This is a genomic window from Roseovarius arcticus, assembly GCF_006125015.1.
Classification (GTDB): domain Bacteria; phylum Pseudomonadota; class Alphaproteobacteria; order Rhodobacterales; family Rhodobacteraceae; genus Roseovarius; species Roseovarius arcticus.
In genome coordinates, this window is the sequence record NZ_SZZN01000001.1 from 1,606,422 (window position 1) to 1,663,126 (window position 56,705).

52 protein-coding genes, 2 tRNA genes and 1 riboswitch (1 of these 55 only partly in view) are annotated in these 56,705 nt (G+C 60.2%); of the genes, 17 read left to right on the forward strand and 37 right to left on the reverse strand.

The window, feature by feature from the left end; genetic code table 11:
* Positions 1–30: riboswitch (cobalamin riboswitch) on the reverse strand; it reaches 180 nt to the left of the window's first position.
* A 135-nt stretch (positions 31–165) separates the two neighbouring features.
* The 5 genes from MK6180000_RS07565 to guaB form a co-directional block, all read right to left on the reverse strand.
* A tRNA-Val gene (locus MK6180000_RS07565) sits at positions 166–241 on the reverse strand.
* 111 nt (positions 242–352) lie between these two features.
* Positions 353–931 (reverse strand): histidine phosphatase family protein, encoded by a 579-nt coding sequence (locus MK6180000_RS07570; RefSeq protein WP_138934181.1) that lies wholly within the window; start codon positions 929–931, stop codon positions 353–355.
* Positions 932–1,279: 348 nt separating this feature from the next.
* Positions 1,280–2,551, reverse strand: a complete 1,272-nt coding sequence (locus MK6180000_RS07575) for a right-handed parallel beta-helix repeat-containing protein (protein ID WP_138934182.1) — start codon at positions 2,549–2,551, stop codon at positions 1,280–1,282.
* Between the two features lie 3 nt (positions 2,552–2,554).
* Positions 2,555–2,824 carry a hypothetical protein gene (locus MK6180000_RS07580; RefSeq protein WP_138934183.1) on the reverse strand — a complete coding sequence of 90 codons (270 nt, stop codon included), beginning with the start codon at positions 2,822–2,824 and terminating at the stop codon, positions 2,555–2,557.
* Between the two features lie 818 nt (positions 2,825–3,642).
* The gene (gene guaB / locus MK6180000_RS07585) at positions 3,643–5,091 is read right to left on the reverse strand and encodes an IMP dehydrogenase (protein WP_138934184.1); all 1,449 of its coding nucleotides are present in this window, start codon (positions 5,089–5,091) and stop codon (positions 3,643–3,645) included.
* A gap of 135 nt (positions 5,092–5,226) precedes the next feature.
* On the opposite strand from guaB, the gene speB reads away from it, so the two are divergent.
* From speB to ilvN, 3 genes are all read left to right on the forward strand, one after another.
* Complete coding sequence (speB, locus tag MK6180000_RS07590) at positions 5,227–6,183, forward strand: agmatinase (protein WP_138934185.1); 957 nt, start codon at positions 5,227–5,229, stop codon at positions 6,181–6,183.
* Between the two features lie 389 nt (positions 6,184–6,572).
* Positions 6,573–8,327 carry an acetolactate synthase 3 large subunit gene (locus tag MK6180000_RS07595; RefSeq protein ID WP_138934186.1) on the forward strand — a complete coding sequence of 585 codons (1,755 nt, stop codon included), beginning with the start codon at positions 6,573–6,575 and terminating at the stop codon, positions 8,325–8,327.
* A gap of 81 nt (positions 8,328–8,408) precedes the next feature.
* On the forward strand, positions 8,409–8,972 hold the full coding sequence (gene ilvN, locus MK6180000_RS07600) for an acetolactate synthase small subunit (RefSeq protein ID WP_138934187.1): 564 nt from the start codon (positions 8,409–8,411) through the stop codon (positions 8,970–8,972).
* A gap of 73 nt (positions 8,973–9,045) precedes the next feature.
* On the opposite strand, the gene MK6180000_RS07605 is transcribed toward ilvN, so the two are convergent.
* The gene (locus MK6180000_RS07605; protein WP_138934188.1) at positions 9,046–9,387 is read right to left on the reverse strand and encodes a hypothetical protein; all 342 of its coding nucleotides are present in this window, start codon (positions 9,385–9,387) and stop codon (positions 9,046–9,048) included.
* Positions 9,388–9,727: 340 nt separating this feature from the next.
* Between MK6180000_RS07605 and MK6180000_RS07610 the strand changes: the two genes are divergently transcribed.
* The 3 genes from MK6180000_RS07610 (at position 9,728) to MK6180000_RS07620 (ending at position 12,034) form a co-directional block, all read left to right on the forward strand.
* Positions 9,728–10,549: a helix-turn-helix domain-containing protein gene (locus MK6180000_RS07610; RefSeq protein ID WP_138934189.1), complete on the forward strand. Its 822-nt coding sequence runs from the start codon at positions 9,728–9,730 to the stop codon at positions 10,547–10,549.
* A 118-nt stretch (positions 10,550–10,667) separates the two neighbouring features.
* Positions 10,668–11,822: an aromatic ring-hydroxylating oxygenase subunit alpha gene (locus tag MK6180000_RS07615; RefSeq protein ID WP_138934190.1), complete on the forward strand. Its 1,155-nt coding sequence runs from the start codon at positions 10,668–10,670 to the stop codon at positions 11,820–11,822.
* On the forward strand, positions 11,819–12,034 hold the full coding sequence (locus MK6180000_RS07620) for a hypothetical protein (RefSeq protein ID WP_138934191.1): 216 nt from the start codon (positions 11,819–11,821) through the stop codon (positions 12,032–12,034). Before MK6180000_RS07615 ends, MK6180000_RS07620 begins: the two co-directional genes overlap by 4 nt.
* A gap of 5 nt (positions 12,035–12,039) precedes the next feature.
* On the opposite strand, the gene MK6180000_RS07625 is transcribed toward MK6180000_RS07620, so the two are convergent.
* Positions 12,040–12,819: a DUF2189 domain-containing protein gene (locus tag MK6180000_RS07625; RefSeq protein ID WP_138934192.1), complete on the reverse strand. Its 780-nt coding sequence runs from the start codon at positions 12,817–12,819 to the stop codon at positions 12,040–12,042.
* 89 nt (positions 12,820–12,908) lie between these two features.
* Between MK6180000_RS07625 and MK6180000_RS07630 the strand changes: the two genes are divergently transcribed.
* Positions 12,909–13,244, forward strand: a complete 336-nt coding sequence (locus MK6180000_RS07630) for a DUF3140 domain-containing protein (protein ID WP_138934193.1) — start codon at positions 12,909–12,911, stop codon at positions 13,242–13,244.
* A 79-nt stretch (positions 13,245–13,323) separates the two neighbouring features.
* Here the strand turns inward: MK6180000_RS07630 and prfB are convergent, their stop codons facing one another.
* From prfB to MK6180000_RS07645, 3 genes are all read right to left on the reverse strand, one after another.
* Positions 13,324–14,448, reverse strand: coding sequence for a peptide chain release factor 2 (gene prfB / locus MK6180000_RS07635; protein WP_138934194.1), 1,125 nt, complete (start codon positions 14,446–14,448; stop codon positions 13,324–13,326).
* A 63-nt stretch (positions 14,449–14,511) separates the two neighbouring features.
* Positions 14,512–17,028: a penicillin-binding protein 1A gene (locus MK6180000_RS07640; protein WP_138934195.1), complete on the reverse strand. Its 2,517-nt coding sequence runs from the start codon at positions 17,026–17,028 to the stop codon at positions 14,512–14,514.
* 113 nt (positions 17,029–17,141) lie between these two features.
* Positions 17,142–18,365, reverse strand: a complete 1,224-nt coding sequence (locus MK6180000_RS07645; protein WP_138934196.1) for an N-acetylmuramoyl-L-alanine amidase — start codon at positions 18,363–18,365, stop codon at positions 17,142–17,144.
* Between the two features lie 522 nt (positions 18,366–18,887).
* On the opposite strand from MK6180000_RS07645, the gene MK6180000_RS07650 reads away from it, so the two are divergent.
* The gene (locus MK6180000_RS07650; RefSeq protein ID WP_138936397.1) at positions 18,888–19,595 is read left to right on the forward strand and encodes a DsbA family protein; all 708 of its coding nucleotides are present in this window, start codon (positions 18,888–18,890) and stop codon (positions 19,593–19,595) included.
* A 31-nt stretch (positions 19,596–19,626) separates the two neighbouring features.
* Here the strand turns inward: MK6180000_RS07650 and ispG are convergent, their stop codons facing one another.
* From ispG to hemA, 3 genes are all read right to left on the reverse strand, one after another.
* Positions 19,627–20,754 (reverse strand): flavodoxin-dependent (E)-4-hydroxy-3-methylbut-2-enyl-diphosphate synthase, encoded by a 1,128-nt coding sequence (ispG, locus tag MK6180000_RS07655; RefSeq protein WP_138934197.1) that lies wholly within the window; start codon positions 20,752–20,754, stop codon positions 19,627–19,629.
* 97 nt (positions 20,755–20,851) lie between these two features.
* Entirely contained in the window at positions 20,852–22,129 is a 1,278-nt protein-coding gene (locus MK6180000_RS07660) for a helix-turn-helix domain-containing protein (protein WP_171054571.1), read from the reverse strand.
* A 112-nt stretch (positions 22,130–22,241) separates the two neighbouring features.
* The gene (hemA, locus tag MK6180000_RS07665) at positions 22,242–23,465 is read right to left on the reverse strand and encodes a 5-aminolevulinate synthase (RefSeq protein ID WP_138936399.1); all 1,224 of its coding nucleotides are present in this window, start codon (positions 23,463–23,465) and stop codon (positions 22,242–22,244) included.
* Between the two features lie 253 nt (positions 23,466–23,718).
* Here hemA and MK6180000_RS07670 point away from each other — a divergent pair, with 253 nt between their 5' ends.
* Complete coding sequence (locus MK6180000_RS07670; RefSeq protein WP_138934198.1) at positions 23,719–25,125, forward strand: M20/M25/M40 family metallo-hydrolase; 1,407 nt, start codon at positions 23,719–23,721, stop codon at positions 25,123–25,125.
* A gap of 140 nt (positions 25,126–25,265) precedes the next feature.
* Here MK6180000_RS07670 and MK6180000_RS07675 read toward each other — a convergent pair.
* From MK6180000_RS07675 to iscR, 11 genes are all read right to left on the reverse strand, one after another.
* A tRNA-Arg gene (locus MK6180000_RS07675) sits at positions 25,266–25,342 on the reverse strand.
* 72 nt (positions 25,343–25,414) lie between these two features.
* Entirely contained in the window at positions 25,415–26,635 is a 1,221-nt protein-coding gene (locus MK6180000_RS07680) for a cysteine desulfurase (RefSeq protein ID WP_138934199.1), read from the reverse strand.
* Entirely contained in the window at positions 26,635–27,231 is a 597-nt protein-coding gene (locus MK6180000_RS07685; RefSeq protein ID WP_246040457.1) for a Yip1 family protein, read from the reverse strand. Before MK6180000_RS07685 ends, MK6180000_RS07680 begins: the two co-directional genes overlap by 1 nt.
* Positions 27,228–27,713 (reverse strand): YIP1 family protein, encoded by a 486-nt coding sequence (locus tag MK6180000_RS07690; protein WP_138934201.1) that lies wholly within the window; start codon positions 27,711–27,713, stop codon positions 27,228–27,230. Before MK6180000_RS07690 ends, MK6180000_RS07685 begins: the two co-directional genes overlap by 4 nt.
* Positions 27,713–28,999, reverse strand: coding sequence for a SufB/SufD family protein (locus MK6180000_RS07695; protein ID WP_138934202.1), 1,287 nt, complete (start codon positions 28,997–28,999; stop codon positions 27,713–27,715). Before MK6180000_RS07695 ends, MK6180000_RS07690 begins: the two co-directional genes overlap by 1 nt.
* On the reverse strand, positions 28,999–29,754 hold the full coding sequence (gene sufC / locus MK6180000_RS07700; RefSeq protein WP_138934203.1) for a Fe-S cluster assembly ATPase SufC: 756 nt from the start codon (positions 29,752–29,754) through the stop codon (positions 28,999–29,001). Before sufC ends, MK6180000_RS07695 begins: the two co-directional genes overlap by 1 nt.
* A gap of 35 nt (positions 29,755–29,789) precedes the next feature.
* The gene (locus MK6180000_RS07705; protein WP_138934204.1) at positions 29,790–30,389 is read right to left on the reverse strand and encodes a hypothetical protein; all 600 of its coding nucleotides are present in this window, start codon (positions 30,387–30,389) and stop codon (positions 29,790–29,792) included.
* Complete coding sequence (locus MK6180000_RS07710) at positions 30,386–31,168, reverse strand: FkbM family methyltransferase (protein ID WP_246040458.1); 783 nt, start codon at positions 31,166–31,168, stop codon at positions 30,386–30,388. The genes MK6180000_RS07705 and MK6180000_RS07710 overlap by 4 nt, the downstream gene beginning before the upstream one ends.
* 48 nt (positions 31,169–31,216) lie before the next feature.
* A complete protein-coding gene (gene sufB, locus MK6180000_RS07715; RefSeq protein ID WP_138934205.1) occupies positions 31,217–32,755 on the reverse strand; it encodes a Fe-S cluster assembly protein SufB in 1,539 nt (512 codons plus the stop codon).
* An 18-nt stretch (positions 32,756–32,773) separates the two neighbouring features.
* A complete protein-coding gene (locus tag MK6180000_RS07720) occupies positions 32,774–33,823 on the reverse strand; it encodes a cysteine desulfurase family protein (RefSeq protein ID WP_138934206.1) in 1,050 nt (349 codons plus the stop codon).
* A gap of 88 nt (positions 33,824–33,911) precedes the next feature.
* Positions 33,912–34,373, reverse strand: coding sequence for a Fe-S cluster assembly transcriptional regulator IscR (gene iscR / locus MK6180000_RS07725; protein ID WP_138934207.1), 462 nt, complete (start codon positions 34,371–34,373; stop codon positions 33,912–33,914).
* A gap of 194 nt (positions 34,374–34,567) precedes the next feature.
* On the opposite strand from iscR, the gene MK6180000_RS07730 reads away from it, so the two are divergent.
* Together MK6180000_RS07730 and MK6180000_RS07735 are read left to right on the forward strand one after the other, a co-directional pair.
* On the forward strand, positions 34,568–35,221 hold the full coding sequence (locus tag MK6180000_RS07730; protein WP_138934208.1) for an alpha/beta hydrolase: 654 nt from the start codon (positions 34,568–34,570) through the stop codon (positions 35,219–35,221).
* Positions 35,222–35,223: 2 nt separating this feature from the next.
* Complete coding sequence (locus MK6180000_RS07735; RefSeq protein WP_138934209.1) at positions 35,224–35,469, forward strand: hypothetical protein; 246 nt, start codon at positions 35,224–35,226, stop codon at positions 35,467–35,469.
* A 133-nt stretch (positions 35,470–35,602) separates the two neighbouring features.
* Here the strand turns inward: MK6180000_RS07735 and mfd are convergent, their stop codons facing one another.
* Both mfd and MK6180000_RS07745 read right to left on the reverse strand, forming a co-directional pair.
* Positions 35,603–39,112 carry a transcription-repair coupling factor gene (gene mfd / locus MK6180000_RS07740; RefSeq protein ID WP_138934210.1) on the reverse strand — a complete coding sequence of 1,170 codons (3,510 nt, stop codon included), beginning with the start codon at positions 39,110–39,112 and terminating at the stop codon, positions 35,603–35,605.
* Between the two features lie 37 nt (positions 39,113–39,149).
* The gene (locus MK6180000_RS07745) at positions 39,150–39,710 is read right to left on the reverse strand and encodes a component of SufBCD complex (protein ID WP_246040459.1); all 561 of its coding nucleotides are present in this window, start codon (positions 39,708–39,710) and stop codon (positions 39,150–39,152) included.
* Between the two features lie 88 nt (positions 39,711–39,798).
* On the opposite strand from MK6180000_RS07745, the gene hemB reads away from it, so the two are divergent.
* From hemB to MK6180000_RS07765, 4 genes are all read left to right on the forward strand, one after another.
* Complete coding sequence (gene hemB / locus MK6180000_RS07750) at positions 39,799–40,806, forward strand: porphobilinogen synthase (RefSeq protein WP_138934211.1); 1,008 nt, start codon at positions 39,799–39,801, stop codon at positions 40,804–40,806.
* 127 nt (positions 40,807–40,933) lie between these two features.
* Positions 40,934–41,497 (forward strand): lipid-binding SYLF domain-containing protein, encoded by a 564-nt coding sequence (locus MK6180000_RS07755; RefSeq protein WP_138934212.1) that lies wholly within the window; start codon positions 40,934–40,936, stop codon positions 41,495–41,497.
* Positions 41,498–41,744: 247 nt separating this feature from the next.
* Positions 41,745–44,534: a DNA gyrase subunit A gene (gyrA, locus tag MK6180000_RS07760; protein WP_212751885.1), complete on the forward strand. Its 2,790-nt coding sequence runs from the start codon at positions 41,745–41,747 to the stop codon at positions 44,532–44,534.
* Positions 44,531–45,130 carry a hypothetical protein gene (locus tag MK6180000_RS07765; protein WP_138934213.1) on the forward strand — a complete coding sequence of 200 codons (600 nt, stop codon included), beginning with the start codon at positions 44,531–44,533 and terminating at the stop codon, positions 45,128–45,130. Before gyrA ends, MK6180000_RS07765 begins: the two co-directional genes overlap by 4 nt.
* 6 nt (positions 45,131–45,136) lie before the next feature.
* Here the strand turns inward: MK6180000_RS07765 and MK6180000_RS07770 are convergent, their stop codons facing one another.
* From MK6180000_RS07770 to MK6180000_RS07780, 3 genes are read right to left on the reverse strand one after another with little or no spacing between them, the layout of a single operon-like run.
* A complete protein-coding gene (locus MK6180000_RS07770; RefSeq protein ID WP_138934214.1) occupies positions 45,137–46,615 on the reverse strand; it encodes a carboxypeptidase M32 in 1,479 nt (492 codons plus the stop codon).
* A gap of 1 nt (position 46,616) precedes the next feature.
* Entirely contained in the window at positions 46,617–47,759 is a 1,143-nt protein-coding gene (ctaA, locus tag MK6180000_RS07775) for a heme A synthase (RefSeq protein WP_138934215.1), read from the reverse strand.
* Between the two features lie 59 nt (positions 47,760–47,818).
* Positions 47,819–48,574, reverse strand: coding sequence for an RNA methyltransferase (locus tag MK6180000_RS07780; RefSeq protein ID WP_138934216.1), 756 nt, complete (start codon positions 48,572–48,574; stop codon positions 47,819–47,821).
* A 173-nt stretch (positions 48,575–48,747) separates the two neighbouring features.
* On the opposite strand from MK6180000_RS07780, the gene MK6180000_RS07785 reads away from it, so the two are divergent.
* Positions 48,748–49,368, forward strand: a complete 621-nt coding sequence (locus tag MK6180000_RS07785; RefSeq protein ID WP_138934217.1) for a thiamine phosphate synthase — start codon at positions 48,748–48,750, stop codon at positions 49,366–49,368.
* A gap of 10 nt (positions 49,369–49,378) precedes the next feature.
* Here the strand turns inward: MK6180000_RS07785 and olsA are convergent, their stop codons facing one another.
* The 3 genes from olsA to MK6180000_RS07800 form a co-directional block, all read right to left on the reverse strand.
* Entirely contained in the window at positions 49,379–50,212 is an 834-nt protein-coding gene (olsA, locus tag MK6180000_RS07790) for a lyso-ornithine lipid O-acyltransferase (RefSeq protein ID WP_138934218.1), read from the reverse strand.
* On the reverse strand, positions 50,209–50,991 hold the full coding sequence (gene olsB / locus MK6180000_RS07795) for an L-ornithine N(alpha)-acyltransferase (RefSeq protein WP_138934219.1): 783 nt from the start codon (positions 50,989–50,991) through the stop codon (positions 50,209–50,211). The genes olsA and olsB overlap by 4 nt, the downstream gene beginning before the upstream one ends.
* Positions 50,992–51,169: 178 nt before the next feature.
* Positions 51,170–51,352: a DUF3553 domain-containing protein gene (locus tag MK6180000_RS07800; protein WP_138934220.1), complete on the reverse strand. Its 183-nt coding sequence runs from the start codon at positions 51,350–51,352 to the stop codon at positions 51,170–51,172.
* Positions 51,353–51,379: 27 nt separating this feature from the next.
* Between MK6180000_RS07800 and MK6180000_RS07805 the strand changes: the two genes are divergently transcribed.
* A complete protein-coding gene (locus MK6180000_RS07805; protein WP_138934221.1) occupies positions 51,380–51,979 on the forward strand; it encodes a histidine phosphotransferase family protein in 600 nt (199 codons plus the stop codon).
* Between the two features lie 15 nt (positions 51,980–51,994).
* Here MK6180000_RS07805 and MK6180000_RS07810 read toward each other — a convergent pair whose 3' ends face one another.
* From MK6180000_RS07810 to rpmA, 5 genes are all read right to left on the reverse strand, one after another.
* Positions 51,995–53,260 carry a glutamate-5-semialdehyde dehydrogenase gene (locus MK6180000_RS07810; protein WP_138934222.1) on the reverse strand — a complete coding sequence of 422 codons (1,266 nt, stop codon included), beginning with the start codon at positions 53,258–53,260 and terminating at the stop codon, positions 51,995–51,997.
* 67 nt (positions 53,261–53,327) lie between these two features.
* Positions 53,328–54,434: a glutamate 5-kinase gene (gene proB / locus MK6180000_RS07815; protein ID WP_138934223.1), complete on the reverse strand. Its 1,107-nt coding sequence runs from the start codon at positions 54,432–54,434 to the stop codon at positions 53,328–53,330.
* On the reverse strand, positions 54,422–55,462 hold the full coding sequence (gene obgE, locus MK6180000_RS07820; RefSeq protein ID WP_138934224.1) for a GTPase ObgE: 1,041 nt from the start codon (positions 55,460–55,462) through the stop codon (positions 54,422–54,424). The genes proB and obgE overlap by 13 nt, the downstream gene beginning before the upstream one ends.
* 69 nt (positions 55,463–55,531) lie before the next feature.
* Entirely contained in the window at positions 55,532–56,071 is a 540-nt protein-coding gene (locus tag MK6180000_RS07825) for a GNAT family N-acetyltransferase (protein ID WP_138934225.1), read from the reverse strand.
* 250 nt (positions 56,072–56,321) lie between these two features.
* Entirely contained in the window at positions 56,322–56,591 is a 270-nt protein-coding gene (gene rpmA / locus MK6180000_RS07830) for a 50S ribosomal protein L27 (RefSeq protein ID WP_138934226.1), read from the reverse strand.
* Between the last annotated feature and the right edge of the window lie 114 nt (positions 56,592–56,705).

The following is a 56,705-nucleotide window of genomic DNA, read 5'->3' on the forward strand; positions in this document are numbered from 1 at the left end:
ACCGCCCAGACCGAAGTGCATCCTGCCTAGCGCAGCCTATCCTCGCGGGGAAGAGGAAAAGTTACATAACGTTAGATTCGTGGCGCGCCAGTGCAACACGTGCCCGCCGCGCACCGCAAGCCAGGCGCGGTTTTCGCCGTAAGAGATTGATCTAATGCGGGAAAATGGTGGGTGGTGAGGGGCTCGAACCCCCGACATTTTCGGTGTAAACGAAACGCTCTACCAACTGAGCTAACCACCCGTGCCGCCGCTTTAGCGTCAGGCGGACGATCTGGCAAGAGCGCGTGTCGCGCTGTCTCTCAGGTGCTAAGCTCAAAAGCATGGTCAATAATGAAAAACGGCGCTGGGCCACCTATGCATCAAGCCGCTTTTCCACACCCCCACTGAGATGATAAATGCAGCCCTGAGCGTTGTCCTGATTGCCCATTTGAGCAGGCGCCACCCCCGTGGCCAGCCCGCGCAGCACCTGCCCCAAAAGTCCATGCGCCACAACGATACTAGGTCCGGCCAATGTATCCCCGAAGGTGCGGACGCGTGCGATCAGCGCCTCCAGCCCTTCACCATCCGGTGCCGCTGCATAGATTTCCAGATCGTTTGCACCGTGCGGCAATTCGGCCTTCAATCGCCCCTCCCATGCGCCTGTATCTATCTCGGAAAGCCGCGCGTCCATCACCGTCTCATAACCCGCGAGCGCCAGCGCCGCAGTCTGCCGAGCACGTCCAAGGGGCGAGACATAGATACCGCCCCCACCGAACGCAACGCGGGCGGCGATGATTTGGATCAGCCGCGCCTGCTGCTGCGCCTGCGCGCGCCCTAGTGCCGTCAGCGGCGAGTCTAGACGGCCTTGAATACGCCCGGCCAAGTTCCATTCGGTCTGCCCGTGGCGTAAAAACCAAATGTCCGGCCAATCTGGGATATTTCGTTCAGGCATTGGGCAGCTCACTGAGATTAAAAAAGACGGTCCTGGTAAGGGCTTAATTGCTCGACACTAGCCCAATTTACGCGAAATTGGTTGAACAGCGCGCTATAGCCAGCTTCAAAGGGGCCGGTCAAGGTGCACAGCGAACATGTTGTGCTACCTCCGAATGACGGTGGCGGTGACCATGTATTGGTCACCGCCACCGTGCCTGATTTATCACGCGCAGCCTCTAGTAAGCACAAGACCTTCAGCATCAACAACGGCGCTCAATGTGATTTTCGCCACGCCGCTGTCTGTATAAGCAATGCTGATCTTATTACGCCTTCCGGTCGTGCCAGGGTCGATTGCACGCTCCGGCTCTTAGCCGCCGAAGAAATGCGCCCAGCGAGAATCGGCACGTGCTGCTGCCCGCGAGGCATCAACGTCGCCGTCCTGGATCGTGTTCAGCGCATCAACACCCGAGGGCGACACGATGCCCGGCACAGTGTTGCCCGTTACCGTCGCTTGGCCTGAGCTGATGTTCACCTTGGGCGTTTGAACGCCTTGTGAAGCAGCATTGTCGCGAGGGAGCCAGACCATCTCGTTTCCCGTCATGTCGATCTTGCCGATATTGTGCAGCGCGATCCCGTTCGTGTGAGAGGCAATAATCACGTTGTCCTCCACCGTAACGTTGTCCATGAACTGCTTGTTGTCGGACCAGAGCGACTGCGAATAAAGGCCTTGGTTCATATCCAAGAAATTGTTTCGGATGATCACGCCATCCGCCGCACCCATCAACTGGACGCTGTCGCGGTGGTCTGACGGAAACTCGACCGTGTCGGCATCGTGGATATAGTTGCCCTCCATCAGGAAGTTGTTGACGGCCCCGGTGTTTACGCCATCCGAGCGGTAGGTGTGGATGTTACTACCACGCAGCGTGACGTTATCCCCAGTGATGCCGATAGCCTTCCAGATGGTATGGATTTCGTTATCGGCAAACAGAATATCGCTGCCGCCCCAGAGACGAATACCACGCCCGATGCAAGAACCATTTTCGTTGCGGTCGCCTTCAACCATGCAATTCTTCATGACGAGGTTTGTGATGTTCGTAAGGTAAAGGACGTCCTTCGCATCGCCATCGCCAGTAGCAAAGACATGCTTGAAGCGCAGGCCATCCAAGGTGATTCCATCGCGCCCATTAATCGAGCTTGCCGAGAATACCGGCGGGTTTGCCGGATCGGCCGCCGTAAGCGTGGTGCCGTTGGGCACGGTCGGCAGCGCGCCGTAAGCACCACCCGCCAATGTGAACGCTCCACTACCAGCGGACAGCGCTGTTGCCAGTTCAGCCGGGCCATTGATGTCAGCCGCAACGGGATCTGGGGTAGGTGTCGGAGTGGGGTCGGGGGTCGGATCAGGGTCGGGTGTTGGATCTGGGTCGGGGATCGGGTCGGGATCGGGTGTTGGATCTGGATCAGGGTTCGGCGTAACGATATCCGCAATCTCGACTTTCAGCCCTTGCCACAAGCCCGCGTCGTTAGACACCAAATACTCATGCGATCCGTCCGCATTTTTGCGCACGAGCAGGCTGTTATCGCCTTCTCGAATTTCGCCGCCGTTGACAGCTTGGATGAGCTTAAAGGATGTGTATTTCATAAACTATTCTCCTGTAAAGTTGGGTTGGAAGTCGGCAGGTTTCTTACGACCAAGTGCGAATGATTTGCCGTCGGCGATACCTTGCAGTGCCGGAAAAGCGCCTGTAGTCATGAACTTGGATGGAGCGCCGACCGATGCAGAGGTGACAGTCGCCGTCTTGTGGCCAAGCGTGTCATTACAAGTGGCCTCCTGCAGACAGGCCTGAAGTCCTCCGAAGTTCGCGGAGGCACGACCGGGTCTGCCATGAACGATGATGTCGATTGTTGAAGTCATTCTTTCCTCATTTTGGGGTTTTTGGGGTGTCGTCTCGGATTCATCGCTGCATCCGGTGTCGATCAGATTAATGATGCGCGCGCAGGTGACCCTCGAGCGTGGTCCGCTGTGCCAAACACACATTCACGGCAGACGCTTAATGCGCGGCCCCCGTATTACTTGGCCATCTTCGCGTACTCAAAAATGATAATAATGGGGTGAAAAACGCGCCCGCCACCGCTTTGCTACTTAACAACGCGATAGGGCAAAACATGGTTTTCGGATCTCTGGCCACAGCCGGATGCACGAGCTGGACCTCAGCCAAAGCTGAGACGTCCTTGGCTGCATTTGCCGGACTTTCAGCCGTTCCTGCCGCTGGATCCACTCTACCACCGACTTATCGTGGTTCGCATAAAAGATGCCTTTGCAGCATCTCCAATTCCATGCGGCATCCCCTTTCGGCGATTCCAGAATCCCTTTTCAGACTGCTTTTAGCGCCGGAACTATCTGTCAGCGCGATGATATTCTCTGTCAGTCGTTCTTTGTCCGCAAGCACCAGAGGCCCTTGGAATCATTGAACGATGATTCCCGGTTAAGCGGCAGGCGCAGCTTTCAGATAAGCCAAGGGTCTGCCGCACAGGATCACAACCACGGCGGTTGAAAGAGCTTAGATGTTTACCCTTGCCACCTCAGCGAGGATCATCTTCGACAGCGTCGGAACAAGTACTGCCCGTTCGAGCCGCGAATTCCCGGTTTCAGGCCCGTGCTGCCGTCTCTTCAAGCAAAAGGGACTGGGAGATTACTCACCCCAGCCCCTCAAACAGTAGTAAAGTATGGCGTTATCCGATCCGGTAATTCGGCGACTCTCGCGTGATCTGAACGTCATGCACATGGCTCTCGCTGAGGCCCGCGCCAGTGATGCGCACGAATTCGCAATTCTGCCGCATCTCTTCGACGGTGGCACAACCAGTATAGCCCATCGCAGCGCGCAGGCCGCCGACCAACTGATGCACGACCGTGCCCGCCGCACCCTTGTAAGGCACCTGCCCTTCGATCCCTTCCGGGACCAGCTTGTCGCTCGCCGCATCCTTTTGGAAATAGCGATCGGCACTGCCGCGCGCCATCGCGCCAAGGCTACCCATTCCGCGATACGCCTTGTAGGATCGGCCTTGAAACAGGATCATCTCGCCGGGGCTTTCGTCCGTGCCGGCAATCATGCTGCCAACCATCGCGCAGGAGGCGCCGGCGGCGATTGCCTTGGCAAAATCACCTGAAAATTTGATGCCACCATCCGCGATGATAGGAATGTCGCCCGCAGCGGCGGCGCAATCCATGATCGCAGTCAATTGAGGCACGCCCACACCCGCGACCATGCGGGTGGTACAAATGCTACCCGGTCCGATCCCAACCTTGACAGCATCTGCGCCCGCATCAATCAGTGCGCGCACTGCGTCGCCGGTAGCGACATTGCCCGCGACAATCTGCACATCGCCGGCGATTTTCTTGGCGCGGCGCACCGCCTCGGCCACGCCTGCCGAATGGCCGTGGGCGGTGTCGATCACGATCATGTCGCAGCCCGCATCAATTAGCGCTTGGCTCCGCTCAAAACCGGCGTCGCCGACTGTCGTAGCAGCGGCCACGCGCAGTCGGCCCAGGCTATCCTTGCAGGCGACTGGATTCAGCACCGCCTGCTCCGTATCCTTCAGCGTCAAAAGACCGGTCAGCTTGCCCTTACCGTCAGTCACGAGCAGCTTCTCGATGCGGCGAGCCTTCATAAGAGACCGCGCCTCTTCCAGATCGGCGGGCTCCTGCAGAATTGCCAGATCATCCGACGTCATCATCGCCCTGATTGGTGTCGCCTCATCCTGTGCAAACCGCATATCGCGGTTTGTCACTATTCCCACAACCCGGCCCGAGCCGTCGACAACCGGAAAGCCGGTGACGCGGTACTGCTCTTGCAGCGCCTTGGCATCGGCCAGCGTCTGATCGGGCGTCAGAGTGATGGGATTGTAAACAATGCCTGAGACAAATCGTTTCACCCGGCGCACTTCACTGGCCTGCTCGGCCACGTCGAAATTGCGGTGGATCACGCCCATCCCGCCCGATTGCGCCATGCAGATCGCCATGCGCGACTCTGTCACGGTGTCCATCGCCGAGCTTAGTAATGGGATATTGAGCGATATCGATTGCGTTACTCGCGTGCGTGTATCGGCGGTGCTGGGGAGCACGGTCGACGCGGCGGGAACAAGTAGGACATCATCGAAGGTCAAAGCCTCACGAATCTTCATCACGTTTCTCCATGAACAGATCGTTTGGCAAGTCCCTATTTCACGGATACCTCCCATGCGAAAGGCAAAACATATCTTGCCGCGATGCGGGCCGCGCGGCTAACTGCCATCACACCTGTAACTGGAGGTCACCTGATGAGCGGAAACGACTACGATAGCGGGCGGCTGAACCTTCCCTTCGTCGGCATTTCGACCTTTGGCAAGCGGCCCTATGTCGCCGATTGGAGCGCTATTGATGCCGATATCGCGATCCTCGGCGCACCCTTTGACGGCGGCACGCAATTCCGGCCCGGTGCGCGCTTTGGGCCCCGCTCGGTACGCGAGGCGTCGACGCTGTTCAGCTTTGGCCATGGCGGCGCGTATGACCATGAGGATGATGTAACCTATCTGGGTGCGGACGCACGCATCGTCGACATTGGGGATGCCGACATTATCCACACAGACACGGCGCAGAGCCACGCGAACATTGCCGAGGGCGTGCGCGCAATTCTGGATGCGGGTGCCCTGCCCGTCATCATCGGTGGCGATCATTCGGTTAATATCCCATGCATCGACGCGTTTGAAGGACGTGGCGACATCCACATTCTGCAGATAGATGCGCATCTTGATTTCGTGGACGAGCGGCATGGCGTGCGAAATGGTCACGGCAATCCGATGCGCCGCGCCGCCGAGAAACCGTATGTCACCGGTCTGACCCAGCTCGGCATCCGCAACGTCAGCTCCACCGCCAAGGATGGCTACGACGCCGCGCGTGCCATGGGGTCTGACATCTTGTCCGTTCGGCAGTGCCGCGCCTTGACGGCTGACGCGCTGGCCGCCCGCATTCCCGCAGGCGCGCGCGTCTATGTTACGCTGGATATAGACGGCTTCTGCCCATCCATCGCGCCGGGCACCGGCACCCCCAGCCATGGTGGATTTCTCTACTACGAAGTGCTGGAGTTGCTGCAGAAGGTCGCGCAGACCCATGAGGTGGTCGGCATGGATTTGGTCGAGGTTGCACCGGCCTATGATCCCACCGACGGCACATCGATCTTGGCGGCACAGGTGCTGCTTAATTTCCTAGGCTTTATCATGCATGCGCGGCAGGGCTAACCACTTTGCCGCACGGAGGCGGGCAAGGATCGCCATTATTCAAACCGCTGGCGCCCAAGAAGCAGGGCGTCAATTGATCGCATCGCACAGGATACGAACCGAAAGCACTCGAATCGTCAATACTGACCTTCCCTACGCAATAAATGCAAAGAAAAGTTGGTCTCCGCGACATTTTATCTACCCGAGCGCCTTGACGCCCTATAATCGCACCCATAAGGTCGCCGCTAAATGCAAAAGGGAGTGGTCCAATGGCGCCGCTAGTTGTAGTCACACGGAAAATGCGCATGGGCCGGTAACCGGACACCCAACAGGTACCCCATGCGCCCCCGCCACAACCGGGGGTTTTTTTATGCGCCGCGGCGCAATGATGTCATGAACGGAGCGAAGCGATGACACGTCAAATGACCGGAGCGAAAATGGTGGTTCAGGCCCTCAAGGATCAGGGCGTGGACGTCGTCTTCGGCTATCCCGGCGGCGCTGTCCTGCCGATCTATGACGAAGTGTTCCAGCAAAACGGCATCCAGCACGTGCTGGTGCGCCATGAACAGGGCGCCGTGCACGCCGCTGAGGGCTACGCCCGTTCAACAGGCAAGCCGGGCGTTGTGCTGGTCACCTCCGGTCCAGGCGCGACGAACGCTGTGACGGGCCTGACCGATGCGCTGCTCGACAGTATCCCGCTCGTCGTGCTGACCGGACAGGTGCCGACCTTTATGATTGGATCGGACGCCTTTCAGGAGGCCGATACCGTCGGCATCACGCGCCCCTGCACCAAGCATAACTGGCTGGTCAAGGATACCGCCAACCTGTCGGCCACCATCCACGAGGCGTTCCATGTCGCCACCGCTGGCCGCCCCGGCCCGGTGCTGGTCGACATTCCCAAGGATGTGCAATTCGCCAGTGCCGAATACACATCACCGCAAAAGGCGCGCACAGGCCATTACAAGCCTCAGGTCAAAGGCGATATGGATGCAATCACGGAGCTGGTCGCCGCTATCGAGACGGCGAAGCGTCCGGTGTTCTACACCGGCGGCGGCGTCATCAATTCCGGCCCGGCCGCTAGTCAACTGCTGCGCGAGTTGGTCGAGGCGACTGGATTTCCCATCACATCCACACTCATGGGCCTCGGCGCCTATCCGGCCAGCGGCAAAGCATGGCTGGGAATGTTGGGGATGCACGGCCTTTATGAGGCAAACATGGCGATGCACGATTGCGATCTGATGATCAACATCGGCGCGCGCTTTGACGACCGTATCACAGGGCGCTTGGACGCATTCAGCCCCGGCTCGAAAAAGGCGCATATCGACATTGATCCGTCGTCGATTAACAAGGTGATCAAGGCCGATATCCCGATCGTCGGCGACATTGCGCACGTCCTTGAGGACCTCCTCAAGGTCTGGAAATCGCGTGGCCGCAAGACGAATGTGGAGGCGATTGCCAAGTGGAACGGCCGCGTCGACGATTGGCGCAAGACGAAATGCCTGAGCTTCAAGCAGGAAGGCAAAACGATCAAGCCGCAGCACGCCCTCACCCGGCTAGAGGCCCTGACCAAGGATCATGATCGCTATATCACCACCGAGGTCGGCCAGCATCAGATGTGGGCGGCGCAATACCTTGGCTTTGAGGATCCGAACCGCTGGATGACATCCGGCGGTCTTGGCACCATGGGCTACGGATTTCCCGCATCCATCGGCGTGCAGATGGCGCATCGCGATGCGTTGGTCATCAACGTGGCGGGCGAGGCTAGCTGGCTGATGAACATGCAGGAAATGGGCACAGCAATTCAGTTCAACCTGCCGGTCAAGCAGTTCATTCTGAACAACGAGCGTCTGGGAATGGTCCGCCAGTGGCAAGAGCTGCTGCACGGCGAGCGGTATTCGCATAGCTGGTCCGAGGCCCTGCCCGATTTCGTCAAGCTGGCCGAAGCCTTCGGCGCGAAGGGCATCCGTTGCAGCGATCCTGCCGATCTGGATGACGCGATCATGGAAATGATCGAGTATGACGGCCCGGTGATCTTTGACTGCATGGTGGAAAAGCATGAAAACTGCTTCCCCATGATTCCCTCCGGCGAGCCGCATAACAAAATGTTGCTAGGCGAGGCATCGACCAAGGATGCCATCGGCTCCAAAGGTGCGGTGATGGTTTAGGAATGACTTGCAACATATTTCAAACAAAAGACTATCCGCAGGTAATCGGCGCAACTTCCGCGCCTCTGCAAAGGAGCTGACATGTCCGCACTGAAAATCAAAAAAGGCTCGAACAAGCATTCCGCCTACAACCTCCGCCCCACGTTTTCGGATGTGGAGGAGCGTCATACGCTGGCGGTCCTCGTTGATAACGAGGTCGGTGTGCTGGCACGTGTCATCGGCCTCTTTTCGGGGCGTGGCTATAATATCGAGAGCCTTACGGTGGCCGAGGTCGACCACGAGGGGCACATGTCCCGCATCACCATTGTCACCATCGGCACGCCTCAGGTGATCGAGCAGATAAAGGCGCAGTTGGGCCGGATCATTCCGGTGCTTGAGGTTCACGACCTGACGGTCGAGGGCCGCGCAGTGGAGCGTGAACTGGCGTTGATCAAGGTCGTATGCACCGGTGATAAACGGGTTGAAGCGCTGCGCCTTGCCGATATCTTTCGCACGAATGTGGTCGACAGCACGCTCGACAGCTTCACGTTTGAGATTACCGGCACGTCCGAAAAGATCGATGCCTTCGCCGATCTGATGCGCCCTTTGGGCCTGACTGATCTGGCGCGCACTGGCATCGCCGCCCTGCCCCGCGGTTCCCTATAATTCTACCCTGCACAAATGAAAAAGAGCGGGCCAAAAGGTCCGCTCTTTTTCATATTCGGTTATCGAGAAAACCTCAGGCGTATGCTGCCATCCGGGTTTCGCGAAAGGGTATGACATTCGCAGCGTAGTCACTATTGGCCGGCGCGGGCGAACCTGACGGCACCACGCCCATACGCGCGCCTGCCTTTCGCAAATCGGAACTCAGTGTTGGGTGGCTGCGCTGCGTGATCAGCCGCGGCATATCAGCCAAGCGCATGTCAGCGGCCTCGTGCAGATCAAACTCGACCAGATCGCCTGCGGCCATCGCAGAATCTCCGCCTACGTCGCCTTTATAGTAGGCTAGATCGCCGTGATCCTCGCACCAAATAACTGCGCGGTTCTGGCGTTGATCACTCCAAAGAACGACTCCGTACATGTATTCCCCCAAAACCAGTCAAATCTCTGCCTTCGCGGTCTCTGGCGATTATCACCATCGGAACCAAGGCTTGCCTGTTACTAAAATGTAGCTTTCGGGGGCGTCAGGCCATGGTAGATACGCCCATCGGCCTGATCCATTTGTGTCATGAGGTGCAAAAAGTGACGCTAATTAGCGTCATCGCGCGTGACAAGCCGTGTCAGTCGTGTTGAAATGATAAAACGTTAACATTTAGTCCGCATAACAAGGCGTCCTCTATGACACATTTCAGTTCACATTTACTCGTCCGAAATTCATTTGACCATGCATCTGGCTGAACTTGCATTGAGGGATACACGCCATGCCCTCTGAGCCCAAATTGGTGCCATCGTCGGTAACGGACCCCGCACAGCTGCGGGCGATCTTCGGCGATAACCTGCGCGCGCTGAGCGCCGACTATCCGTCGGTCGCGGGACTTTGCCGGGATCTGGGCATTAACCGCACTCAATTTAACAGATACCTCACCGGCGAGAGTTTTCCCCGGCCAGACGTGTTGCACCGGATCTGCCAGTTTTTCGGCACCGATGCGCGTATCCTGCTGGAGCGTAGTGATAGCCTGAGGTCCGCATCGTTTGATCTGCTTGGTCATCCCGTCGTCGCCGGTTTCTTTGGGGCCGAACCTGTAGCAGTGCCCGAAGAGTTATTTCCAAGCGGCATTTACCGCTTTGTGCGGCGCAGCTTTGTGGACGAGACGTTATTTGTGCGCGGCTTGGTCAATATTCACCGCGAGGATGGTTATACATTCCTGCGCGGCAGCGAGCCGATAGATGCGCTGCGTATGCAAGGTTTGTCGACCGCGCGGAAGGACCGCGAATTTCGCGGCGTCGTCATGCGCCAAGAGGAGGGAATCATGATGATTGTCACCCACCGCAATTCAATGGCCTGCTCGTTCAACTTTCTTGCGCCTGAGACTTCATTTCAGCCGAATTTGTGGGAGGGATACGTCACCCGCACAGTACGCGAAAAGATATCGGGCATCCGCGCGACGCGCATGGTGTACGAGCATCTGGGAAACAATACTGGCGCGATCCTCGCGGCTGCGCGCGGCAAGGCGCTGGTCGGGATTGAGGATCTGCCACCCTTCCATGTGCGCCTCCTGAGGCTCGACCAACCCTTTAGATAGGGCGCGGCGCCTCCAAAATCATGTCGCAGTGAGAAAAGTCGCGTCGCAGACCGGCGGTCAGAGGCGGCGCCGGTAGGCCATGGTTGATGCAGCCACACTTGAATTCAGGAGCCGCGCCATGAGCCTCACCGACCTCTCTTCTGTCCGTGCCCCAGTCGCAACGGCCAATGGCCTGCCCAACGCGCATTACATTGATCCCGCCGTCTTCGAAGAAGAAAAGCACGCTCTGCTGTTTAGCCAATGGGCCGGCCTCGCAGTGGCATCGGACGTGCCAGAAGCGGGAGATGCGGTGCCGCTGACCTTTCTGGGGATGCCCCTCTTGCTGATCCGCGACAAGGATGGCGATGTGCGCGTTTTCCAGAATATTTGCCGCCACCGCGGCATGATCCTCATTGAGGAGCCACGCAAGATTGAAGGCGCTATCCGCTGCCCCTACCACTCGTGGTGCTACTCCACCAAGGGGGATCTGGTCAGCACGCCGCATGTCGGCGGTCCAGGCCAGAACACGCACGCTGCGATCAAGCGCAGCGAACTGGGGTTGAATGAGGTGCGCGCCCATGTTTGGCGCGATGTCGTGTGGATCAATATCTCAGGGGATGCGCCGGCATTCGAGATTGCGATGTCGCACATCATAGACCGGTGGCGCGAGTTCGACGTGCCGATGTACCATGGCGGCCACGGCAGTCGATTCACGCTGGAGGTTCAGACAAACTGGAAGCTCGCGGTCGAGAATTACTGCGAAAGCTATCATTTGCCGTGGGTTCATCCCGGCCTCAACAGCTATTCACGCCTAGAGGATCACTATCACATCGAAGAGCCCGAGGCGTATTCCGGCCAAGGCACGATGGTCTACCGTCAGCTAACCAATGAGGACGGCGACAAATTCCCCGACTTTGCCGAGGTTGGCGCGAAATGGAACGAGCAAGCGGAATACATTTCGGTCTATCCCAATGTCCTCTTGGGCGTTCACCGTGACCATGCTTATGCCATTATCCTAGAGCCTATGGGCCTCGAACGCACAGCCGAGCATGTGCATATCTATTACGCAGAGCCGGGCGTTGATGAGGGGCTAAAGGCCCGCAATACGCAACTGTGGAAGGGTGTATTCGAGGAGGACATATTTGTCGTTGAGGGGATGCAAAAGGGCCGGCATGTCACGACGTTCGATGGCGGACGCTTCTCTCCGGTGATGGACAGCCCTACGCACTGCTTCCATTCGTGGGTCGCGGGCAAGGTGGTGGCGCATCGCGGACAGGCCAAGGCCGCTGAATGAGTGTCGATCTGCACACCCGGATGCTGGCCGCCCACGCGCGGCCCGACCCCGCCGCGCTGATCGCGCTCTATACTGAGGCAGCGGATGCGGCCAATGATCTGGACGCCTCCTGCTTCTATCTAACCCACGCCTATGTCTTTGCGCTTGAGGCGGGCGCGCCGCAGGCTCGGCATCTTCACCGCCGCCTTGTGGTGCACGGACGCGAGGAGTGACGACCTCAGGCTGCCTCGCACAGGAGTCGATAAAGGTGCCACGTCGCATGGCCCAGCAAAGGTAGCACGAGGAAAAGCCCCAATAGTCCGGGTAGCAGCGCAAGGAAAGTTGCCAACGCAACAAAGATCGCCCAGGCCAGCATGGGCGCGGGATGCTGCGTGACGACGCCAAAGCTGGTTATCATCGCAGTGACGAAATCCACTTCGCGGTCCAGCAACAGTGGTAGCGAAATCACGGTGATCATGTAGATCAAAAGAGCAAAGATCCCGCCCACCGCGCTGCCCACGGCCAGCATCGTCAACCCCTCTTGCGTGAGGTAGATGGCAAGCGACGTCGACACGTTGGTCATAGCCGAAAGGCCCAAAAACAGCGCAAATATCATGTGCGCCAGAAAGAACCAGAACAAGAACACCATTACGATGATGACGCAGATCGACGGTAGCTGTCGCTTGCTCTGATGTCGGATGACGCCAAAAATGGCACCCGGCGATAGCGGCTCTCCTTGCTCCAGCCGCCGACTAACCTCATAAAGACCGACGGCCGCAAACGGCCCGATCAACGGGAAACTTACAGCAATAAAGATCAACCAGTAAGTATGACCCGTTGCCACGGTGACCCAGATCATCACCCACCCGATTACCACATAAACCCCGGCGAACGCCGCAGCATAGCCTGGCGCGCGCCGCATATCGCGCCACCCTAGGCGCAGCGCCTCGCCCAGCATCGGTAGCGCAGGCGCGCCCAATTGCGGCACACCGTGCTCGGCCACTCGCGTCTCGTGCATCATCTGCTCCTCGGGCTAAATCAGACGAAACCTATTTCGGTCAGCGCCGTTGTGTATGTGCGCCCCAGCCTAGCGAAAGGATCCTACTCATGTCATCGTCCAAATCCCAAGATCAAATCTGGAGCGAATGGCGCGACCTCGTCAACATGGCGCCGCAAGAGTTGGAGGACTGGCTAGAAACGGATGCCTCCAAGTCAGTCGGTGACGCCAATGACGGCGAATCCACCGGTCACGCGTCAGGCCGCCGCATCGTCACGATAAAGCGCACAAACAAGGCTGATCTAAACGATGATCAGTGGGATCACATGGCCAAGGTCACGGGCTACATCAATCGCCATAAGGCCCAAGGTGGGCCCGACACTGACGTTGAACATTCCGCGTGGCGATACTCGCTGATGAACTGGGGGCACGATCCGCTCAGTTAGGATCACCTTGACCTATCTATCTCCGGGCCTTCACACCTATGAAATGCTGAGACTTAGCCCCGACAACCGGGCGCGAGCTTCACTCCCCTTGCGCCTCAGCGCGACTTTTGCCGCTGACGTCCATTGCCAGCGTCGCGGCCATAAACTCGTCCAGATCGCCGTCCAGCACGCCCTTGGTATCGGACGTCTCATGCAGCGTGCGTAGATCCTTGACCATCTGGTAGGGTTGCAAGACATAGCTTCGTATTTGGTTTCCCCAACCGGCATCGCCTTTGGCGTCGTGCGCCTCGTTGATGGCGGCATTCCGGCGATCCAGCTCCATTTGGTACAGCCGAGATTTCAGCGCCTTCATCGCGATGTCGCGGTTTTGATGCTGCGATTTCTCTGACGAGGTCACAACAATCCCAGTGGGGTGGTGGGTGATCCGCACCGCAGAATCGGTGGTGTTCACATGCTGCCCACCCGCGCCAGAGCTGCGATAAGTGTCGATACGAATATCTGACGGATTCACCTCGATTTCGATGTCATCATCGACCACCGGATAAACCCAGACCGAGCAAAACGACGTATGCCGCTTGGCCGCGCTATCAAATGGGCTAATCCGCACAAGGCGGTGGACGCCGCTCTCGGATTTCAGCCAGCCATAGGCGTTGTGGCCGCTGATCTTGTAGGCGGCGGATTTGATGCCGGCCTCGTCGCCTGACTGCTCCGATTGCAACTCAACGGTGTAGCCACGTTTTTCTGCCCAGCGGACATACATCCGCGCCAGCATATTGGCCCAGTCACAGGACTCGGTGCCACCTGCGCCTGCGTTGATCTCCAGAAACGTATCGTTGGCGTCAGCCTCACCGTTCAAGAGCGCCTCCAGCTCCTTTTTGGCGGCGCGCTTGCCCAGTGCCCTCAGGGCCGTCTCGGCCTCGGTCACGATAGCTACGTCGCCTTCGGCTTCGCCCATTTCAATCAGTTCGACATTGTCCGACAGCTCAGACTGAATGGTGTCGTGCGTACTCAGTGCATCAACCAACGCCTGACGCTCGCGCATCAGTTTCTGCGCCTTTGCCGGATCGTCCCATAGGTTCGGATCCTCGACGCGGGCGTTGAATTCCTCCAGCCGGTGCCGGGCGGTGTCCCATCCCAGCCGCTGGCGCAGCAACTCTAGCGAAGTGTCGATCTCTTGGGTGATATTCTGAATTTCAGCGCGCATCACAGGCCTTCCTGAGGGGTCGCCTGCCTGATACCGCAGCACGCCTGCACGGGCAAGCGCGCCTTAGTACAGCCCGCCCGACGACATCGACCCAAAGGTCGCTTTTTTCCCGACTTGCCCGGTCTGGCCACTTGAAGTGGTCAGGTCGCGCACCACTTCGCCGCCGCCTTCCTGAAACAGCTCCAGATCGGTGCCCATGGCAAATCCGCCATCAAAGGCCAAGCCGAATATCGGATCCTCACCGTCGCGGAAATACTCGGCCACGACGTTGGGACCAGACGCGCTGTCAGGCAAACGGGCACCGCTAAAGCGGTCGATCTTGATAAAATGGCCACCCGGCGGAATTGCAAATTCGCCGCCACCATATTTGGCCGTCGCCTTTTGCATAAACTGGGTAAATACCGGCCCGCACATACCGGCGCCATATGCGCTGCGGCCCAAACTACGCGGTTGGTCATAACCGATATAGCAGCCGGCGACGATATTGTTGGTAAAGCCGATGAACCACACGTCGCGCGCGTCATTGGTTGTGCCGGTCTTGCCCGCAACGGGCACCGACAGATTGACGTTGCCTGCCGCCGTGCCGCGCTGGACGACGCCCTGCATCATGGAGGTCAGCTGATATGCTGTGACCGCGTCAATCACCCGCTCGCGGTTTGACACGATGCGCGGGCTGCGACCGGCCGCTAATGTGGGATCATCGCAGTCGGTGCAGGTTCGTTCGTCATGGCGGTAGACTGTGCGCCCGTAGCGGTCTTGCACGCGGTCCACCAGCGTCGGCTCCACCCGCTCGCCGCCGTTTGCAAACATCGCGTAGGCCGCCACCATCCGGTAGACCGTGGATTCCTCCGATCCCAGCGCGTTAGCCAGAAATGGGCCCATTCGGTCATAAACGCCAAATCGCTCGGCATAGGCAGCAACTGTGTCCATCCCGACCTCTTGCGCAAGGCGGATGGTCATCAAGTTGCGCGACTGCTCGATTCCAGTGCGTAGCGGCGTCGGTCCATAGAATTTGTTGGACGAGTTGCGAGGCCGCCATAGGCCTTGTGGCGTGTTCACCTCGATCGGGGCGTCCACCACGATTGTCGCCGGTGAATACCCACTGTCGAGCGCTGCGGCATACACAAACGGCTTAAAGCTTGAGCCGGGTTGACGCTTGGCCTGAGTGGCGCGGTTAAACACCGAATTCTGATAAGAAAAGCCGCCCTGCATGGCGATCACGCGGCCCGTATTCACGTCCATCGCCATGAAACCGCCCTGCACTTCGGGTACTTGCCGCAGCGTCCAGCGAACAAACGCGCCATCCTTGGTCATGCGGCGCACATGCACCACCTGTCCTACCTTGAACGTGTCCGCGAAACTCGTGGGCAGCCATGCGATGTCATCGCGCGGTATGACCTGCGGCTCGGCTTCAGACTCTTGGATAGCCTCGACGCCAATGCGCATCTGCTGATCGCCGATTTTGAGTATCACAGCAGGATACCACTCACTGTCCAGCTTAATATCGCGCGCTACAGAAACCTCGGCCAGCGCGGCGCGCCAAGCCTCCTCGCTCTCCAGCGCCTCTGGTGGAAGCGTTTTGCCAGTGCCGCGCCAGCGCCCCAGCGTACGGTCGTACTGTTCCAGCTTGTCTTGCAAGGCCAGTGCCGCCTCGACCTGCATCTCAGGATCAATGGTCGCCCGCACCGTGAAGCCGCCCGAGAAAAATTCGCCCTCACCGAAATCGCGGCTTAGCTGGCGGCGGATTTCATCGGTGAAATAGTCACGCGGCGGCAGGGATGCGGAAAACGGCTCAAAATCGCCATTCTGCACGCTGGCGAGGGGCTGCGCCACTTCGCTGTCATAGACGGCCTTGGTAATATAGCCATTTTGCTCCATCTCGCCCAACACAAAGTCGCGCCGCGCTTGCAGACGCTCTTTGCTGCGAACAGGGTGAAAATCGCTGGGCGCCTTGGGCATCGACGCCAGAAACGCCGCCTCGTGCGGTGCCAATTCATTGAGAGACTTGTTGAAATACGTCTGTGCGGCGGCGGTCACGCCATAGCTGTTTTGACCCAGATAAATTTCATTCAGATACAGCTCAAGGATCTTTTCCTTGGTCAGCGTCTCCTCGATCCGCGTAGCGAGGATGATTTCCTTGATCTTGCGCTCAATCCTGCGATCACCGGAGAGCAGAAAGTTCTTCATCACCTGCTGGGTAATGGTTGACGCACCGCGGACACGCCCTCCCCGCGTCTTGACCGCCTCGACGGCGGCAGCGGCGATGCCGCGCGCGTCATATCCACCATGCGTATAGAAATTCTTGTCCTCGGCGGAAATGAACGCTTCCTTAATCAGGGCAGGGATTTCCTCGGCGGGGGTAAACAACCGCCGCTCGCGCGAGAATTCATCAATGATACGTCCCTCGCCCGAAAAGATGCGGCTGATCGTCGGCGGGGTATAATTCGCAAGGCTTTGATGAGAGGGCAAATCGCGGCCATATATGTAGAAAATCGCACCAATGCTGAGCGCAATCATCATAATGCCCATCGTCAGTAGACTGAAGATTGATCCAAAGAATGTAAGGATATGTCTAAGCACGCGCGGCCCTCAAAAAACGGTGTTGGTGCCCATATAGGCACCCTGCGGCCAGACGTCAAAACACAAGCGCGCCATGGGGTTGTCCGGCCAGTATTCGCGCATCGCGTGGCGGCTCACTGACGCACCAAATCTGCATTGGCTGAGTCCGCGATTATCCACGCATCAATGCCGTCGGCAATCGCCAGCGCCATGCGCGCGCGCCACTGCGGATCGGTCAAATTGCCCAGATCGCGCCCGCTGGACAGGAACCCCAACTCCAGCAGCAGCGATGGAATGTCGGGCGATTTCAAGACCGAAAAGCTAGCACTGCGGATCGGCTTGGAATTCATTGGCATCCGCTCCTCCTCCAGCCCCAACAGCAAGGCCCGCGCCAGCAGATCAGCCCTTGGCTGCGTTTCCATCCGGGCAAGATCCATCAGCACATCCGCGACAACATCGTCGGTTCCGCTCAGGTCGAGGCCAGCCAGCATATCGGCGCGGTCGTGCCGCTCGGCCAAGGCTGCGCTGGCGGCGTCAGTGGCATCGGCGCCCAGTTTATAGATCGTCGCCCCGCGCGCACCTCCCTCGCCCAGCGAGTCTGCGTGCAGCGACAAAAACAGATCTGCAGCCTCGATATGCGCGATAGAAACGCGGCGCTCCAGCGAGACGAAACTGTCGTCCTCACGCGTGAGTACAACACGGGCGTCGCCGCGCCGCAGCAGCGCCTCCTTCAATTCGCGCGCGAAGGCCAGCATCAGATCCTTCTCCAACGTGCCGTCTTCCCCGGCGCCCGGATCAATGCCGCCGTGGCCGGGGTCCAGAACAATAGTCAGCGGCGCGGCAGGATCGCGCGCGGCGTTAGCGGGGCCGACATCGGCGGCATCCGGCAAATCCCATCCGGGCTGATGCGGCACGCCGGCACCTGCGGCAAATGCTTCAGGCGTTGTCTGCTCTAGTATCAATTCCAGCTGTGCGCCTTCGCTTGCCGGGTCCGACAATAACGCCGCCTGTGCCAGTGCGTATGGTCCCGCCAATTCCAACACCATGCGCGACCAGCCCGGACGAAACCCGCCCACGCGCGCTGACAAGACCTGATCGGTCTTTACCAGCTCTGGCCCCAGCGTGCCGGCCCAATCCACCTCGCGAAAATCGACGACGATGCGCGGCGGGGTGTCGAGGCTAAAGATGCGAAAAGGCACGCCTTGGCTTAGCGCCAGATCGACAGTAATCGCGCCCGCCCCGCCCGTGATCGCACTGGCGGCGGGGTCTAGCCGGGCAAGTGCGCCAAAATCGCTCTGCTGTGCAGCCCCGGCCGCGCCGATCAGCGCGAATGCTGCGCAAAGGATCAGATGTTTCATGATCGACCGTATCCACTTCTGCGCCTATGGGGCTATGCGCTGCCACGTTAGCATCCATGCCCGGCCCCGCCCAGCCCATCACAATTTACGGAAATGGTCAGCCAAGCCTTGAATTTAGCGGGGCTTTTTCCCTAAGATCAGGGCCTACCCGCTGTCCTATTCACCCCGAAACAAGGGGATCGTCAATGCGCCAATGCCCGAAATGGAACATCCTCCGCATCGCCTGACGCGGCGTTGCCTGTGCCTGACGGCTGGATGGCGCCGAAATACACGCCTCGCGGGCAACCGCCCCCTCGCGGCATGGCTCAGGTGGTTGGCAACGGGCCCAAGATGTGCTTTCTGCGGCCAAGAATGCGCGGCGTTGATCCGCGTCATAACCCTATAAAAACGGAGACGATGCAGATGAACCGCACCGCCATATTGACCGGGGTCGGCGTTATAGTCGCCGGAGCCGCGCTGACCGCAATCGTCGTGCCCGATCGCACCCCACCGCAGACCGCGCCCACCACCGAGGAGGTGGGCATGGCGAGTCCCGCGCCCGAGGTAGCCGCGACGCCCGAGATCGGCCAGCTGGACGACGCCGCATTCGGCGCGCGCGTACGCAATTACCTGATGGAGAATCCCGAGGTCATCTTTGAGGCTGCCGCCGTGATGGAGCAGCGCCAGCAGGACTTGCAAAGCGCCAATGACGGCGACCTGATCGAGCAGCACGCAGATGCTCTCTTTGACGACGGCCAGTCTTGGGTCGGGGGCAACTTAGACGGCGATGTAACCATTGTTGAGTTCATGGATTATCGTTGTGGCTATTGCCGCCGCGCCTTTCCCGAAGTCGAAGAGCTGATAGCGGGCGACGGCAACATCCGCATCATCGTCAAGGAATTCCCAATTCTGGGCGAACAGTCGACCATCGCCTCGCAGTTCGCCATCGCCGCGCAGCAGCAGTTAGGCGACGACGCCTACAAGTCGCTGCACGACGCGATGATGACCTACAAAGGCGACATGGCCGTGCCAGCCCTCACCCGCCTCGCCGAGGCGCTGGGGCTGGACGCCACCCTCATCGTTGACCACATGGACAGCGACGAAGTTGCCAAGGTGATCGCGGACAACCGCGCTCTTGGACAGGCAATGCAAATCTCGGGCACGCCGTCGTTCATCATGCACGATCAAATCGTACGCGGTTACGTCCCGCTCGAAGGGATGCAAGAAATCGTCAAGGATATTCGCGGATAGACCAAACGCGCTGCCCGATTGCCGGGCGGCGCTACTCTGCCGCCTCTTGGGCAGCAGCGGCGTCGATTTGGGCAGCGCGCTCCTCGACCTGCTCGACAATATGTTCGATCATCTGGTCGTTCGACAGCTTATGGCTCTGCTTGCCAGCCAGATAGACCATACCAGACCCGGCACCGCCGCCGGTAAATCCCACATCCGTCATCAACGCCTCACCGGGTCCGTTTACCACGCAGCCTATGATGCTAAGGCTCATCGGCGTCTTGATATGCTCTAGCCGCTGTTCCAAAATCTCGACCGTCTTGATCACGTCAAATCCCTGTCGCGCGCAGCTAGGGCAGCTGATGATGTTGATACCGCGATGGCGCAGGCCCAGCGATTTCAAGATTTCAAAGCCCATCTTGACCTCTTCTACCGGCTCGGCTGATAGGCTGACGCGGATCGTGTCCCCTATCCCGGCCCATAGCAGATTGCCCATGCCGATGGCCGATTTGACGGTGCCACTGATCAGACCGCCGGCCTCCGTAATGCCCAGATGGATGGGCGCGTCCGTGGCCTCAGCCAGCTTTTGATAAGCGGCAGCGGCCATGAATACGTCTGATGCCTTCACGCTGATCTTGAACTCGTGAAAATCGTTATCTTGCAGGATGCGAATATGCTCCAGCCCGCTTTCGACCATCGCGTCGGGGCACGGCTCACCGTACTTCTCCAGCAGGTGCCGCTCAAGACTGCCGGCATTGACGCCGATCCGGATAGAGCAGCCATGATCGCGCGCGGCGGCAATTACGTCGCGCACCCGTTCGGGGCTGCCAATGTTGCCGGGATTGATCCGCAGGCATGCCGCGCCCGCCTCTGCGGCCTCAATGCCGCGCTTATAGTGAAAATGGATGTCGGCGACCAAGGGCACTGGGCTTTCGCGCACGATGTCCTTCAGGGCCTTTGCCGATGCTTCATCGGGGACCGAGACGCGCACAATATCCGCCCCCGCATCGGCCGCCGCCTGGATCTGCGCGACAGTCGCGGCAACGTCGGTGGTGAGGGTGTTGGTCATCGTCTGCACTGTGATCGGCGCACCGCCGCCCACGGGAACATTGCCCACATGAATCTGGCGGCTCTGGCGGCGTTCGATATTTCGCCAGGGGCGGATCGGGTTCAGCGACATGGCGGCGGTCCTTCCTCCGGCAATATCATGGCCGGGCGGTTTGCGTTCATGTCATCAGATAGGACGGTTGCGGCCCGGCTTCAATCGCCAAGGCGCGTCAGTCGATGGCCTGACCTACCGGACCGGCTGTCAGATCGGCGCCAAGCTCTGCAACATACCGCTCCAAGTCAGAATCTTGCGCCAAATCGGCCACTTCAAGAGTTTCTGTAAGGTCTGCCGGAAGCAATGCGAGGTTTGACGTGACAGACCCACGCGGGCCTGCCGGGCCATAGTGCTGGCCTGCCACCTTAAAATAGATCGCGCCCGATTCGCCCACGCGCAAAGTGGGCGGCAGTTCGGTCAGCGGCACATCATACGTGTCGCCGCCATTCATAATGCCTTCGAATATCACGGTCCCATCGGCTGCGCGCACACGTACCCAAGCGGCACGCACGGCTACCATCTGGACGCCGCCCGGCGCATCGGCCACAACCTGCGGGCTGATGATCGACGCTATCGCCGCGTCAATTGCGCTCGGTTCGGCGCTTGAGGGTTCGACCGACGCGACCGACACACCCGGCAGCGTGCCGCCGCGCATGGGATCCAGCGTCGAGATAGGCCCATCCCGCGCCACCATAACAGGCACATCTAGCGCCTCTGGGCGGTAAAGCCGGTCCAGATTGTCACCCTCAGGCGCAGTAACGCCTGCGGTCGCGATGACATCCTCGCCCTGCCCCGAGTTTACTGCGGCATTGACTGTGGTGCTGCCCTGCGGCGCACGCGTTCGGACACCGGCAAGCGGGTCCAGATCAGCCAGCACATCGGGTGTATTTTCGACAGCAGACACCTGAACGCGTTGCACCTCGTTCAAAACGCTCCACCCGCCATAACCAATGGCGCTAATCAGCGCGATCAGCACGGCGACCGATCCGACTGCGCCGGGCTCAATGCGTGAAAATATGCTCTCGCTTGCGGGAACAAAGGGCATGCTGGGCGCGGTCAGGCGTGCATCGCCCCGGCCTGTCGCACGCGGGAGCGATGGATCGCTGCGCCGCACCGATGACGCGGCTGCGGACATACCATGCGCTATGGAAAACCCGCTTTCGGTGCAAAAAGTGGCAAAAGCTCGGTCGGGGTCCATGTTCAGATAGCGGGCGTACGATCTTACATAGCCGGGGATGAAACCGGGCGTATCAAAAGCGTCTGGATTACAATTTTCGATCGCCGCAACGTAGCTGGCCTTAATGCGCAGCTCGCGCTCAACATCCAGCAGTGACTTGCCCATAGTGGCCCGTTCACCGCGCATCAGATCACCCAAACGCAGATCAAAAGAGTCAAAGCCGCCCGGCTTCACCTCGTCGACCGCGGTTTTTCGCGTAAACCGGCGCAAAATCATACAAGCTGCCCCTCAATGCTCAGAAGCCTTGGTTCGAACGTCCCGATTCGACCATGCTCTTTGTTTTCAGGCAAGTTAACACACCGCAAGGGCCTTTGCACGTTTTGGTGATCTATGCGCTAAGTTCGGCACGATTTAGCGCACAATGGCTCCATAGCTCATCCATCGCCGCAACGAGGTGATCGATCTCTTTCGGACCGTGAACTGGCGACGGCGTAAAGCGCAAACGCTCTGTTCCGCGCGGCACAGTGGGAAAGTTAATGGGCTGCACGTAGACGCCATAGCGATCCAGCAACATATCGCTGAGTTTTTGGGTATGGACCGGGTCGCCTACTATGACCGGTACGATGTGGCTGCCGTGATCTATCAATGGCAGGCCCAGCCCCTTGAGCCTGAGCTTCAGGATCTTAGCTTGGGTCTGGTGCCGCTCCCGAAGGGCCTGATCGCGCTTAAGAAACGCAACGCTCGCAGCCGCACCCGCAGCAACAGCAGGTGCGAGAGATGTGGTGAAAATAAACCCGGGCGCATAGCTACGCACCGCGTCACACATACGCGCCGACGCGGCGATATAGCCGCCCATGACGCCATATGCCTTGGCCAGTGTTCCGTTGATAATGTCGATCCGGTGCGCCAGTCCGTCCCGCTCGCTTACGCCGCCGCCTCTGGGGCCGTACATGCCGACCGCGTGTACCTCGTCGATATAGGTCAGCGCGCCAAATTCATCGGCTAAGTTGCACAGCGCCTCGATTGGGCCAAAATCGCCATCCATGGAATAAACGCTCTCGAACGCGATTAGCTTGGGCGCAGCCGGATCGTCGGCGGCCAGCAATTCGCGCAGGTGATCGACGTCGTTGTGGCGAAATATCCGCTTGGCCCCACCATTCCGGCGCACGCCCTCAATCATAGAGGCGTGATTCAGGGCATCTGAATAGATGATAAGACCCGGAAACAGCTTGGGCAGGGTCGATAGCGTGGCGTCATTAGCGATATAGGCGCTGGTAAACAGCAACGCCTCCTCCTTGCCATGCAAGTCGGCCAACTCGGCCTCAAGCCGCTTGTGATAAACTGTAGTGCCAGAAATATTCCGCGTGCCGCCCGAGCCGGCGCCGGTGGCGTCGATCGCCTCGTGCATCGCCGCCAGAACATCAGGGTGCTGGCCCATGCCCAGATAATCATTGCCGCACCAGACGGTTATAGGCCGCTCTTCGCCGTCCGGGCGCATCCATGTGGCGTGCGGAAATTGGCCCCGGCGACGTTCAATATCGATAAAGGTGCGATAGCGGCCCTCGCTGTGCAGACGCCCCAGCGCCTCATCCAGCTTTGCCGTGTAATCAATGGGCTGATGCAAGTGGCATCCTTTCCTTGGTCGCGTCCGGCGAACTGGTGCCGGACAAGACGCAGAGCGCGCCTTTCCTCGGTATATACGGGTGATATAGACCCGCGGTTTTTCTTGCAACAGGGTACAAAATGCCGCGCCGAACAAGTTTGATCCATATCAAAGAAGCGGCCCTTTACCCGTCCGCATAGCTGGACAGTGCCGCGCGGGCTGCTAGGCTCGCTCCAAAATCTTCCAAGCGAGGCCCTGTCCCATGTCCACCAGCGCAAATCTGAATGACGTTTTGACCCGCATCGACACGCAGATGCCTGACGCGGTCCAGCGCTTACTAAAGTTTCTGGCCATCCCGTCGATTTCCACCGACCCCGCCTATGCAGATGCATGCCAAGACGCTGCCGACTGGTTGGTCGCAGATCTGCAAAGCATTGGGATAAATGCAGAAAAACGCGCAACGCCCAAGCACCCAATGGTAATAGGCCATGCCGGGCAGGACGCAGCCGAAGGCGCGCCGCATCTGCTTTTCTACGGGCATTACGACGTGCAACCGGTCGATCCACTGCCTCTCTGGACGCGCGATCCGTTTGATCCCGCGGTTGAGGAGACGCCCAAAGGCGAGGTCATTCGAGGTCGCGGCACCAGCGATGACAAAGGCCAGTTGATGACCTTCGTCGAGGCCTGCCGCGCGTGGCGCGAGGTGCATGGCATGCTGCCCTGCCGCATCACATTCTTTTTCGAGGGGGAGGAAGAATCAGGCTCGCCGTCCCTCGTTCCGTTCATGCAGGATAATGCGGAAGAGTTGCGCGCGGATATCGCGCTGATCTGCGACACAGCGCTGTTCCAGTCTAAGACCCCTGCAATTGTCACCATGTTGCGCGGTATGGTCAGTGACGAAGTGACGATCACCGGGCCGGACAAGGATCTGCATTCCGGCTTCTTCGGCGGAATAGCGGCCAATCCTATCCGGGTGCTTTCATCAGTTTTGGCTGGTCTGCACGACGCTGCCGGGCGTGTCACACTGCCGGGATTTTACGACAACATCCCTGATCTTTCTCCCGAAGTGCGCGCCCAGTGGGAGGGGCTTGGCTTTGACCATGCCCGTTTTCTCGGTGATGTGGGCCTCAGCCAGCCTGCTGGCGAGGACGGACGCACCCCGCTTGAGATGATCTGGTCGCGCCCCACGGCAGAGGTAAACGGCATCTGGGGCGGCTATACTGGCGACGGGTTCAAGACGGTTTTACCTAGCCAAGCATCGGCCAAGATCAGCTTTCGCCTTGTCGAGGGCCAGGACCCGGCAGCAATCCGCGACGCGTTCCGCGCCTATGTAACCGCTGCGTTGCCGGTGGATTGTAGTGCCGAATTCCACGCCCATGGCGCCAGCCGGGCGGGCATCATGGACTTCACTGGCCCCGCGTTTGAGGCGGCGCGCAAGGCGCTATCGGACGAATGGCCGACAGAGGCCGCCTATGTCGGTTGCGGCGGCTCAATCCCGATCGCGGGTCATTTCGGTGAAATTCTGGGTATGACGGCTATGCTAATTGGCTTTGGCAAGGACGACGACGCCATCCATTCTCCAAACGAGAAATACGATATGGAGAGTTTTCACAAAGGCACGCGCAGCTGGGCGCGTATCTTAGACGCTCTGACTCGGCCAAAGGGCTAAAAGGCGAAGCACACTGCTAGCGCGGGTTTTGCGCGCATGCGGCGGCCACCATACCCGTTCTCGCTATTTCTGCGAAACGAGTGCCAGCGATTGCGAGTTAGAGTTATGACGCCGCGGCGTTTCACATTGCGAGATGCCTGTGGTGCACCCAATAGGATTCGAACCTATGACCTCTGCCTTCGGAGGGCAGCGCTCTATCCAGCTGAGCTATGGGTGCCTGAGCGGCGATATACCTGCGCGCCGCGCGGCCCGCAACGGATAAATCCCGCCGCGCGCCCGGCGATCTGCCTTAGGCAAACAGATCGTGGCACAACTCCAGCGCGTCTATCAGCACGTCGACCTCAGCTTCGGTGTTGTATACGGCAAACGACGCGCGGCACGTTGCGGTCACGCCCAGATGCTCCATCAACGGAGCCGCACAATGCTGGCCCGCACGGACAGCGACACCTTTTTTGTCCAGAATGGTCGAGATGTCATGCGGGTGACCTGCACCGTCCATGGTGAAGCTGAAAATCGCAGCTTTATCCGGCATTTGCCCTTGGACCTGAAGCCAATTCAACCCGCCCAGACGCCTAGCCGCGTAATCGCGCAAGCGATCCTCATGGGCGGCGATATTGTGTATTCCCAGCCCCATCATATAGTCCAGCGCGACGCCGAATCCGATGGTTTGGACAATGCCAGGGGTGCCGGCCTCAAACTTCATCGGTGGATCGTTATAGATGACGTTCTCTTTGGTCACTTCGCGGATCATGTCACCGCCACCCATAAAGGGGCGCATCTCCTCCATTCGGTCGCGGCGAACAAAAATAGCGCCCGAGCCGGAGGGCCCGTACAGCTTGTGACCTGTGATCACATAGAAGTCGCACCCGATATCATCCACATCGACAGGCATGTGAACGGCCGCCTGACTGCCATCGACCAGCACCGCAACACCTTTGGCACGGGCGGCAGCACATATCGCTTTTACATCAACCTTGGTTCCTAAGACGTTGGAAAGATGCGTTATCGCAACCAGTTTGGTACGCGGTCCTATGGCATCAATCACCTTCTGCGCATCAAGCGCGCCACTCGCGTCGGTATCAACCCACTTCAAGACTGCACCCTGCCGCTCGCGCAGGAAGTGCCACGGCACGATGTTCGCATGATGCTCCATCACGCTTAGCACGACCTCGTCGCCAGGCTCAAACCGGGGCATGGCCCAGCCGTAAGCGACCATGTTGATCCCCTCGGTAGTGCCCGAGTTCAAAACGATCTGGTCCTCATCGGCCACGTTGAGAAAGCGCGCGACGGTTCCTCGAACGCCCTCATACTTCTCCGTCGCGACATTACTAAGGTAATGCAAGCCCCTGTGAACGTTGGCATATTCATGCGAATAGGCGGTATTGATCGCGTCAATGACCACCTGCGGCTTTTGCGCGGAGGCGCCATTGTCGAGATAGACCAGCGGCTTGCCGTTTACTTCGCGGGCAAGGATTGGAAAATCACCGCGCAGCTTTTCAATATCGAGCATTACGCCCCTCCCATGAACAACGCACCCACCACGCTCAAAAAGATAGATAGCCCGATCAACATCCCCAAGAAGCCAAGAATGATGACGCCCGCAGCCTTGAATGAATTTCCAAACTCATGCGCCCGGTCAACAAACACAACGAGGATCACCAGACCCCACACCGACGCCATTATGACGAAAAACATCCCCGCGAGTGGCAGCGCCAACATCAGTACGAGCAGTACGATCTGGACGATCAGGCGCAATACCTGCAGCCACCCAATCAGCGCGAGTATCTGCGACAACTGCGCCTTGCCACCCATCGCGCGTCCGACCCAAGTCAGGGTCACGACGGTGATCGCGAGCGCGCCCACCAGAAAGAGTGTGAATACCATCGGTGATTGCAGCACCGGTGGAATCATCTGCGCCCGATCGGGATCAGGCGCCGGGCCCATCTGTAGAAACATCGAATAAACAATGCCGTTCAGCACCCCCATCAGCACCAGCGCCATCCAGAGCCAATCGCGCGGCAGGTTCAGCGCTAGAATCCGCTCCGCCGCTGCACGGGGTGCGCGCAGTGTTTGCCAAAACAAATTCTTCGTAAATTCCAAACTCATAAACGGCCCCATTCCGCTTCGCGCAGCCCAAGCGCCCAAAACGCCGCAAACGCCACTACCCAGATCACACCAACCGCCGTCAATCCCGGCCCTGGTCCGATAAATCCGGCAACGAGGCCATGTAAGAGCACCAGCGGGCTGGCCGCAAGCAGCGCCCAAAAGAGGGCCATCCGCGCGCCAAAGCCAGTGCCATGTCCGCCCAAGATGCGCACGATCCAGTGGCTGATCAATGCGATTGCATAAAGAATCAGCGGCGCGATGAATGCCCACGCCAGCAGCGCGCCGCCGAGCAGCGGATTTAACTCTTGTTCGGTCAGGTAGGCCTCGCGCGCCAGCCTCGGCCACTGCGCAATGAACATCACCACGCAGCCTGCCATAAGGATCACCAGAGCGCGATCTTCACGCTGACCCATTGCGAGTAACCGCCGCATTACAGTGCCCGGACCGCGATAGGTGGCCGCAATGTCTCGCGTGACGGACATCAGGCGCGCCGACGCTCCATCCAGCCTTCGAGCAGAGTCTTGATCTCATCCTGCAGGGCCGGATCCTCGATCTCGTCCACAGATTCGGCGAGAAAGGCCAATGTCAGAAGGTCGGTCGCGGCTCCCTTGGGCACGCCGCGCGCGCGCAGGTAATACATCGCATCCTCGTCGATCGCGCCCGAGGTCGAGCCATGCGAGCAGATAACGTCGTCGGCGTAGATTTCCAACTCAGGCTTGGCCAGAAACTGGCTGTCTCCATCAAGCAGTAGCGACTGGCTGATCTGATAGCCATCGGTCTTCTGAGCGCCGGCCTTGACCAAAATCTTGCCCTGAAAAACGCCCGTCGCGCCGTTGCGCAGCACCTTCTTATAGACCTGGCGGCTCTCGCAGCGCAGCCCCTCATGAGTGACAAATACGGTGTCGTCATCATGAAAATTGCCATCGCCCAGCGATGCGCCGGCCACATGCGCGGTCGAATCGTTGCCAACCAGTTCGATGATGCACTCGTTGCGGGTCATCACGCCATTCGCGGTCATCGTGAAGGACTTGAACTGGCTTTCGCTGCCAAGCCGGGCAAAGATATGCGTCGCCGCGCGCCGCTCGTGATCTCGTCCTTGGGTGCGCACGTGATTGAATGACGCGCCATCTGCCACATCAACTTCTAGCACGTTGTTAAAGCGTGCGGCAGCCGGGCCATTCTCCAGCAGCGTCAGCTCAGCGCCCTGATCCATCTTAATCACATGGTGCAAGATCACGTCAGAAGATGTTGATTCGTGGCGATAAATAAAGTTAATGGGCTTCGATGCCTTACCGGTGACATGGATCAGTACCCCGTCCGTCGCAGCCGCACTGTTCAGTGCCGCCAGCGGGCGATCCACGGGCGTCTGCCCGCGCGTCTCAAGCACGCCATAGAGGTCTTTGGCCCAGTGGATATCCTTGGCACCAGCCTCGGCCAGCCGCTCTATTGTCACGCCATTTGCTGCGAGATCATCACTCGCGGCCGCGTCGAATACACCATCGACGAACACGATGCTCAGCCGCTCGACACCACCAAAAATCGGTGCCTCTTCGGCGTGAAATACGGCTGCCTCGGGTGCATCTGTCTGTGTCAGCGTATCCGGGCGTGTGAATTTCCAGTATTCGTCACGCCTCTGCGGCAGACCCATAGCGCGCACGCGCGCCAGTGCATCCTTGCGAGCCGCGGTCAGCCAGACACCACCCTCGGGTATCGTCAGCCCGGCAAGCCGCGCCTCAGTCGCTGATTGTTTGAGGTTCGTCTGCGTCATTACGCCACCTCCGTCAGAATATCGGCATAGCCATTCTGCTCGACTTCCAAGGCCAACTCGGGGCCACCAGTTTTGATAATGCGGCCGTCGGACATGATGTGGACAAAATCAGGTTTAATATGGTCCAGCAGCCGCTGATAGTGCGTGATCACGAGAAAGCCGCGGCCTTCGCTACGCAGCGCGTTGACGCCGTCCGCGACCAGCTTCATTGCGTCCACATCAAGTCCGGAATCCGTCTCATCCAGAATACACATCTTGGGCTCAAGCAATGCCATTTGCAGGATTTCATTGCGCTTTTTCTCGCCCCCGGAAAAACCTACATTGACGGGCCGCTTTAACATATCCGCGTCAATCTTTAGATCTTTTGCCTTTGCGCGGATCAGCTTGAGAAAATCAGCCGCGCTCATTTCTTCTTCGCCGCGTGCCTTGCGCTGTGCATTCAGGGCGGTGCGCATAAACGTCATATTGCCCACGCCGGGGATTTCTACAGGGTACTGGAACGCAAGGAAAAGGCCCGCCGCGGCACGCTCCTCGGGCTCCATCGCGAGGATGTCGACACCCTCCAGCGTCGCAGTCCCTTCCGTCACTTTATATCCGTCACGGCCCGACAGAACATAGCTCAACGTCGATTTTCCCGACCCGTTCGGCCCCATGATCGCATGGACCTTACCGGCCTCGACGGTGAGATCGACACCCTTGAGAATGGTCTTTTCACCGTCTTCAAGGTCGACGTGCAGGTTCTTGATCTCAAGCATTATTTGTCCTTTCAACTTTATCATCTCGCGCCCCCTCAGGGGCGCATCATCATCTTGATTATTGGCAGCAACCGATGCGTCGGCACAGCCATTGGGGCAACCTCGAATTCAGCCATCCGGCCGATAAGGCGAGGCGCGCCCAAAAATTCCTCGATCGCGTGATAGCCCACGCGCCGCCTATAGTCATCCACCAGCAGCGTCACAGGACGCGTCGTCCCAAATGCTGCCGCCATTGCGCAACCGGCACGAAACCGGCCATCGACCAACACCACATCGGGCTGCAAAAAATCCGCGCGCTGCCAGACGGCTAGCGGGTAGTCGGCATAGTGCCGCCAGCCCTCATCATTGATCGGCCTGCCCCAGTCGCCTGTCTCGCCGACATTGGACCAGATAATCTCAACCTGAGTCCCTGTCATGGGCGGGTTCTGGGTAAGCCAGCCTTGCATCATCTGCGCCCATGCTTGGTCGCTTTCAACAGAGAACACGGTTTTTCCCGGCAGCTCCGAAGCAAGCACGGTCGAGCCGCCGCTACCATATTCCAGTATCACCTGGGCGTTGCCATATGCCTCTGCGACGCGCGCCGCTTCCGCATCGGGCATGGTCAAGTCGGGGCGCTGGATCAAGGTATCGGTCATGCCACAGCGCCCGGTGTCAGCAGGTAGTTGCAATTTTTGCGGCTGTGGCGCACGGTTTGCACGACGCCATAGTCATGCTGGGTGCACCAAGCATCAAATGGCGCGGCATTTTCTTCATCCACCTCAATCAGGATCACGGGTCGATGCGACGATATCATTTTATTCAACCCAGAAAGCACCCTCATTTCCATGCCTTCCACGTCGATCTTAATCAGATCCGGTGTCTCATCCCGTAGCAAGTCGTCGCCCGCATGAACCTGCAAGTTACCCTTGCCTGCGAACATCTTGGTCGCGCCCAAGTTGCGGTCATGTCGTTTCATTCCAAAACCATCGCCAGATGCGTCCGACAGGCCCACGCCTAGAAAGCGCATGTCAATTACACTTTCCAATTTGTTAAGCAGTATATTTGCCATCAGCGGCGCGAGTGCCAGTGGGTTAGGCTCCACGACCACGACGCGCGCGGCGCCCATACGGGTGGCAAAGAACATCGCATGATTTCCAACATTCGCACCAATATCAATGATATGGGCGTCATTTTTAATGTGAACCGCAACCATACCAAGTTCCTCAGCCTCAAAGAATTCACCCCGCCGCCAAGCATTCTGGATCGGATCCCGTGCCATATTCAGGCAAAGGTTCAGCCCCATCCCCGGGACATGCAGCACCTCAAAGGGCGGGAACGAGACCGGCAGGCCAGCCGCCAGTGCAGCCCTGGCGGACGAGACATCGAAATACGTCTCGTCCGTCTGCTCGGGCAGAGGCAGGACGATATCGCTCATCGCTTCACCCTGCCCGCGCGTTTGCTATGCGCCATGCCCAGCACTGATCTACCCGACCGAGCCTTCCAGCGAGATCGCGACCAACTGCTGCGCCTCCATGGCAAATTCCATTGGCAACGCCTGCAAAACATCGCGGCAGAAGCCATTTACAACCAGCGCAACTGCTGCCTCCTCGTCCATGCCACGCTGGCGGCAATAGAACATCTGATCGTCATCTACCTTGGACGTTGTCGCCTCATGTTCAACACGGGATGAGTTATTTTTGACCTCAATATAAGGCACAGTGTGTGCCCCGCATTTATCCCCGATCAGCAGGCTGTCGCATTGTGTATAATTACGCGATTCCTTGGCCTTAGGGTGCATACTTACCAACCCGCGATAGGTGTTCTGCGCGCGGCCCGCGCTGATCCCCTTGGACACGATGCGCGACTTAGTGCGCTTGCCCAGATGGATCATCTTGGTGCCGGTATCGGCCTGCTGCATGTTATTGGCGATCGCGATTGAGTAGAATTCGCCCTGGCTGTCATCACCGCGCAGGATGCAACTGGGATACTTCCAGGTAACGGCGGACCCCGTTTCAACTTGCGTCCACATCACCTTGGCCCGGTCGCCCCGGCAATCGGCACGCTTGGTAACAAAGTTATAGATGCCGCCCTTGCCGTTTTCGTCACCGGGATACCAGTTCTGAACCGTGGAGTATTTTACCTCGGCGTCTTCTTCGATGATGATCTCGACGACCGCCGCGTGCAGCTGCGACTCATCACGTTGAGGGGCCGTGCAGCCCTCCAAGTAGCTGATATAGCTACCTTTATCAGCGATTATCAACGTCCGCTCGAACTGGCCGGTATTCTCTGCATTGATGCGGAAATACGTCGATAGCTCCATCGGGCAACGGACGCCGGGCGGCACGTAGACGAACGAGCCGTCACTGAATACAGCCGAGTTTAGCGTTGCATAAAAGTTGTCGTTCACAGGCACGACCGACCCTAGATATTTCTTCACCAACTCCGGGTGCTCGCGAATTGCTTCTGAGATCGAGCAAAAGATAACGCCCGCCTCCAGCAACTCTTTCTGGAACGTCGTGCCAACCGACACGCTGTCGAACACCGCATCGACGGCCACCTTGCGGGCCTCAGCGGGCATTTCGCCAGCGCCCTCGACACCAGCAAGAATTGCTTGCTCTTTCAGCGGGATACCCAGCTTACTGTATGTTGCCAGCAACTTGGGATCGACATCGTCCAGCGATTTTGGTTTGACTAGCATCGACTTGGGCCGGGCATAGTAATACTGGTTTTGAAAATCAATCTCGGGATAGTCGACCATCGCCCAGTCAGGTTCGGTCTTGCCCAGCCATGTCTCGTATGCGGCAAGGCGCCAGTCGGTCATCCATTGCGGTTCTTCGTTCTTCTCGGAAATCAAGCGCACTATATCTGGGGTCAGGCCCTTGGGCGCGTATTCCATTTCGATGTCGGTCGACCAGCCATACTTGTATGCGCCGCCAACTTCGCGGACCGCATCCACGGTTTCCTGATCGACGCCCTCCTTGGCCACATCCTTGTGTACCGGTGCATCATCTAGTGCCGTCATGTCATAGTCTCCCTTGCGTCACGCGCTAACCCGTGCGCGATGTTTGTCCAAATGCCTCAGCCATACTTGAGCGAAGCGTATGATCTCGTCTTCTGTCGTCTGCGGCCCCAGCGACACGCGGATGGCCGATGCTGCGTCCGCTTCACTGTGCCCCATCGCTCGCAGTACTGCGCTGGCGCGAACCTTGCCACTGGAGCAGGCCGACCCCGCCGATATGGCGAACCCCGCAAGGTCCATTGCCATCACCTGCGTCTCGCCCTTCCAGCCTGGCGTAAGGATACAAGAAGTGTTCGGCAGCCGTGCAGAGTCTTTCCCGACAAAAATAGTCTTATTTCCAGCGGCTGCAATGGCCTTTTCTAGAATGTTTCTAAGTTTCTCGACCCGGTCCCAGGTACCGCCTGCCAAATCGTGCCCCGCTGCTTCGGCCGCGGCGCCGAATCCGGCGATGCCGATGATGTTCTCGGTGCCTGATCTGCGGCCCATTTCCTGTCCGCCGCCCTTGATCTGCGCGGCCACGTCGGTGCCGCGCCGCACGACAAGCGCGCCGACGCCCTTCGGGCCGCCAAGTTTGTGCGCCGAGACCAACGCCATCTTTGCGCCGCTTTGATTGAACGAAACGCGCACCTTACCAAACGCTTGCGTCATGTCGCAGGCCGCCACGCCGTCCGGTAGAGCCTGCATTACACCCGTCTCGGAATTGGCCAATTGCACTGCACTGTGCGCGGGATCGACGATCTCAATGGCGCCCGACGGCGATACAGCGAGCGTGCTATCCGTCCACGCAGCCACGGCCTCATGCTCGACCGGGGCAGCGCTTAGACCGCGCCCTGCGCATGCGAGCGCCGCCGCCTCGGTCGCACTGGAGGTAAAAATGACGTCGGCGCCATCCGCGCCCAATGCGGCAGCAACTTGCGCGCGGGCGCGTTCAACCAGCGCTTTGGCCGCGCGGCCCTCGGAATGGACGCTTGACGGATTGCCCAGCACGTCCATCGCTGCAATCATCGCGCTGCGCGCCTCGGCCCGCAAAGGCGTGGTCGCATTATAATCCAGATACACCCGCTCGCTCATGGCGCCTCGCAGTCAGCTTGGAAAAAATACGTCCTGCGCTGGCCGTCTTTCATGCCGCACGCCCGCACATAACTAATCTTGCGGCGCATCAGTCGTCGTCCACTATCGCGAATAGCGACGGCACGGCGGGGCATGGCGCGAGCGTGTTACCGACCACATCGCTCAGCCGGGTTTGGTGCAAATAGACGTAGACCTGCGCGCTGAGCCCCTCCCAAAGGCGGTTGTTCATTGATTGCGCGCGGGTGCCAGAGGCGCCGCCTGATGCGCCCGCGCCTTTGTGCATTGCGTCCACTGTCTCATCGACGGCGGCCAGAATCTCAGACACGCGTATTTCGGAGGTTGGGCGCGCAAGGCGATAGCCGCCTCCGGGGCCGCGCACGGATGCCACCAGATTGGCGCGCCGCAGCTTGACGAATAGTTGCTCCAAATACGGCAACGAAATGCTTTGCCGGCGGGACACCTCGCCCAATGTTACCAGGCTGTCTTCGGGTTGCAGCGCGATATCGGACAGCGCGACCATTGCATAGCGGCCCTTGGTGCTGAGTTTCATTACGCTTCTCCTGCAAGCAGATGCTGCCGAATAGATTGACCTTACGCCTTGGGGCGCTTATCTCGCCCCTAGACGTGACGGCCTGCGCCAGCGCTTGCAGGCCACATCTAAAGTTTAGAATTGTTCTAAGGCGCGCAGGCACCCCCGTCAACGGGCAACGCCGCGGCCAAAGTCCCTGCAGCAAGGAACGCTGAATGCCCGAGGTTATCTTTCCCGGCCCCGAAGGTCGACTTGAAGGTCGATACCACCCGCAAAAGGAAAAGGACGCACCGATTGCAATCGTGTTGCATCCTCATCCGCAATTTGGCGGGACGATGAACAACAAAGTCGTCTATAACCTGCACTACGCTTTTTATAAAATGGGCTTTACCGTGCTGCGCTTCAACTTTCGCGGCGTTGGACGTTCACAGGGCGAATACGATCAAGGCGTGGGCGAGCTAAGCGATGCCGCATCCGCGCTGGATTACCTGCAATCCATGAACGCCAACTCCAAACATTGCTGGGTCGCTGGCTTTTCGTTTGGGGCGTGGATCGGGATGCAGCTTTTGATGCGGCGCCCCGAAATTACCGGATTTATCAGCGTGTCGCCCCCGGCGAACATGTATGATTTCTCGTTCCTGGCGCCCTGCCCGGCGTCGGGGTTGATCATAAACGGACTGGCGGACAGGGTCGCACCGCCCGCCGATACGGTGACACTGGTGAACAAGCTGCACGATCAGCAGGGCATTACCATCCAGCATGACGAAGTTGAGGGTGCCGGCCACTTCTTTGAAGAGCCGCATATGGACACGATGATCGACACCGTCACTGGCTACGTCAAACGCCGCCTGACCGAAGGCACGCGCTAGTCATGCGCGTCGCCGAGGATCTGGCCGATCAGTTGGCCCAGGATGCGCTAAAGGCCGAAGAGATCACCGGCGACGAGCGTCTCGTCGACGATCTGGCCAATATGATGGGTGCAACATCGCAAACTGCCGAGGAGGCGTTTTTGACCGCTGTGCGCGTACGCCGGGCCAATACCAAGGCCCGCAAAATGCTGGCCGAGCGTGTGCGGGCATTCAAGGCGGCGCAAGCGGGCATTAAACAACCTGATTGAGCGCCTAGCGGCGCGCTGGTTTGATTATTGGCGCTTGTTGATGTGGTCGGCACCATCGCGGCTGCGGGTCTGTTTGCCTCGATGGGAGCCTCCGGCGGGGATATTTTCCAGCAAGAAGAATAAGCGGGCCGGATTAGTTTGATCCCGTCTCTTTTTTCTTGGCCGCCGCTTTGCCGACCTTGGCCTTGTCCACCACCTTTTGCGCCAGGTCGCGAGCGATAGAGAAGGCGCCTTTGATTTTGTCGCTGTCCTTGGACCAATCGCGGCGCACGACGATTTTGTTGTCGCGAATCTTGGCAAGCCCGTTCTGATCTTTGATAAATTCCACCAATCCCTCTGGGGAAGCAAACTTGTCGTTGTGGAACTGAATCGTCGCGCCTTTGGGGCCGCCGTCCAGCTTGGCGATGCCGGCCTTTTTACACATGCCTTTGATGCGCACGACCAGAATAAGTGTGTTCACCTCTTTGGGCAGCTTGCCAAAGCGATCGATTAGCTCGGCCGCGAAACCCTCCAGTTCGACCTTGGTATCGAGGCTGCTGAGGCGGCGATACAGGCCAAGGCGCACGTCGAGGTCCGGCACGTATGCCTCGGGGATGAGAACCGGCACTCCGAGGTTGATCTGGGGTGCCCATTGACCGCCATCATCGGCAATACCGTCCAATGCGCCCGATTTGATCTTGGCTACAGCCTCTTCCAACATGGACTGGTACAATTCGTAGCCAACATCGCGCATCTGGCCCGACTGCTCCTCGCCCAAGAGGTTGCCGGCGCCGCGAATATCGAGATCCTGAGACGCCAGAGTAAAGCCCGCGCCGAGGGTGTCGAGGCTGCCAAGGACGCGCAGACGCTTTTCGGCGGCAGGGGTTAGTTTGAGGCGGGGTTTGGTGGTGAGGTATGCGTAGGCGCGCGTTTTTGAACGGCCGACGCGACCCCGGATTTGGTAAAGTTGGCTTAGACCGAACATGTCGGCACGGTGGATGATCATCGTGTTCGCAGTCGGAATATCAAGGCCCGACTCCACGATTGTCGTCGCCAGAAGTACATCGTATTTGCCGTCGTAGAAGGCGTTCATGCGGCTATCCAGCTCGCCCGCCGCCATCTGGCCGTGCGCGATCATGTAGCTGACTTCGGGCACCTCATTATCCAGAAAAGCCTCGATTTCCGGCAAGTCTGAAACGCGCGGCACGACAAAAAAGCTTTGGCCCCCGCGATAATGCTCGCGCAGCAGTGCTTCGCGCAGGGTAACGCGGTCGAATTCGCTGACGTAGGTGCGAATCGACAGGCGGTCTACGGGGGGCGTGCCGATGATCGACAGATCGCGCACACCCGAGAGGCTAAGTTGCAGCGTACGAGGGATCGGCGTGGCGGTCAGCGTCAGGACATGGACGTCGCTGCGCAGCGCCTTGAGGCGTTCCTTGTGGGCGACACCGAAACGCTGTTCCTCGTCAATGATCAGGAGGCCGAGGTTCTGAAACCGCACGGATTTGGCCAGCAGCGCGTGGGTGCCGACGACGATGTCAACCTGCCCGCGGGACAATGCGTCGCGCGTTGCCGCCGCATCCTTGGCCGAAACAAAGCGCGACAGTGGCCGCACATTGATGGGAAAGCCGCGAAACCTCTCGGCAAAGCCCTGATGATGCTGGCGCGCCAGCAGCGTGGTCGGTGCGATCACGGCGACTTGCATGCCTGACATCGCCGCCGCAAAGGCGGCGCGCATTGCCACCTCGGTCTTGCCAAAGCCGACATCGCCGCAAATCAGCCGGTCCATCGGCGTGCCTGCCTGAAGATCGGCCATGACGTCCTCGATGGCGCTTAACTGGTCCTCGGTCTCGTCGTAGGGGAAGCGGGCAGAAAACTCCTCCCACGCGTGACGTTCGGGCTCCAGCACGGGGGCTGTGCGCAGGGCACGCTCGGCGGCGATGCGGATCAGACGATCCGCCATATCGCGGATACGCTCCTTGAGCTTGGCCTTTTTGGCCTGCCATGCACCACCGCCCAGCTTGTCCAGCAGGCCCTCTTCGTGGCCATAGCGGCTTAGCAGTTCGATGTTCTCAACGGGCAGGTACAGCTTGGACGCCTCGGCATATTCCAAGACGAGGCACTCGTGGGCCGCGCCGAGCGCAGTGATGACCTCAAGGCCCAAGTAACGCCCGATGCCGAAATCGACATGCACAATAAGATCGCCGGGGGTCAGGCTGTTGGCCTCGCTCAGGAAATTCTCGGCGCGGCGGCGGCGTTTGGGTGCGCGGATCAGGCGATCACCCAGAATGTCCTGCTCGGAAATGACGGTCAGGTGCGTGCCATTCCACGGCCCCTCAAAGCCCGAGTCCAGCCCCCAGACGGCCAAATGCAGACCTGTCTTTCCCAGCCGCTCGGCAGAGGTCACAGTGACAGGGCCGATCAGGCCCTCATCCTCCAGAAGGCCCTCCATCCGTTCGCGGGCACCGTCCGAATAGCTAGCCAAAAGGACTGGACCTTTGGTCATCTTCGTCTGAATGTGATCCTTTAAGGCGCCGAAAAGGCTGATGTTTTCCTGTTGCCGCTCGGGGGCAAAGCTGCGCCCGATGCGCCCGCCCGCGTCCGTTACACCGGGGCCGGTGGCCTGCGGCAACGCGGTTAGTTGTACGGCGCGGTGGGTGGACATTGCGGCCTCCCAATCAGCGTCGTTTAGGTAAAGCAGCCCGGGCTGCACGGGTTTGTATACGCTATCGCTACGCCCCTTGGCGGTCAGCGCATGTTTGCGCGCCTCGTACTGGTCCTCGATACTGTCCCACCGGGCAAGGCGGGCGGGCGTGACAGCATCGTCTAACAGAACAGGCGCGGCCGGCAGGTAGTCTAGCAGTGTCTCCAGCTTTTCGTGAAAAAAGGGCAGCCAATGTTCGGCGCCCTGCGCCTTGCGGCCGGCGCTGATCGCCTCATAGAGCGGATCGTCCGTCCCGGCAGAGCCAAACTCGATACGGTAATTCTGGCGAAAGCGCATGACAGCCGCCTCGTCCAGGATCACCTCGGACACTGGGGCGAGCTCAATCATATCCAGCTTCTTGGTGGTGCGCTGAGTGACCGGATCAAAGCGGCGCGCGCCGTCAAGCACATCTCCAAAGAGGTCGAGCCGCACTGGGCCGCCGCCGTCTGCGTCGCCGGGGGGATAAATGTCGATAATCCCGCCGCGCACGGCGAAATCACCCGGCTCGGTCACGGTTGGGCTATTCACGAAACCCATGCGCACGAGAAACGCGCGCAAGCCCGCCTCATCAATGCGGTGGCCGACATGCGCGGTGAACGCCGCACCGCGCAGCACGTCGCGCGCCGGAATCCGCTGCATCGCAGCCCCCAGTGTCGTTAGCAGGACGAATTGGCCCGGCATCCCGTGGACCAGACCAGCCAATGTCGCCATGCGCGCCGCAGACACGTCGGCGTTGGGTGATATCCGGTCGTAGGGCAGGCAATCCCACGCGGGAAAGCGAACGAGAGGCATCCCGGGCGCGTAGAACGCCAGCGCGGCGGCCATCGCAGCCATCCGCTTGTCGTCGCGCGCGACATGGATAACAGGGCCGCTGGCGCGCGCCACCTCGTCCAACACGAGACGGGCGTCGAACCCTTCGGGCGCGCCGGATACGGTGATGTGGCTGGGGGCGTCAGTCATCTGGCTATTGCTCTTGGGCTGGCGGCGGCGGGCTGCGTCACCCCCCGAGTGCGGAGGTTGTCATGTTTTGGTACATCCCCCACATCGCAGTGACAAAGATCGACATCATCCCGATTATTTGTACAAGGAGGCGATGGCGCATCAGCAGGGCAATCAGCACGTCACCCTCTAATGCGCCCGCCTCAATCTGAGCAGCAGTGCGCACAGACAACACCCACACCACAGACATCGGCAGCGCCAGCAAAAGTACCGCCTGCGCAAATTCGCGATGATAATACCAGCCAAGGATCGCAGAGCCAGTCAGCAAAAAGAAAATAACGCCCGTCAGCAGCAGCCCCGATTCGCGGCTGATATAGAGGACGCGGCGGGTGTTGATCGCGGCCAACGTGCCCACGTCTTCCATCGCCTGGCCGCCTCCCTTGCGGGCGCGTACAACCATGTCCCACGGCACCCCGAGGACATAGTGACTGGTCGATGACCACATCACCGCCAGCGCAATCCAGAACCAAAGGTTGCTGAAACTGCGCATGTCGATCAATTCGAATACGGTTGAATACCAGTCCACAGGGTCCCCGATCTGCCACAACGTGCCTCTCATAGCCCCGCATCGCGACAATTCCTACCCTTGAGATGCGGGAATTTCCGTGCGAGTTAGGGCGCGATACGTCGCAGCCAGGTCACGTCCCATGCATCACGTCCCAGCCCCCTTCCCGTCCGCTCGTCCGCGTCGCCTGCGGCGCACCGCCGGCCTGCGCGCGCTCGCTACTGAAAATACCCTGTCGCCGGGCGATCTGATCTGGCCGGTATTCGTCCGCGATGGCGATAATATCGAAGAGCCGGTCGCGTCCATGCCGGGTGTCAGCCGTCTCAGCGTCGACCGGGTCGTTTTGGCGGCACGCGAGGCGGCGGATTTGGGCATCCCTGCGATCTGCCTTTTCCCCTATACTGGCGCGGACAATCGTACGGCTGACTGCGCTGAGGCGTGGAATCCCGGCAACCTCAGCAATCGCGCGACCCGCGCGATCAAGGAAGCGGTGCCCGAGATGCTGGTAATGGCCGACGTCGCGTTGGACCCTTATTCGGACACCGGGCATGATGGATTTCTGCGCAGCGGCGTGATCGTCAACGATGAGACGGTCGAGGCGCTGGTCAAACAGGCGCTCTCTCAGGCCGAGGCGGGTGTCGATATCATCGGCCCGTCGGATATGATGGATGGGCGCATCGGCGCCATTCGCACTGCGCTGGAGGCGGCTGGCCATCAAGACATCATTCTGCTGAGCTATGCCGCAAAATATGCCAGCGCGTTTTACGGCCCGTTCCGCGATGCTGTGGGCGCCTCCAGCGCGTTATCGGGCACCGCGGTGGGGGATAAGCGGACGTATCAGATGGACCCCGCGAACGCCGACGAGGCGATGCGCATGATTGCCCGCGATCTGGCCGAAGGCGCGGATGCGATCATGATCAAACCGGGTATGCCGTACTTAGACATCTGCCGCCGCGCCAAAGATACGTTCGCCGCGCCGACCTACGCCTATCAGGTCAGCGGCGAGTACAGCATGATCACTGCCGCCGCGCAAAACGGATGGATCGACGGCGAGCGTGCCATGATCGAGAGCCTGATCGCATTCAAACGCGCCGGCTGCGACGGCATCCTGACCTACTTTGCCCCGGCAATGGCGCGCTTGCTGGGTTGATCGCCGCGCGATAATTCGCCCAAGGTCGCCCCGATGCGTGACAATGCGCGAGACCCCGCTTATAGTCGGGCGCAGATCGACCGATGAAACGGTCGGCAGCATTCAGGCAACGAACAGGCACAAATCCATGAGCATTCTCACCAGACGCGGTTTCACCCTGGGCGCGCTCGGCAGCGCCGGTCTTATGACTGCCGCCTGCGGCAATGGCATCGGCAGCCGCGGCCCCGAAGAAATTGATGCGCGCGTCAATACCACCGTTCAGTATCTCTACGACAATTATCCCGGCACCCGCACTCTGTCTGAGAAGGCGACGGGTATGCTGGTTATGCCGCTGATTACCGAGGCCGGGTTTGGCTTGGGCGGCGGCTACGGGCGCGGCGCGCTCCAGATCAACGGCCAGACGGTCGACTACTACTCCGCCACCAAGGGCAGCGTCGGGCTGCAGATCGGCGCGCAGCAGTTTGCGCACGTGCTGTTCTTTATGACCGGCAATGCGCTGTCCAGTTTCCGGCGGTCGTCTGGCTGGGCGGCTGGGGCAGATATAGAATACGTGTTCAAGGACACAGGTGAAAACCTGCGCGCCGAAACGACAACTTCTATCTCGCCAGTGATCGCAGTCGTCTTTGGTCAGGCCGGCCTGATGGCAGGCGCCTCGCTGGAAGGCATGAAATACACGCGCATCATTCCCTGATATGTGCCCGCGCCGGGGCTGCCCCCGGCGCGAATTCGACCGCCTGCGCTTGCATAGATGAAACTCTGCGCAAACGCCGCTTTTTAGTCCGGCTGGGTCCAAATTAATGTACTGCAAACACAGCATCTTAGCGCGCCTACTTCAAGGCGGCTGGTAACTGTGACCATGCGCCATTGCACCCTATATCCAGCCGGTGATATAGCATTTACAACAACATCTGGAATGACGTGACAGAGTAGGCACCACCTTGACCGATACGCCGGAATCCCCTGACGACATGGACGACAACCGACCACCGCGCGCGGTGTATGACGGACCGACGGTGTCCATCACCGACGAAATGAAGACGTCATACCTCGATTATGCGATGTCGGTCATCGTCTCCCGCGCGATCCCTGATCTGCGCGACGGGCTAAAGCCGGTGCACCGCCGCATCCTCTATGCGATGTTCGAGGGCGGCAATACGCACGACAAGCCATACCGCAAATCCGCCCGTGCTGTCGGCGATGTGATGGGCAAATATCACCCGCATGGCGACTCGGCTATCTACGATGCGCTGGTGCGCATGGCGCAGGATTTCTCGATGTCGCTGCCGCTGCTGGACGGTCAGGGCAATTTCGGCTCCATGGACGGCGATAACGCCGCTGCAATGCGCTATACCGAAGTGCGGATGGACAAGCCTGCAGCCTATCTGCTGGCCGATATCGACAAAGATACCGTCAATTTCCAAGACAACTACGACGGCAAGGACCGCGAGCCGACCGTCCTGCCCGCCCGTTTCCCTAATATGCTGGTCAATGGCGCAGGCGGTATCGCCGTGGGCATGGCGACCAATATCCCACCGCATAACTTGGGCGAGGTTATCGACGCCACGCTGGCCCTGATCGAAAATCCGGATTTGACCAGCGAGGACCTGATTGAATACATCCCCGGTCCCGATTTTCCCACCGGTGGCATCATGCTGGGCCGTACCGGCGCGCGAAAGGCGTATCTGGAGGGGCGCGGCAGCGTCATCATCCGCTCTAAAACCCGCACCGAAGAGATCCGCAAAGATCGCTGGGCCATCATCATCGACGAGATCCCGTATCAGGTGAACAAATCCACCATGATTGAGCGTATCGCCGAGGCGGCCCGCGAAAAGCGGATCGAGGGGATTTCGCACGTTCAGGACGAGTCTGACCGCAACGGCGTGCGCGTCGTGGTCGAACTGAAAAGGGACGCCACCGCCGAAGTCGTCCTGAATCAGTTGTTCCGCTTTACCCCCATGCAGACGTATTTCGGCTGCAACATGCTGGCTCTCAATGGCGGCCGCCCCGAGCAGCTAACGCTTCGCCGGTTCCTCACGTCCTTCATCGATTTCCGCGAGGATGTCGTCGCCCGCCGCACAGCGTTCGAGCTGCGCAAGGCGCGCGAGCGCAGCCATATCCTATGCGGTCTGGCGGTCGCCGTCAGCAACGTCGATGAGGTCGTCGCGACCATCCGCGCCTCTGCCGATGCAGCCGATGCGCGGCAAAAGCTGATGACGCGCCGCTGGCCGGCTGGCGAAATCCTCGTTTTTATTGCGCTGATCGACGATCCGACGCACACGGCCAACGACGACGGCACCTATAACCTGTCCGAAACGCAAGCGCGCGCCATTCTGGAGTTGCGCCTGCAACGCCTGACACAGCTGGGCGTCAAGGAAGTCACCGACGAGCTGCAAGAGCTGGCCGGCAAGATTAAAGAGTACCTCGCCATCCTCGCCAGCCGTGAGCGGATCATGCAGATCATCGCGGATGAGTTGGCCGAGGTGAAATCACTCTTTGCTGTCCCGCGCCGCACGCAAATCGTCGACTGGTCTGGCGACATGGACGACGAGGACCTGATCGAGCGTGAGGACATGGTCGTCACCGTCACATCGGGCGGCTACATCAAACGCACCGCGCTGGCCGATTTCCGCAGCCAGAAGCGCGGTGGCAAGGGTGTTGGCGGTATGGCGACCAAGGACGAGGACGTGGTTACCACCCTCTTTGTCGCCAATACCCATACGCAACTGCTGTTCTTCACGACCGACGGGATGGTCTACAAGCTCAAGACATGGCGCCTGCCTCAAGGTGGCCGCACGTCCAAAGGCAAGGCGATCGTTAATATCCTGCCGATCCCGCCGGGCGTATCCATCGCCGCCATTATGCCCGTCGACCGGGACGAGGCGGAATGGGACGATCTACAGGTGGTTTTTGCCACGTCAGCGGGCACCGTCCGCCGTAACAAGCTGTCGGATTTTACCAATGTCCGCAGCAACGGCAAGATTGCTATGCGGTTCGAAGAAGAGAATGCAGGCATCACGCTGATCAATGCGCGCATCGCCTCGAATGATGACGACGTAATGCTGGTCACGTCCTCGGGACGGGCAATCCGCTTCCGGGCGACGGACGTCCGCGTGTTCAACAGCCGTGCGTCTTTGGGCGTGCGCGGCATTCGCCTGACCGGCGATGACAGCGTCGTGTCGATGTCGATCATCCCGCATTTCGACGCCACCTCGGACGAACGGGCAGCCTACCTCAAGATGCGCCGTGCTCAGGCCGGTCTGACCGACGAAGAGTTGGAAGCGGCAGATGACGAAGGCGACGCGGATGCGGCGATCTCGCCCGACCGCTTTACCGCGATGTCGGACGCCGAAACGCTGATCCTGACCATCTCAGAGCAGGGCACAGGCAAGCTGAGCTCGTCGCACGACTACCCCATTCGCGGACGCGGCGGCATGGGCGTGACAGCGATGGACAAGGCAATGCGCGGCGGTGCGCTGGTGGCAAGTTTCCCGGTCACGCTTGAGGACCAGATTATGCTGGCCACGTCCAAGGGCCAGTCGATCCGCGTGCCGGTCAAGGGCATCTCTTTCCGCTCGCGCAGCGCCGGCGGCGTCAAGGTGTTCAACACGGGCAAGAACGAGATCGTCGTCAGTGTCGCCTGGATCGCCGAGCAGCCCGAGGACGAGGGCGTGGACGAGGATAGCGCAGCAGATGGTGCAGCGGTTGAGGCCGCAACAGACGGCGAATGAGCCCGGGCGCCGGCAACCAGCCTCGCAGGCCGCGCCGCGCGACGATGATCGTCGCGGCGTTGGCCAGTATTGCCTTGCTGCTGGTGTCAGGTCTGGCCGTTTGGCGCCATCAGGGCGGTTCCGGCGGTGATCCCGTCAGCGATCGCAGCGCAGTGATCGCCAAGGTCGGCGGTGCAGTCGACGCGGCAGGCATTCATGCAGCGGACTGCACAGAGCGCCTTGTCGATCTTGCAGGAGGCGCGATTGCGGACGCAGACCTAAACGCGCGCTTGGACCAGCTTGAGACATGCGGCAAAACAGCCCGCGCGCTTGCAGACGCAGGCTATACCGCGCTCGATGCCGGAGCGGGCCTGTCGGCCTCGCCGGGGCGCGCCGCCTATCTGGACGCCGCCGGATCGCTGCTAAGCATATACGAAATGCAGGGCGACGATTTTGACGTCATTTTCGACATGCTGCACCTCGCGCGGGAAACAGGTGCGCCGATTGCGCCGCTGAGCGCCGACATCACCTACATACTGGGCAATGTCGCGCCCGATCTTACCGCCGGCCAGCAAGAGCTGGACCGCGCGCGCAAGGCCTATCGCAAGCGCGGCTAAACTACCCTAGCCGGCCGGGTAGAGCGCGCCAAACTTCTGCTCCAGATAGCGCATCAGAGGCTCTTCTGTCGGCTCAAACCCGCAAGCGCGCGTAATCAGTTCGCGCGGGGTGTATAGCCCGCCATGCTGCTGCACATTCTCGCGCAGCCAACCCATAGCACCGCTCATATCGCCCTGCCCCAGTTGCGCGTCCAGATCCGGCACCGCCTGGCGCAGCGCCTCGGACAGGCATCCGGCGTAGACATTCCCAAGGCTATACGTTGGGAAATACCCAAAGAGACCGACAGACCAATGCACGTCCTGCAGGCAGCCTTGCGATGCACTGGGAACAGCATATCCGAAATCGCGCAGGAAGCGGTCGTTCCACGCACCCTCAAGATCGGTGGGGGCCAAATCGCCCGCGACCAGCGCCCGCTCCAGATCAAAGCGCATGAGGATATGCAGATTATACTGCACCTCGTCCGCCTCGGTCCGGATAAACCCTCGATGCAGGCTGTTTACAGCAGCATAGAGCGCGTCCGGCCCATCAATGCCGAAATCGCCAAACGCCTCCGTCATCTGGGTATAAAGCCAGCCGGTAAAGGCGCGACTGCGGCCCAGCTGGTTCTCGACAATGCGGCTCTGGCTCTCGTGGACGCCCATCGACACGCCGGCGCCCAGCGGGGTCAGGGCGTAGGCTGGATCGATCGATTGCTCGTAGATCGCATGGCCGGCCTCGTGCATTGTGGAATAAATGCAGTTGAACGGATCGCTATCGCTAGTTCGCGTCGTGATCCGCACGTCGTCGCCCGACCCGCTAGAGAAAGGATGCACTGCCTTGTCGATGCGCCCGCGCGACATGTCGTAGCCGCACACTTTGGCCAATTGGCGCGCCAGCCTCATTTGCGACTGCGCGTCGAAACTTCCCGATACCGTCGGCGCCGCAGCAGCGCCCAATGCCGCCTCGCGCAGCGCGATCAGACCGGGGCGCAGGGCCGTGAACATCGCCTCCAGATCTGCGGCCTTGGCGCCCGGCTCGTAATCGTCGAGCATTGCATCATAGACGTCGCCGCCATCTGCCAACGCCGCGCCCTCCTCGCGCCTGAGGGCCACAACCTCGGCCAAAACAGGGGCAAATGCGGCAAAGTCGTCCTTTTCGCGCGCCTCTGCCCATTGTCCTTGGCTGAGCGCGGTCAGCCGCGCCAATGCGGCGGCCAGATCGCCCGGCACGCGCTGCGTGCGCTCATAGCTGCGCGATATATGGCGCAGCTGCGCCTCGCCCTGCTGGTCCAGCGTCTCGGCGCGGGCGGCCTCCAACCACTCCCCAACGCGAGGATCGATGCGCCGCGCGTGCAGCACCGAGTGGAGCGCGCCTGCCTCCTCAGATCGCTGCGTGGCCGCGCCGCGCGGCATCATCGTCTCGCGGTCCCAACTAAGGCGCCCGGCAATCTGCGCCAGCGCTTCGGTTTGGCGCTGATGCGCCATAAGTTCGTCAAAAGCGCTCATTTTATTTGCCTCTAATGGATTGTGCAGCCGGGTATCCGGTGTGGAACCTTGCGCGGATGATCAGCACCCATACGATGACCGCCAAAAACTGATGCGCAATTGCCACCTGCCACGGCGCGCCCAGCACAACCGTGATGATCCCAAGGACAATCTGGGCGAGCACTGCAACGAAGGCGAGTGTAAATGCACGGCGCGTCGCAACATATGCGCTGCGCCGTCCGCGCATGACGGCCAAGATCGAAAACGCCAGCAGCGCGTAGCCGACCATGCGGTGGACAAACTGCACAGTACCGGGGTTTTCAAAGAAGTTGCGCCACCACGGCTCAATCACCATCATCTGCTGCGGCCACAGTGCGCCGCCCATCAGCGGCCATTCGGTATAGCTGCGCCCGGCGTCTATGCCGGCGACAAGCGCGCCGATGAGTATTTGCACAAAGGCAAAATGCATCCACCCTGTGCCGAGGCCAAAGAGACGCGCCTCACGCGTGCGCCGGGCCTGCATAACCTCGCGTTCGGGGCGCGAAAGCAGCAGGAAGTACCAAGTGATAAAACCCAAAATGACAAAGGCGAGACCTAGATGCGTGGCAAGGCGATAGGACGCCACATCGGTCCTGTCGCCGCCAAGGCCAGAATAGACCATCCACCAGCCGATAGCCCCCTGCGCGCCGCCAAGTGCGCCCAGCAGCAGCAGCCGACCTGTCCAGCCCGCCGGAATCTGGCGCGCTGCCAGAAAGCCGAAAAAGCCAACGGCCCAGACCAGACCAATGAAACGGCCTAACTGGCGATGGCCCCATTCCCACCAATAGATCGCCTTGAAATCCTCAAGGCTCATCCAACTGTTTTGCGCCTGAAATTCGGGGATGGCCTGATAGAGCTTAAATTCCGCCTGCCAGTCAGCGACATTCAGTGGCGGAATTGCCCCCGTCAGCGGGCGCCATTCGGTGATCGACAGACCACTATCGGTCAGCCGTGTCAGGCCACCGACAGCGATCATCACGACGACCAGCGCAAAGAGCACCATCAGCCAAAGGCGGATACCTCGCCGCGCGCCGCGGCGCCCTGCGTCGATCATGCCTCCGCGCGGTGCGACTGGCGCCGCGCCGGGCGTCTCCACCTCTTGAAAAATGCTGCGTTTTTCAGCCATTTCCGCCGCTCCTCACGAAGTTATTGCATTGGACAGGTTAGTGCGCGCGCCGTGCCCCTTCAAGCGCCGCCGCCCCCACGATCCTTCCAACGGACCATCTGACGCAGGATACCGTGCAAAAGCCGCGTATCGGCCTGCGTCAAGGGCATCCGGCTCCAGAAATTGCGCATAGTCTGGCGCATACTCTCCGCCTTGTGGTCTGGATAGAAAAATCCCGCCTCGCCCATCCGCTCGTCATAATGGGTCGCCAGCGCCTCGATCTCTGCCTGATCGGCCCACTGGGTATTGTGCATATGCACCTTACCCTCTGGCACTGCGGCAGAGGCACGGCGCCACTCATAGGCCGTCAGCAAAACGCATTGAGCAAGGTTCAGGCTGGGAAAGGCCGGATTGACCGGCACCGTGATGATAGCGCTGGCGCGAGCCACATCGTCATTCTCCAGCCCCGAACGCTCGGGGCCGAACATCACAGCCACCTTCTGCCCGTTTGCAATCCGGCGCGCGGCATCCTGCATCGCCTCCTCGGGGCTCAAGATTGGCTTGGTCAGGTCGCGACCGCGTACTGTGGTGGCATAAACATAGTGGCTATCTTCCAGCGCGCCGGGCAGATCACCCACCAGCAACGCCTCGTCTAATAGCCGGCCGGCCCCGCTGGCCATCGCGACCGCGCCGGGATTGGGCCAGCCGTCACGAGGCGCGACGATACGCATCCGGTCCAGCCCGAAATTCCACATCGCACGCGCCGCTGCGCCGATATTCTCGCCCATCTGCGGGCGCACCAATACAAAGGTCGGCTGGGGCGTGTCTGTCGGCATGATCGGTCCCTCTCGCTTGGCCGCGTGATACCGCTCCGACCCCGTCTTGGAAAGGCCTGCGCATTCTTCTTGCCCTTAAATATCCCCGCGCGGAGCGCACCGGGCCGCGCAGCCTGTGGCGCCGCCCGAAATCCTGCGCTATACGCGGGCGACGCCAGACCGAGGAGCGCGCCATGAGCGACCAAGAGCAGCCGCAGATCTACCTGATTACCCCGCCAGAGTTCGACCCCGCGACATTCTCGGATCGCCTCGCCGCGACGCTGGACGCGCACGAAATTGCGTGCCTGCGCTTGTCGCTCGCCACCCATGACGAGGACCGGATCGCGCGCATCGCAGATGCTTGCCGCGAGGTGGCCCATGCCCGCGACGTTGCAATCGTGCTGGAGCGTCACATCGCACTGGCCGACCGTCTAGGCCTCGACGGTGTCCATTTGCCAGACGGTGCGCGATCTGTCCGAAAGGCGCGCGCGGCGCTGGGGGCTGACGCCATCGTCGGCGCGTTCTGTGCCCAATCCAGCCACGAAGGGCTGAGCGCGGGCGAGGCCGGCGCCGATTACATCGCCTTCGGCCCCGCGGGCGCCAGCGCGCTGGGTGGCGGCGAACAGGCCGATACCGAGCTTTTCCAGTGGTGGACCGATGTGGTCGAGATCCCTGTTGTGGCCGAGGGCGCGCTGACAGCGCCCCGCATAACAGAGCTGTCGCCGCTTACCGATTTTTTTGGCATCGGGGACGAAATTTGGGGCCACGACGATCCAGCCGCCGCGCTTGGTGCCCTGATCCGCGCGATGGGCTAAACCCGGCCAGCTATCCCTGCCTTTCAGGCGGCATGGCGGCGCGCACAATGCGCTCTGCTTCCTGCGCCAGCGCTTTGCGGCCGGGGTAATCGGCCACCCGCAGCGGTGGATGATAGACCAATTCGGCATGCCCGCCGCCCCGCGCAGCCATCACCGCCAGAAAATGCGGCGCGAAATCCATGTCGCCGAACCAGCCGTAGAACGCATCCTCCTGCTCCGGCGGCGCGTGATAGATCACCGTGACAGGCTGAATATACGCGCCCTCTCGCAGCTCCGCAGCGAAGAAAGCCTGAAACAGCGTCGACTTGAATGTCAGCACGCGCAGCCCGTCTGTGGATGTGCCCTCGGGGAAAAATAGCAGCGGATGCCCTGCCGTCAGCCGCGTTTCCAGCGCGGTAGTCTGTGCGCGGGCCTCGCGCGCGTCACGCCGGATAAACAGCGTGCCGGTCTGCCGAGCGAGGAATCCGATGAATGGCCAGCCCGACACCTCGGCTTTAGAAATAAAGAAAACCCGGTGGCGCGCGTTCAGCACGAAAATATCCAGCCATGATGCGTGATTTCCCACCACCGCCCCCGGCAGTTCCATTGGACTGCCGCGCAGCACCAGCCGTATGTCTAGGATGACAGTGCAAACGCGCGTGTACGCCTGCACGATATAGGGCGATACCGGACGGCGCGGGCCGCACACCGGACGCTCGACCGCACGCACCAATAGCAAAAGCGGCAAGAGGACAGCCAGAGCGCCCAATAAGATGGCAGCGCGCAATCCTACGCGCACCCAGCCCAGCAGGCCGGGCGGCGGCGCGATCGCGCTATCTGCGCGCGGCCATGGGGGCACGCTCATGCGCCGCCCCGCGAATAAAGCGCGCGCCGCCTAGCGCTCAGCCGAGCCGTATCCATCGTCAGGCAGACATCGGTGGTGTTAAACGCGTGATCTATGTACGCACCATCGCCCACATGGCCGCCAAGGCGCAGATACGCCTTGATCAGCGGCGGCACTTGCAGCATCGCGGCGCGCCGGTCCAGCGCATCCTCGGGAATCAGATCCATCGGCTGATGCCGCAGTGACCGCGCGCGCAGCGAGGTCGGTGCAAGGTGGCGATGATGCAAGAGCGACAGGGGTGCGGCCAGTGCGGCAGGGTCAGTACCATGAAAACTGGCAACGCCGAATAGGACCTCGACACCATGATCTGCGACATATGCCGCCAGACCCTTCCACAGATGGAGCAGCGCCTCGCCCCCGCGATAGCGCGCATCGACACACGATCTGCCTAGTTCAAGCAGGGTGCGCCCCGTGTTGCGAAGTGCAGTGAGGTCATATTCGTCTTCGGAATAAAATTGCCCCGCCAACGCTGCCTGATCCGCGCGCAGCAGGCGGTAGACGCCGATCACCGCGTCGCCCGGAGGCAAGGCCCGATCCAAGAGCAGCAGATGGTCAAACCACTGGTCGAAATGGTCCGCCTCTAGCGCAGCAGCGTGATCGACCATTGGGCCGCCGCCGCCCAACTCTTCGACGAAAACGCGGTAGCGCAGGCGCTGCGCTGCACGGATATCACCCGCATCTGACGCAAGGCGCAGTTGAAAGTCGGGGGAATGTCCAGTTCTGAGCGGGGCTGTCTGCATGGGGCCTCGACGGCAGGGGCTGGTGGGGTCTTCGTAGGAGTTCTATGGCCCGTTGCGCGCAAAGGCAACATGGCGGACGACCGCCCAGAACGCGCCGGACACAACGCGGCCTTGTGCGAAATTGCAGCCCGGTTCATCATCGGCTTCGTTGTTCTGATTAATTATTTGGTAACCAACATCAGGGATCAATGACCGGCAGCAGCATCACGCGGCTGGTATCAATCACCACCTTACCGGCATCGGGGAAATTTACCGTGACTTTGCCCGCAACGCACGACTGGACCTGCCCCACGCCCCATTCGGGCTGGCTGGGCGCCTCGACGCGCATACCCGGCTCTAGAAACGCTGAAGAATCGCTCATCTGCCTGCCTCGTTCGAAAGGATCTACATGACCCAGGCTAGCCGCAATCTGGGCGCGCTGATAGGCGCGCGTATCTGCCACGATTTGATCAGTCCGGTTGGCGCCATTTCCAATGGGCTGGAGTTGATGGGGCTGTCTGGTGTGCCAGAGGGGCCGGAAATGGCGATGGTTGTCGGCAGTGCGGCCCACGCCAACGCGCGCCTGCGGTTCTTTCGCGTCGCGTTTGGCCTGTCATCGGACGGCCAGAGCATGACCGCACGAGATTTGAGCAGCATCATTCAAGGCGTCTACGACGCGCGCGTCACATGTGACTGGCAAGTGGACGGCCCGCTGCCGCGCAAGATCGCTCAGGCGGCCTTTCTCGCGCTGCTATGCGCCGAGCAGGCGGTGCCCCTTGGCGGGACGGTGACGGTAACAGGGGGCGAGGAACGCCTGCACCTCTCGACCGCCGGAGAGCGACTGGACCCGCGGACTGAGCATTGGGCGTGGCTCAGCGCGCCCGAGCATGGCAATCTGGATAATCTGCCCGCGGCGCAGGTGCAGTTCGCACTTTTGCCCGGTCTTTTGGCGGAAATGGACCGCAGCGCCGATATAGACCTGAATGATCCGGTCACCATCAGCTTCTGACACCGGGGCGCGTTTTTAGCCGCGAATAGTGCCGTCGCCTGTCACCAGATACTTAAAGCTGGTTAGCTGGGCTGCACCCACCGGACCGCGCGCATGCAATTTGCCGGTGGCGATGCCGATCTCGGCGCCCATGCCGAACTCGCCCCCGTCGGCAAACTGTGTGGATGTGTTGTGCATCAGGATCGCGCTGTCGACCTGCGCAAAGAACGCCTGAACCGCCGCCGGATCCTCACTGATGATGCAGTCGGTGTGGTGCGAGCCATACTGCTCGATATGTCCAATAGCGAGACCCAAGTCGCCGACGACCCGCGCGGCGATGATGCTATCCAGATACTCGTGGCCCCAATCCGCGCTGGTGGCAGGAACGGTGCCCTCAATCGCGCTTAGCGCCTCATCGGCGCGCACTTCGACGCCCGCATCCAGCAATGCGCGCACCAGATCACTGCCCAAGCCGCCCACCAGATCACGGTGGATCAGCAGACATTCAGCCGCGCCGCAGACGCCGGTGCGCCGCGTCTTGGCGTTCAGTACCACGCGCAACGCCTTCTCGGCATCGGCAGTTGCATCGACATAGATGTGAACGATGCCCTCCAGATGGGCAAAGACCGGCACGCGCGCCTCGCGCTGCACAAGTCCCACAAGTTCCTTGCCGCCGCGCGGCACCAGCACGTCAATGACGCCGACCATGGTCAGCATCTCGCTGACGGCGGCGCGGTCGCGTGTTGGGACCAGTTGGATCGCCTCCTCGGGCAGGCCAGCCTCGCGAAGTCCCTGCTTGAGACAGGCGTGAATGGCGCGGGCGCTATTATAGCTTTCGGAGCCGCCGCGCAGGATCACGGCATTGCCAGCCTTAAGGCACAGCGCGCCGGCATCGGCAGTCACGTTCGGACGGCTCTCATAAATAACGCCGACCACGCCAAGGGGCGTGCGCACCCGGCGGATGTGGATGCCGCTGGGCTGATCCCATTCGGCCAGCACCTCGCCCACCGGATCGGGCAAATCCGCAACGGCGCGCAGGCCGTCCGCGATGGCGCTGATGCGCCCCTCGTCCAGCATCAGCCGGTCAAGCATGGCATCCCCTAACCCCTTATCGCGGGCGGCGGCCATATCCTTGGCATTTGACTCGATAATGGCCGCGCGCCGCGCCCATACTGCGTCGGCGGCGCCGCGCAGGGCCGCGTCTTTGCGATCACTCTCGGTTACGGCCAGTTCGGTCGCTGCGGCGCGGGCGCATGCGCCTATGCGGGCCATCAGGGCGGGAATATCGGTCGCTTCAGTCATAGTGTCGGCTCCTTGCCGCAGATATTCGGGGCCGCAGCTATTAGGGGCCGCAGCTATTCGGGCAATGTCAGAACGCCATATCGTCCCGGTGAATCAACGCAGCCCGCGCAGGATATCCCAAAACGGCGTCAATGGCATCCGAGCGTAGCCCCTTAATCTGCACAGCATCCACTGCAGCGTATCGCGTAAGACCAAGGCCCAGCAATGGCCCATCTTGCCCGATAATCTCAACGGCATCGCCGCGCCCGAACGTCCCACTGATCGCTGTCACGCCGGCGGGCAGCAGGCTGCTGCCTTGCTGGATTGCGCGGGCGGCTCCTGCGTCAATCGTCACCCGGCCCTTGGGCTTCATGCCCGCGATCCACGCCTTACGGCGCTGCTGCGGGGTGCCCTGCGCAGTAAACCATGTCGCTGGAGCCCCTGCCTCAAGCGCGGCGAGCGGGCGCATCACGGACCCTTCGGTAATGGCCATGTCGCAGCCGGCGGCCATCGCGGCGCGGGCGGCCATTAACTTGGTTTTCATTCCGCCTTTGCTGAGGCCCGAACCTGCGTCGCCAGCCATCGCTTCGATCTCAGGGGTGATGGCGTCGATGGTGTCGTAGCGATAAGCGGCATTATCGGTGGCAGGGTTGGCCGAATAAAAACCATCGACATCGCTGAGCAAGATCAGTTGATCGGCGCCTGCTGTCACAGCGACCTGTGCGGCGAGGCGGTCATTGTCGCCGTAGCGAATCTCGTCGGTGGCGACGGTGTCATTTTCGTTGACGATAGGCACTGCGCCAAGGCGCAAAAGCTGCTCCAGCGTGGCGCGTGTGTTCAGATACCTGCGCCGGTCCGCGCTGTCCTCAAGCGTCAACAGCACCTGCGCAGCCGTCAGCCCGCGCGCGGCCAAGGCGGCATCATATGCCCCTGCGAGCCGGATTTGCCCTACGGCAGCAGCAGCCTGTGATTGCTCCAGTGTCAGGGCGCCGGCGGGTAGGTTCAGCGTACCGCGCCCCAGCGCGATAGAGCCGGACGATACCAGCACTACATCTGTGCCGCGTGCCCGAAGGCGCGCAACATCATCGCATAGGCCTTCCAGCCAATCGGCGCGCAGCGCACCGGTTGTGCGATCAACCAGCAGCGCAGAGCCGATCTTGACGACCAGTCGGCGTGCGTCCGTCAGGGACGCCAAGGCGCAGGCTCTTCTTCGTCAGCCGTGCGATGACGCAGACGGTCGTCATCAATCTCGCTGCGCAAGCTACGCAGCACATCGGTAACGCCGTCGCCAGATACGCCCGACATGGTCATAACGGGCCCGCCGGATGCCTCCTCCAGCGCGGCCTTCGCCTCGGCCAGTGCATCCTCATCCAGCGCGTCGATCTTGTTCAGGACGGTGAGGCGCGGCTTACTGCTGAGCGGGCCGTCATAGGCCTCAATCTCGGTAATGATAGTCTGGTAATCCTCGGCGACAGTTTCGGACGTGCCGTCGACTAAGTGCAGCAAGATTGCGCACCGTTCCACATGGCCGAGGAAAAGATCACCCAGCCCCCTGCCCTCGCTCGCCCCGTCAATCAGGCCGGGAATGTCGGCGACGACAAATTCCACGTTATCCACGCCGACGACGCCCAGATTGGGGTGCAGCGTCGTAAAGGGATAGTCTGCAATCTTGGGCCGTGCATTTGATGTGGCCGCCAGAAACGTCGATTTGCCAGCATTCGGCAGGCCAAGCAGGCCAACATCAGCGATTAATTTCAGACGCAGCCAGATGGTCCGCTCGACCCCCTCCTGCCCTGGATTAGCGCGGCGCGGGGCCTGATTGGTCGATGACTTGAAATGCAGGTTGCCAAAGCCGCCATTGCCGCCGCGCGCGAGCTGCACGCGCTGGCCCAGTTCGGTCATATCGGCGACTACTGTTTCTTGATCCTCATCAAGGATTTCAGTGCCGACGGGCACACGCAGCACGATATCGTCGCCATCCTTGCCGGTGCGTTGCCGACCCATGCCGGGCTGGCCACTGCGGGCGAAAAAGTGCTGCTGATACCGAAAATCGATCAGCGTATTCAGGCCGTCGACCGCCTCGGCGAAAACCGAGCCACCACCGCCGCCGTCGCCGCCATCCGGGCCACCGAATTCGATGTATTTTTCACGGCGAAAGCTGACGCAACCGCCACCGCCGCCACCCGAACGGATATAGACCTTGGCCAGATCGAGAAATTTCATCGCATGGTCCCTGCATCAGTGGGCTGAGATGCCCGCTAAGGCCCTGCATACGCAAAGGCCACGCGCGCCTCAATCCAGTTTTCGGCTATACGTCCAGGTGGGAACTTTGCTCCCGCGCGCCAGGCAGTAGGATTCTGCATCGCCGAGGTAGCTGAAGCCGCTATTTGTCAGCACCCGTGCGGAGGCTGGATTGCCCTGCTGCACGGTCGCAAAGATGATGCGGCTGGCCTGCGGATTACCGGCAACCAGAGCGCCAACCGCAGCCGATGCAACACCCGAATTCCAGAAAATTGGTGCGACCCAATAGCCGATCTCGGCTTGGCCGAAATCCATGCGCGTCAGGCTGATCACGCCCATAACCTCGCCACTGCCCGCGCGGGTGCCATCAATGGTCCACGCGTCCTCGGTTCGGCCGTCCGCCATGCAGCGCGCAATAAAAGCCTCGGTCGTGCCGGGTGGCAGCGGGTGGGGTATCGACGAGGTCGACTGCGCCACGCGCACATCGCCTGTATAAAGCGCCATTAGCCCCGCATCAGACGGACGCACCGGGCGCAAATCATAGGCACCAATAGAAAAGCTGGGCTGAAGAATGGGTGTTGGGAGGGTCATGTCATGCCCCTTTCCAGAAGCGAGAATAGATATATGCGTGATGAACAGCGCCAGATCAGGTTACTAAAGCGGACCTACTTCCATCCGCGCCGATCGGCAGCCATTCAACTAAGAAACACATCCGAATGGTCAAAGGTTTCACCGATGCCGTCATCGTTAAATCGCACAAAAGGCGAAAAAATGGCGAAACCTAAAAAAGGACCGGCGTTTACCGCCGATCCTTTTCATGCCTGTCCATAACGGATCAGGTTTATTCGGCGGCGTCCTGCAATGGCAGAACCGAAATGAACTTGCGTCCCTTAAGGCCCGTGTGAAACTTCACATTGCCTTCGATCTTAGCAAAGATCGTGTGATCCTTACCAAGGCCGACGCCTTCGCCCGGCCACATCTTGGTGCCGCGCTGGCGCATAATGATGTTGCCGGGGATGACGGATTCGCCACCGTATTTTTTGACGCCAAGGCGACGGCCCGCGCTGTCGCGGCCGTTACGGGATGAACCGCCTGCTTTTTTATGTGCCATCTGGTCTCTCCTTTAAGCGTTCTGTGCGGAACCGGCCTTACCGGCCCAAGTCAAAACGCGCAAAACGTATCATTGTCATGAAGGCCCCGCGCCATCCCCTGCGGATCAGGGGCG

What these genes read in the sequence shown, in the direction of transcription:
- MK6180000_RS07695 (WP_138934202.1), bottom strand. Translation starts at nt 28,999, where the DNA reads ATGACGCAGACGAACCTCAAACAATCAGCGACTGAGGCGCGGCTTGCC.
- MK6180000_RS07630 (WP_138934193.1), top strand. Translation starts at nt 12,909, where the DNA reads ATGTCATCGTCCAAATCCCAAGATCAAATCTGGAGCGAATGGCGCGAC.
- speB (WP_138934185.1), top strand. Translation starts at nt 5,227, where the DNA reads ATGAGCGGAAACGACTACGATAGCGGGCGGCTGAACCTTCCCTTCGTC.
- MK6180000_RS07620 (WP_138934191.1), top strand. Translation starts at nt 11,819, where the DNA reads ATGAGTGTCGATCTGCACACCCGGATGCTGGCCGCCCACGCGCGGCCC.
- MK6180000_RS07595 (WP_138934186.1), top strand. Translation starts at nt 6,573, where the DNA reads ATGACACGTCAAATGACCGGAGCGAAAATGGTGGTTCAGGCCCTCAAG.
- MK6180000_RS07720 (WP_138934206.1), bottom strand. Translation starts at nt 33,823, where the DNA reads ATGAGCGAGCGGGTGTATCTGGATTATAATGCGACCACGCCTTTGCGG.
- MK6180000_RS07785 (WP_138934217.1), top strand. Translation starts at nt 48,748, where the DNA reads ATGAGCGACCAAGAGCAGCCGCAGATCTACCTGATTACCCCGCCAGAG.
- ilvN (WP_138934187.1), top strand. Translation starts at nt 8,409, where the DNA reads ATGTCCGCACTGAAAATCAAAAAAGGCTCGAACAAGCATTCCGCCTAC.
- olsB (WP_138934219.1), bottom strand. Translation starts at nt 50,991, where the DNA reads ATGCAGACAGCCCCGCTCAGAACTGGACATTCCCCCGACTTTCAACTG.
- MK6180000_RS07625 (WP_138934192.1), bottom strand. Translation starts at nt 12,819, where the DNA reads ATGCACGAGACGCGAGTGGCCGAGCACGGTGTGCCGCAATTGGGCGCG.
- MK6180000_RS07645 (WP_138934196.1), bottom strand. Translation starts at nt 18,365, where the DNA reads ATGAAACATCTGATCCTTTGCGCAGCATTCGCGCTGATCGGCGCGGCC.
- MK6180000_RS07780 (WP_138934216.1), bottom strand. Translation starts at nt 48,574, where the DNA reads ATGCCGACAGACACGCCCCAGCCGACCTTTGTATTGGTGCGCCCGCAG.
- guaB (WP_138934184.1), bottom strand. Translation starts at nt 5,091, where the DNA reads ATGAAGATTCGTGAGGCTTTGACCTTCGATGATGTCCTACTTGTTCCC.
- MK6180000_RS07745 (WP_246040459.1), bottom strand. Translation starts at nt 39,710, where the DNA reads ATGAGAGGCACGTTGTGGCAGATCGGGGACCCTGTGGACTGGTATTCA.
- hemB (WP_138934211.1), top strand. Translation starts at nt 39,799, where the DNA reads ATGCATCACGTCCCAGCCCCCTTCCCGTCCGCTCGTCCGCGTCGCCTG.
- obgE (WP_138934224.1), bottom strand. Translation starts at nt 55,462, where the DNA reads ATGAAATTTCTCGATCTGGCCAAGGTCTATATCCGTTCGGGTGGCGGC.
- MK6180000_RS07755 (WP_138934212.1), top strand. Translation starts at nt 40,934, where the DNA reads ATGAGCATTCTCACCAGACGCGGTTTCACCCTGGGCGCGCTCGGCAGC.
- MK6180000_RS07605 (WP_138934188.1), bottom strand. Translation starts at nt 9,387, where the DNA reads ATGTACGGAGTCGTTCTTTGGAGTGATCAACGCCAGAACCGCGCAGTT.
- MK6180000_RS07765 (WP_138934213.1), top strand. Translation starts at nt 44,531, where the DNA reads ATGAGCCCGGGCGCCGGCAACCAGCCTCGCAGGCCGCGCCGCGCGACG.
- MK6180000_RS07685 (WP_246040457.1), bottom strand. Translation starts at nt 27,231, where the DNA reads ATGAGTTTGGAATTTACGAAGAATTTGTTTTGGCAAACACTGCGCGCA.
- sufC (WP_138934203.1), bottom strand. Translation starts at nt 29,754, where the DNA reads ATGCTTGAGATCAAGAACCTGCACGTCGACCTTGAAGACGGTGAAAAG.
- MK6180000_RS07690 (WP_138934201.1), bottom strand. Translation starts at nt 27,713, where the DNA reads ATGTCCGTCACGCGAGACATTGCGGCCACCTATCGCGGTCCGGGCACT.
- MK6180000_RS07660 (WP_171054571.1), bottom strand. Translation starts at nt 22,129, where the DNA reads ATGATTTTGCGCCGGTTTACGCGAAAAACCGCGGTCGACGAGGTGAAG.
- rpmA (WP_138934226.1), bottom strand. Translation starts at nt 56,591, where the DNA reads ATGGCACATAAAAAAGCAGGCGGTTCATCCCGTAACGGCCGCGACAGC.
- MK6180000_RS07800 (WP_138934220.1), bottom strand. Translation starts at nt 51,352, where the DNA reads ATGAGCGATTCTTCAGCGTTTCTAGAGCCGGGTATGCGCGTCGAGGCG.
- MK6180000_RS07825 (WP_138934225.1), bottom strand. Translation starts at nt 56,071, where the DNA reads ATGACCCTCCCAACACCCATTCTTCAGCCCAGCTTTTCTATTGGTGCC.
- MK6180000_RS07570 (WP_138934181.1), bottom strand. Translation starts at nt 931, where the DNA reads ATGCCTGAACGAAATATCCCAGATTGGCCGGACATTTGGTTTTTACGC.
- MK6180000_RS07705 (WP_138934204.1), bottom strand. Translation starts at nt 30,389, where the DNA reads ATGACCGATACCTTGATCCAGCGCCCCGACTTGACCATGCCCGATGCG.
- MK6180000_RS07805 (WP_138934221.1), top strand. Translation starts at nt 51,380, where the DNA reads ATGACCCAGGCTAGCCGCAATCTGGGCGCGCTGATAGGCGCGCGTATC.
- MK6180000_RS07735 (WP_138934209.1), top strand. Translation starts at nt 35,224, where the DNA reads ATGCGCGTCGCCGAGGATCTGGCCGATCAGTTGGCCCAGGATGCGCTA.
- ctaA (WP_138934215.1), bottom strand. Translation starts at nt 47,759, where the DNA reads ATGGCTGAAAAACGCAGCATTTTTCAAGAGGTGGAGACGCCCGGCGCG.
- MK6180000_RS07670 (WP_138934198.1), top strand. Translation starts at nt 23,719, where the DNA reads ATGTCCACCAGCGCAAATCTGAATGACGTTTTGACCCGCATCGACACG.
- MK6180000_RS07650 (WP_138936397.1), top strand. Translation starts at nt 18,888, where the DNA reads ATGGCGAGTCCCGCGCCCGAGGTAGCCGCGACGCCCGAGATCGGCCAG.
- MK6180000_RS07580 (WP_138934183.1), bottom strand. Translation starts at nt 2,824, where the DNA reads ATGACTTCAACAATCGACATCATCGTTCATGGCAGACCCGGTCGTGCC.
- MK6180000_RS07680 (WP_138934199.1), bottom strand. Translation starts at nt 26,635, where the DNA reads ATGCTCGATATTGAAAAGCTGCGCGGTGATTTTCCAATCCTTGCCCGC.
- MK6180000_RS07770 (WP_138934214.1), bottom strand. Translation starts at nt 46,615, where the DNA reads ATGAGCGCTTTTGACGAACTTATGGCGCATCAGCGCCAAACCGAAGCG.
- sufB (WP_138934205.1), bottom strand. Translation starts at nt 32,755, where the DNA reads ATGACGGCACTAGATGATGCACCGGTACACAAGGATGTGGCCAAGGAG.
- ispG (WP_138934197.1), bottom strand. Translation starts at nt 20,754, where the DNA reads ATGTCGCTGAACCCGATCCGCCCCTGGCGAAATATCGAACGCCGCCAG.
- MK6180000_RS07730 (WP_138934208.1), top strand. Translation starts at nt 34,568, where the DNA reads ATGCCCGAGGTTATCTTTCCCGGCCCCGAAGGTCGACTTGAAGGTCGA.
- MK6180000_RS07615 (WP_138934190.1), top strand. Translation starts at nt 10,668, where the DNA reads ATGAGCCTCACCGACCTCTCTTCTGTCCGTGCCCCAGTCGCAACGGCC.
- MK6180000_RS07575 (WP_138934182.1), bottom strand. Translation starts at nt 2,551, where the DNA reads ATGAAATACACATCCTTTAAGCTCATCCAAGCTGTCAACGGCGGCGAA.
- prfB (WP_138934194.1), bottom strand. Translation starts at nt 14,448, where the DNA reads ATGCGCGCTGAAATTCAGAATATCACCCAAGAGATCGACACTTCGCTA.
- MK6180000_RS07610 (WP_138934189.1), top strand. Translation starts at nt 9,728, where the DNA reads ATGCCCTCTGAGCCCAAATTGGTGCCATCGTCGGTAACGGACCCCGCA.
- mfd (WP_138934210.1), bottom strand. Translation starts at nt 39,112, where the DNA reads ATGACTGACGCCCCCAGCCACATCACCGTATCCGGCGCGCCCGAAGGG.
- MK6180000_RS07710 (WP_246040458.1), bottom strand. Translation starts at nt 31,168, where the DNA reads ATGAGCGATATCGTCCTGCCTCTGCCCGAGCAGACGGACGAGACGTAT.
- MK6180000_RS07810 (WP_138934222.1), bottom strand. Translation starts at nt 53,260, where the DNA reads ATGACTGAAGCGACCGATATTCCCGCCCTGATGGCCCGCATAGGCGCA.
- olsA (WP_138934218.1), bottom strand. Translation starts at nt 50,212, where the DNA reads ATGAGCGTGCCCCCATGGCCGCGCGCAGATAGCGCGATCGCGCCGCCG.
- iscR (WP_138934207.1), bottom strand. Translation starts at nt 34,373, where the DNA reads ATGAAACTCAGCACCAAGGGCCGCTATGCAATGGTCGCGCTGTCCGAT.